The 56,412-nt window shown below is 73.6% G+C and carries 50 protein-coding genes and 1 tRNA gene (1 of these 51 cut by a window edge); 32 read left to right on the top strand and 19 right to left on the bottom strand.

Features of this window, described 5'->3' with window-relative positions; all coding sequences use genetic code 11:
• Positions 1-91: 91 nt before the first annotated feature.
• Positions 92-1,387, top strand: a complete 1,296-nt coding sequence (locus ABD339_RS13370) for a cytochrome P450 (RefSeq protein WP_344565567.1) — start codon at positions 92-94, stop codon at positions 1,385-1,387.
• Here the strand turns inward: ABD339_RS13370 and ABD339_RS13365 are convergent.
• Entirely contained in the window at positions 1,272-2,990 is a 1,719-nt protein-coding gene (locus ABD339_RS13365) for a prenyltransferase/squalene oxidase repeat-containing protein (protein ID WP_344565565.1), read from the bottom strand. The genes ABD339_RS13370 and ABD339_RS13365 overlap by 116 nt on opposite strands.
• A 205-nt stretch (positions 2,991-3,195) precedes the next feature.
• On the opposite strand from ABD339_RS13365, the gene ABD339_RS13360 reads away from it, so the two are divergent.
• On the top strand, positions 3,196-4,452 hold the full coding sequence (locus ABD339_RS13360) for a cytochrome P450 (RefSeq protein WP_344565563.1): 1,257 nt from the start codon (positions 3,196-3,198) through the stop codon (positions 4,450-4,452).
• 70 nt (positions 4,453-4,522) lie between these two features.
• Here the strand turns inward: ABD339_RS13360 and ABD339_RS13355 are convergent, their stop codons facing one another.
• The gene (locus ABD339_RS13355) at positions 4,523-5,335 is read right to left on the bottom strand and encodes a DUF4232 domain-containing protein (protein ID WP_344565561.1); all 813 of its coding nucleotides are present in this window, start codon (positions 5,333-5,335) and stop codon (positions 4,523-4,525) included.
• 267 nt (positions 5,336-5,602) lie between these two features.
• Positions 5,603-8,020 (bottom strand): serine/threonine-protein kinase, encoded by a 2,418-nt coding sequence (locus ABD339_RS13350; RefSeq protein WP_344565559.1) that lies wholly within the window; start codon positions 8,018-8,020, stop codon positions 5,603-5,605.
• A gap of 59 nt (positions 8,021-8,079) precedes the next feature.
• On the opposite strand from ABD339_RS13350, the gene ABD339_RS13345 reads away from it, so the two are divergent.
• Positions 8,080-8,685 carry an RNA polymerase sigma factor gene (locus ABD339_RS13345; protein WP_344565558.1) on the top strand — a complete coding sequence of 202 codons (606 nt, stop codon included), beginning with the start codon at positions 8,080-8,082 and terminating at the stop codon, positions 8,683-8,685.
• A 108-nt stretch (positions 8,686-8,793) separates the two neighbouring features.
• Here the strand turns inward: ABD339_RS13345 and ABD339_RS13340 are convergent, their stop codons facing one another.
• Positions 8,794-10,029, bottom strand: a complete 1,236-nt coding sequence (locus tag ABD339_RS13340; protein WP_344565557.1) for an MFS transporter — start codon at positions 10,027-10,029, stop codon at positions 8,794-8,796.
• A 168-nt stretch (positions 10,030-10,197) separates the two neighbouring features.
• Here ABD339_RS13340 and ABD339_RS13335 point away from each other — a divergent pair, with 168 nt between their 5' ends.
• Positions 10,198-11,472 (top strand): ROK family transcriptional regulator, encoded by a 1,275-nt coding sequence (locus ABD339_RS13335; RefSeq protein ID WP_344565555.1) that lies wholly within the window; start codon positions 10,198-10,200, stop codon positions 11,470-11,472.
• Positions 11,473-11,576: 104 nt separating this feature from the next.
• Here ABD339_RS13335 and ABD339_RS13330 read toward each other — a convergent pair whose 3' ends face one another.
• Positions 11,577-12,473 carry an ATP nucleotide 3'-pyrophosphokinase gene (locus ABD339_RS13330; RefSeq protein ID WP_344565553.1) on the bottom strand — a complete coding sequence of 299 codons (897 nt, stop codon included), beginning with the start codon at positions 12,471-12,473 and terminating at the stop codon, positions 11,577-11,579.
• A 142-nt stretch (positions 12,474-12,615) separates the two neighbouring features.
• On the opposite strand from ABD339_RS13330, the gene ABD339_RS13325 reads away from it, so the two are divergent.
• A complete protein-coding gene (locus tag ABD339_RS13325) occupies positions 12,616-13,413 on the top strand; it encodes an alpha/beta fold hydrolase (protein ID WP_344565551.1) in 798 nt (265 codons plus the stop codon).
• A 109-nt stretch (positions 13,414-13,522) separates the two neighbouring features.
• The gene (locus ABD339_RS13320) at positions 13,523-14,644 is read left to right on the top strand and encodes an NAD-dependent epimerase/dehydratase family protein (protein ID WP_344565549.1); all 1,122 of its coding nucleotides are present in this window, start codon (positions 13,523-13,525) and stop codon (positions 14,642-14,644) included.
• Positions 14,645-14,646: 2 nt separating this feature from the next.
• Here ABD339_RS13320 and ABD339_RS13315 read toward each other — a convergent pair whose 3' ends face one another.
• Both ABD339_RS13315 and ABD339_RS13310 read right to left on the bottom strand, forming a co-directional pair.
• On the bottom strand, positions 14,647-15,807 hold the full coding sequence (locus ABD339_RS13315) for a sensor histidine kinase (RefSeq protein ID WP_344565673.1): 1,161 nt from the start codon (positions 15,805-15,807) through the stop codon (positions 14,647-14,649).
• 5 nt (positions 15,808-15,812) lie between these two features.
• A complete protein-coding gene (locus ABD339_RS13310; RefSeq protein WP_344565547.1) occupies positions 15,813-16,751 on the bottom strand; it encodes a response regulator transcription factor in 939 nt (312 codons plus the stop codon).
• A 218-nt stretch (positions 16,752-16,969) separates the two neighbouring features.
• On the opposite strand from ABD339_RS13310, the gene ABD339_RS13305 reads away from it, so the two are divergent.
• Genes ABD339_RS13305 through ABD339_RS13295 form a run of 3 tightly spaced genes read left to right on the top strand, consistent with a single transcriptional unit; the run spans position 16,970 to position 19,382 of the window.
• Positions 16,970-17,749 carry a glycosyltransferase family 2 protein gene (locus ABD339_RS13305; protein ID WP_344565671.1) on the top strand — a complete coding sequence of 260 codons (780 nt, stop codon included), beginning with the start codon at positions 16,970-16,972 and terminating at the stop codon, positions 17,747-17,749.
• Entirely contained in the window at positions 17,746-18,468 is a 723-nt protein-coding gene (locus ABD339_RS13300; protein WP_344565545.1) for a TIGR04282 family arsenosugar biosynthesis glycosyltransferase, read from the top strand. The genes ABD339_RS13305 and ABD339_RS13300 overlap by 4 nt, the downstream gene beginning before the upstream one ends.
• Positions 18,465-19,382 (top strand): methyltransferase domain-containing protein, encoded by a 918-nt coding sequence (locus tag ABD339_RS13295; RefSeq protein ID WP_344565543.1) that lies wholly within the window; start codon positions 18,465-18,467, stop codon positions 19,380-19,382. The genes ABD339_RS13300 and ABD339_RS13295 overlap by 4 nt, the downstream gene beginning before the upstream one ends.
• On the opposite strand, the gene ABD339_RS13290 is transcribed toward ABD339_RS13295, so the two are convergent.
• Positions 19,334-19,816: a hypothetical protein gene (locus ABD339_RS13290; protein WP_344565541.1), complete on the bottom strand. Its 483-nt coding sequence runs from the start codon at positions 19,814-19,816 to the stop codon at positions 19,334-19,336. The genes ABD339_RS13295 and ABD339_RS13290 overlap by 49 nt on opposite strands.
• 35 nt (positions 19,817-19,851) lie before the next feature.
• Complete coding sequence (locus tag ABD339_RS13285) at positions 19,852-21,411, bottom strand: molybdopterin-dependent oxidoreductase (RefSeq protein WP_344565539.1); 1,560 nt, start codon at positions 21,409-21,411, stop codon at positions 19,852-19,854.
• A 293-nt stretch (positions 21,412-21,704) separates the two neighbouring features.
• Between ABD339_RS13285 and ABD339_RS13280 the strand changes: the two genes are divergently transcribed.
• Positions 21,705-23,141, top strand: a complete 1,437-nt coding sequence (locus ABD339_RS13280) for a hypothetical protein (protein WP_425575975.1) — start codon at positions 21,705-21,707, stop codon at positions 23,139-23,141.
• Positions 23,142-23,213: 72 nt separating this feature from the next.
• On the opposite strand, the gene ABD339_RS13275 is transcribed toward ABD339_RS13280, so the two are convergent.
• From ABD339_RS13275 to ABD339_RS13265, 3 genes are all read right to left on the bottom strand, one after another.
• A complete protein-coding gene (locus tag ABD339_RS13275) occupies positions 23,214-24,746 on the bottom strand; it encodes a cryptochrome/photolyase family protein (RefSeq protein ID WP_344565537.1) in 1,533 nt (510 codons plus the stop codon).
• A gap of 338 nt (positions 24,747-25,084) precedes the next feature.
• Positions 25,085-25,846 carry an SDR family NAD(P)-dependent oxidoreductase gene (locus ABD339_RS13270; protein WP_344565535.1) on the bottom strand — a complete coding sequence of 254 codons (762 nt, stop codon included), beginning with the start codon at positions 25,844-25,846 and terminating at the stop codon, positions 25,085-25,087.
• On the bottom strand, positions 25,843-26,343 hold the full coding sequence (locus ABD339_RS13265; protein ID WP_344565533.1) for a cupin domain-containing protein: 501 nt from the start codon (positions 26,341-26,343) through the stop codon (positions 25,843-25,845). The genes ABD339_RS13270 and ABD339_RS13265 overlap by 4 nt, the downstream gene beginning before the upstream one ends.
• A gap of 271 nt (positions 26,344-26,614) precedes the next feature.
• Between ABD339_RS13265 and ABD339_RS13260 the strand changes: the two genes are divergently transcribed.
• The 4 genes from ABD339_RS13260 (at position 26,615) to ABD339_RS13245 (ending at position 31,281) form a co-directional block, all read left to right on the top strand.
• A complete protein-coding gene (locus ABD339_RS13260) occupies positions 26,615-27,598 on the top strand; it encodes a Bug family tripartite tricarboxylate transporter substrate binding protein (protein WP_344565529.1) in 984 nt (327 codons plus the stop codon).
• Positions 27,599-27,762: 164 nt separating this feature from the next.
• On the top strand, positions 27,763-28,215 hold the full coding sequence (locus ABD339_RS13255; protein WP_344565667.1) for a tripartite tricarboxylate transporter TctB family protein: 453 nt from the start codon (positions 27,763-27,765) through the stop codon (positions 28,213-28,215).
• 3 nt (positions 28,216-28,218) lie between these two features.
• Positions 28,219-29,715, top strand: coding sequence for a tripartite tricarboxylate transporter permease (locus tag ABD339_RS13250; RefSeq protein WP_344565527.1), 1,497 nt, complete (start codon positions 28,219-28,221; stop codon positions 29,713-29,715).
• Between the two features lie 390 nt (positions 29,716-30,105).
• Positions 30,106-31,281 carry a cation:proton antiporter gene (locus tag ABD339_RS13245; RefSeq protein WP_344565665.1) on the top strand — a complete coding sequence of 392 codons (1,176 nt, stop codon included), beginning with the start codon at positions 30,106-30,108 and terminating at the stop codon, positions 31,279-31,281.
• 253 nt (positions 31,282-31,534) lie between these two features.
• On the opposite strand, the gene ABD339_RS13240 is transcribed toward ABD339_RS13245, so the two are convergent.
• Together ABD339_RS13240 and ABD339_RS13235 are read right to left on the bottom strand one after the other, a co-directional pair.
• The gene (locus ABD339_RS13240; protein ID WP_344565524.1) at positions 31,535-31,969 is read right to left on the bottom strand and encodes a VOC family protein; all 435 of its coding nucleotides are present in this window, start codon (positions 31,967-31,969) and stop codon (positions 31,535-31,537) included.
• A 228-nt stretch (positions 31,970-32,197) separates the two neighbouring features.
• A complete protein-coding gene (locus ABD339_RS13235; RefSeq protein WP_344565522.1) occupies positions 32,198-33,115 on the bottom strand; it encodes a DedA family protein in 918 nt (305 codons plus the stop codon).
• A 435-nt stretch (positions 33,116-33,550) separates the two neighbouring features.
• Between ABD339_RS13235 and ABD339_RS13230 the strand changes: the two genes are divergently transcribed.
• The 3 genes from ABD339_RS13230 (at position 33,551) to ABD339_RS13220 (ending at position 36,778) form a co-directional block, all read left to right on the top strand.
• Positions 33,551-35,224: a M28 family metallopeptidase gene (locus ABD339_RS13230; RefSeq protein WP_344565520.1), complete on the top strand. Its 1,674-nt coding sequence runs from the start codon at positions 33,551-33,553 to the stop codon at positions 35,222-35,224.
• Between the two features lie 372 nt (positions 35,225-35,596).
• Complete coding sequence (locus ABD339_RS13225) at positions 35,597-35,893, top strand: type II toxin-antitoxin system VapB family antitoxin (protein WP_003999914.1); 297 nt, start codon at positions 35,597-35,599, stop codon at positions 35,891-35,893.
• Between the two features lie 99 nt (positions 35,894-35,992).
• The gene (locus tag ABD339_RS13220) at positions 35,993-36,778 is read left to right on the top strand and encodes a LytR C-terminal domain-containing protein (protein ID WP_344565518.1); all 786 of its coding nucleotides are present in this window, start codon (positions 35,993-35,995) and stop codon (positions 36,776-36,778) included.
• An 81-nt stretch (positions 36,779-36,859) separates the two neighbouring features.
• Here the strand turns inward: ABD339_RS13220 and ABD339_RS13215 are convergent, their stop codons facing one another.
• Entirely contained in the window at positions 36,860-37,435 is a 576-nt protein-coding gene (locus ABD339_RS13215) for a TetR/AcrR family transcriptional regulator (RefSeq protein WP_344565516.1), read from the bottom strand.
• 101 nt (positions 37,436-37,536) lie between these two features.
• Between ABD339_RS13215 and ABD339_RS13210 the strand changes: the two genes are divergently transcribed.
• On the top strand, positions 37,537-37,923 hold the full coding sequence (locus ABD339_RS13210) for a nuclear transport factor 2 family protein (protein WP_344565514.1): 387 nt from the start codon (positions 37,537-37,539) through the stop codon (positions 37,921-37,923).
• 138 nt (positions 37,924-38,061) lie between these two features.
• Here ABD339_RS13210 and upp read toward each other — a convergent pair whose 3' ends face one another.
• Entirely contained in the window at positions 38,062-38,697 is a 636-nt protein-coding gene (upp, locus tag ABD339_RS13205; RefSeq protein ID WP_344565512.1) for a uracil phosphoribosyltransferase, read from the bottom strand.
• A gap of 116 nt (positions 38,698-38,813) precedes the next feature.
• Here upp and ABD339_RS13200 point away from each other — a divergent pair, with 116 nt between their 5' ends.
• The 10 genes from ABD339_RS13200 to ABD339_RS13155 all read left to right on the top strand — a co-directional run bounded on the left by ABD339_RS13200 (position 38,814) and on the right by ABD339_RS13155 (position 46,963).
• A complete protein-coding gene (locus ABD339_RS13200; protein WP_344565510.1) occupies positions 38,814-39,035 on the top strand; it encodes a hypothetical protein in 222 nt (73 codons plus the stop codon).
• A gap of 246 nt (positions 39,036-39,281) precedes the next feature.
• Entirely contained in the window at positions 39,282-39,842 is a 561-nt protein-coding gene (locus ABD339_RS13195; protein ID WP_344565508.1) for a tRNA adenosine deaminase-associated protein, read from the top strand.
• A gap of 418 nt (positions 39,843-40,260) precedes the next feature.
• Positions 40,261-40,728, top strand: a complete 468-nt coding sequence (gene tadA, locus ABD339_RS13190) for a tRNA adenosine(34) deaminase TadA (protein WP_344565663.1) — start codon at positions 40,261-40,263, stop codon at positions 40,726-40,728.
• Positions 40,729-40,738: 10 nt separating this feature from the next.
• A tRNA-Ser gene (locus ABD339_RS13185) sits at positions 40,739-40,825 on the top strand.
• A gap of 447 nt (positions 40,826-41,272) precedes the next feature.
• Entirely contained in the window at positions 41,273-41,974 is a 702-nt protein-coding gene (locus ABD339_RS13180) for a restriction endonuclease (protein ID WP_344565506.1), read from the top strand.
• Positions 41,975-42,155: 181 nt separating this feature from the next.
• Entirely contained in the window at positions 42,156-43,103 is a 948-nt protein-coding gene (locus ABD339_RS13175; RefSeq protein ID WP_344565504.1) for an NADP-dependent oxidoreductase, read from the top strand.
• A 391-nt stretch (positions 43,104-43,494) separates the two neighbouring features.
• Positions 43,495-43,659 carry a hypothetical protein gene (locus ABD339_RS13170; protein WP_344565502.1) on the top strand — a complete coding sequence of 55 codons (165 nt, stop codon included), beginning with the start codon at positions 43,495-43,497 and terminating at the stop codon, positions 43,657-43,659.
• Between the two features lie 184 nt (positions 43,660-43,843).
• Positions 43,844-44,689 carry an RNA polymerase sigma factor SigF gene (locus ABD339_RS13165; RefSeq protein WP_344565500.1) on the top strand — a complete coding sequence of 282 codons (846 nt, stop codon included), beginning with the start codon at positions 43,844-43,846 and terminating at the stop codon, positions 44,687-44,689.
• A gap of 198 nt (positions 44,690-44,887) precedes the next feature.
• Entirely contained in the window at positions 44,888-45,835 is a 948-nt protein-coding gene (locus tag ABD339_RS13160) for an RNA polymerase sigma factor SigF (RefSeq protein WP_344565498.1), read from the top strand.
• A gap of 210 nt (positions 45,836-46,045) precedes the next feature.
• Positions 46,046-46,963 carry a hypothetical protein gene (locus ABD339_RS13155; RefSeq protein WP_344565496.1) on the top strand — a complete coding sequence of 306 codons (918 nt, stop codon included), beginning with the start codon at positions 46,046-46,048 and terminating at the stop codon, positions 46,961-46,963.
• A 117-nt stretch (positions 46,964-47,080) separates the two neighbouring features.
• On the opposite strand, the gene ABD339_RS13150 is transcribed toward ABD339_RS13155, so the two are convergent.
• Complete coding sequence (locus ABD339_RS13150; protein ID WP_344565494.1) at positions 47,081-47,998, bottom strand: alpha/beta fold hydrolase; 918 nt, start codon at positions 47,996-47,998, stop codon at positions 47,081-47,083.
• A 253-nt stretch (positions 47,999-48,251) separates the two neighbouring features.
• Here ABD339_RS13150 and ABD339_RS13145 point away from each other — a divergent pair, with 253 nt between their 5' ends.
• Complete coding sequence (locus ABD339_RS13145) at positions 48,252-50,606, top strand: AfsR/SARP family transcriptional regulator (RefSeq protein ID WP_344565661.1); 2,355 nt, start codon at positions 48,252-48,254, stop codon at positions 50,604-50,606.
• Positions 50,607-50,778: 172 nt separating this feature from the next.
• Here ABD339_RS13145 and ABD339_RS13140 read toward each other — a convergent pair whose 3' ends face one another.
• Positions 50,779-50,997: a hypothetical protein gene (locus ABD339_RS13140; RefSeq protein WP_344565492.1), complete on the bottom strand. Its 219-nt coding sequence runs from the start codon at positions 50,995-50,997 to the stop codon at positions 50,779-50,781.
• Positions 50,998-51,191: 194 nt separating this feature from the next.
• Between ABD339_RS13140 and ABD339_RS13135 the strand changes: the two genes are divergently transcribed.
• The 3 genes from ABD339_RS13135 (at position 51,192) to ABD339_RS13125 (ending at position 55,475) form a co-directional block, all read left to right on the top strand.
• Entirely contained in the window at positions 51,192-51,713 is a 522-nt protein-coding gene (locus tag ABD339_RS13135; RefSeq protein WP_344565490.1) for a MarR family winged helix-turn-helix transcriptional regulator, read from the top strand.
• A 206-nt stretch (positions 51,714-51,919) separates the two neighbouring features.
• Entirely contained in the window at positions 51,920-54,397 is a 2,478-nt protein-coding gene (locus tag ABD339_RS13130; protein ID WP_486388542.1) for an MFS transporter, read from the top strand.
• Positions 54,398-54,554: 157 nt separating this feature from the next.
• Positions 54,555-55,475 (top strand): YceI family protein, encoded by a 921-nt coding sequence (locus ABD339_RS13125; protein WP_344565487.1) that lies wholly within the window; start codon positions 54,555-54,557, stop codon positions 55,473-55,475.
• 64 nt (positions 55,476-55,539) lie between these two features.
• Here the strand turns inward: ABD339_RS13125 and ABD339_RS13120 are convergent, their stop codons facing one another.
• Positions 55,540-56,412, bottom strand: partial view of a TetR/AcrR family transcriptional regulator gene (locus tag ABD339_RS13120; RefSeq protein ID WP_344565485.1) — the 3' portion only. 21 nt of this gene lie beyond the right edge of the window; the window shows 873 of its 894 coding nt (coding positions 22-894); its start codon lies beyond the right edge, outside the window — the gene reads right to left on this strand; its stop codon occupies positions 55,540-55,542.

Here is a 56,412-nt window from a genome sequence, read left to right as displayed (position 1 = left end):
CTCCCCGCCGCTCCCCTCGCCCCGCCCGCTCCCCTCGCCCCCTCCGGGCCGGTCGCCGCGCATTCCGCCGGCCCCGGGGGCGCTGCCGGTGGTGGGGCATGCCGCCGCCCTGTTGCGGGACCCGCTCGCCTGGCTGGCGCGGTGCGCGGCCTCCGGCTCGGGCGAGGGCATCCACCGGCTGCGGCTGTGGGGGCGGCCCAGCTATCTCGTCACGGACGCCGATCTGGTGCACGAGGTGCTGGCGGGCCGGGCCGGGGACTTCGACAAGGGTGGGCAGTTCTACCGGAACGCGCGCGAGATCTTCGGCGACACCCTCGTCACCGCCTCGGCCGGCAAACATCCGCACCAGCGGCGCCGGATGCGGCCGGTCTTCCGCCGGGCGCGGATCGCGGCGGCCGTGCCCGCCATGCGTCTGGAGGCCGGGCGGGTCGCGGACAGCTGGACGTCGGGCGGCGAGGCCGACATCGTCCGGGGCAGCGTCCTGTACGCGCACCGCACCGCCGTGCGCACGCTGTTGCCCGTGCTCTCCACCGTCGAGGTGGACCGGCTGGCGACCGCCTCGGCGCGGCTGATCGAGGACCTGTTCCTGCGCACCGTCCTGCCCCCGCAGGCCGGTGCCCTGCTGCGGCGGCGCTTCGACACCTCGCTGCGCACACTGCGCGAGGCGTGCGGCGCCGCCGTGCCCGAGGCGCGCGCCCGCGCCGCCGACGAGCGCTCCGGACTGCTGGCCGCGCTGCTGGAGACCAGCCCGCAGGGGGGCGGGCCGGCGAGCGACGAGGAGGCGCGCGACCACTTCGTCTCGCTCCTGATGGCGGGCACGGAGACGAGCGTCAGCGCGCTGGCCTGGCAACTGCACCACCTCAGCCGGGACCTGCCGCTCCAGCACCGGATCCGCGACGAGCTGCACGCGGTGGCGGGCGAGCGGCCCGTCACGCTGGCGGACCTGGAGCGGATGCCGCTGCTGCGCCGGGCGACGGCGGAGACGCTGCGCTGCCGTCCACCGCTGTGGATGCTGCTGCGCACCAGCGTGCGCGAGGTGCGCCTGGGCGGCTACCGCTTCCCCGCAGGTACGGACTTCTACTTCAGCCCGCACCAGCTCCAGCACGCGCCGGACGTCTTCGCCGAGCCCGGGAGCTTCTGCCCCGAACGCTGGCCCGAGCGCGGCCCCTCGGCCAGGGACCGCTCCTTTCTGGCCTTCGGCGCGGGCCCGCGCCGGTGTCTGGGCGACCAGTTCGCGCTGACGTCGCTTGCCGTCGCCACCAGCACCGTCCTCACCCGCTGGACGCTGACCCCGGCCGCCGGAAGGGCGCCGCGGGCGCGGCTGCGGACGATGCAGGTGCCGCACGCGCTGCGGCTGCGCGTGGAGCGGCGGCACTCGGGGCTGTAGCGGGGGCGCGGCCCGGCGCAGGAGCGCGGCCCGGTTCGGGGGCGCGGCCCGGCGTGCCGAAAGCGTGGCCCCAGGCCAGCAGCACGCAGATGTCGGCGAGCGCGGGCGCGTCGTACAGGAGCGGGCGCGGGCCCGCCTGGTCGGGGACGGAGGTGAAGCCGCCATCGGGCCGCTGCCGGTCGGCCAGGTAGTCCACGGCGGAGCGCAGTTCGAGCGCGTGCTCGGCGGAACGGCTGAGCGCCACGGCCGCGTAGGCGGTGCTGATCGGGTCGCTGGGGCCGCTGTCCTCGTGGCCCCAGCCCCCGTCGGGCAGCCGCCGCTCCACCAGCTGCGCCAGCAGCCGCTCGCGCAGCACCGCGAGCCGCTCACGCGGAACGTCCAGGCCGGTACGGGTCAGCGACTCGCACGCCAGCACGGTGCGGTGCAGCGCGTTGGTCAGGTTGCGGCTCCAGCTGCGCTCGTGCAGCGCGCCGCCCGGACCGTCGCCCGCCGCCGCCTCCCGCGCCGCGCGGGCCAGGAAGCGGGCCGCCGCCTCGGCGGCATGGCGCGGGCCCGGACGGGTGCTGGGCGCCAGCGCGTTCGCGGCGCCCGCCGTCATCGCCGTCTCCGATTCGATGCCGCGCGCGAAGGTGGGGACGCCGCCGTCCTCGTTGGCGAGCGCGACGAGGTAGTCCTCGGCGGCCTCGACGACGCGGACATGGCGGGCCGGCGCGAGCGCGCGCAGGAACTCCAGCGCGTAGCAGGTGTCATCCGCGTCGCTCTGCCGTACCCCTCGGGTGAAGCCGAAGCCGCCGTCGGCGTGCTGCTGGGAGGCCACCGCGTCGGCCATGCGCCGCACCGAGGCGTCGGCCCCGTACCCGGCGGCGGTCAGCGCCAGCCCGCCGGTGACCGTGGCGAACACATCCATGCCGGTGATGAAGGGCAGCCCGCCGTCCGGCCGCAGCTGCCGGGCCACGCGTCCCACCACGGCGGCGGTCTCGGCGCGGCGCGTGCCCTCGGTGCACAGCGCCAGCAGGCCGATGAGCCGGGCGAGATGGTTCGCCTCCCACACCGGCCCCGGACGCAGCGCGGGCGCCAGCGCGTCCAGATCGCCGGGCCCCAGCTCGGCCGTACGGCCCGTGCCGTGCGCGGCGAGCACCTTGAGCGCCGTCATCTCCAGGCCCAGCCAGGACTGTCCAGAGGCGGCGAAGGCGGCGTAGTGGCCGAGCGGCAGTTCGGGCCAGGGCGCGGCGCCGAGGTGGGCCAGCAGCGTCTGGAACATCAGGCGCTTGCGCCCGGCCGTGAAGTGCGGGAAGCGCACCAGTATCCGCTCGGTCTCCTCGCGCCCGGCCACCACTTCGCCCAGCACGGCGCGGGCCACGGCGCTCTGCACGGGATCGGGCGGACCGGTGTCGAGGGCGTGCTTGACGTAGTACGTCAGCCGTTCGCACGCCGGGTCCCCGGGGACGAGCCGGCTGACGAGGCCGAGCAGCAGCGCCGACTCCAGTACCCGGCTCTCGCACGGCGCCGCCACCAGCCCGCCCGCGCCCACACGCCCCCGCACCCGCCCCGCCAGCCGCGCCCGCGCGGCCAACAGCCGGGCGGGCACAGGAGAGAGCGGCACCGGAGCCGCGTACACACCAGCAGTGATCACGCACACCTCACACGACTGCCGCCGTCGGCACTGCGGCACGCCTCGCAACTCGCACTGCGAAACGCACCGCGCCACGGACCGCGACTCCTCTCGCCGGGCGGCCCGTTCACCCGGGCGGACCCGTTCCCCGGGCCCGGCGTGGATACGCAGCGCATCGAATAGGATGCGCCGGGTTATGTCAAAGACGCCGCTCATCGATCATCTGCACGCGGCCTGGCAGCGCGGCCCGGTCAGCGAAGTGCGGTTCGGCTCCCAGCGGGCAGTGCTGGTGACCGGGCCGGCGGACACACTGCGGGTCCTCGTCCAGGACGCCGCCTCCTACACCAAACAGGCACACCGCGCGCGCGTGCTCCTCGGAGACGGGCTGATCGTCGCCACCGGCGACCCGTGGAAGCGCCAACGCCGCACGCTCCAGCCGCACTTCACGGCCCCAGCCGTCCGCCGCTACGCACAGCACATCAACGGCGCCGCGCAGCGCGTCGCCCGCCGCTGGGACGCCCTCGCCGACACGGGAGAGCCGACGGACATCGGCCAGGACATGCGCTTCTTCGCCCTCGACACCATCTGGCGGCTGCTGACCGGCACCGCTCTGGACGCGCGGACGGAGAGCGAACTGGCCGCCATCGACACGGTGGTGGCCGCCCTCCCGACCACGGGCAGCACCCCGAGCGGCGGCCCGGAAAGCGGCGACCAGGACGGCGGCGGCCCGCCTGTCGGCGACCAGACCAGCGAAGGCCAGGACAGCGACGGCCAGGACAGCGGCGACCAGGCGCAGGCGGCGGCGCTCGCGCGGATCGACGCCGTCGCGGCGCGGGCCATCGCCGCCGCACGGGAGGACGGTCCGGCGGCCAAGACGGGGATCCTGCACAGCCTGACCGACCTGCCGGACCGACTGCTGCGGGACGAGTTGGTGACGCTGATCGTCGCCGGGCACGAGACGACCGCCACCGCCTTGAGCTGGCTCCACCTCCTGCTGGACCAGCACCCTCAATGGCGCGAGTGGGCGCTGCGCGAGGGGCCGGCCGGGTATCAGGCGCTGGTCGGCGAGGCGCTGCGGCTCTACCCCTCGGTCTGGCTGATGCCCCGGCACGCGGCCGTGACCACGGAGCTGGGCGGGCACACGATCGAGGCGGGCACCCGGGTGCTGGTGTGCCCGTATCTCACGCAGCGTGACCCGAGTTGGTGGCCGGCGGCGACCTCCTTCGACCCCCGCCGTTTCGCGGCCAGGCCGCACCCCGGCACGTACCAGCCCTTCGGGGTGGGGGCCCGTGCGTGTCTGGGGCAGCACTTCTCGCTGCGGGAGACGCAAGTGCTGCTGGAGACGCTGTTGCCGCATTTCACGCCCCGGTTCACGGGTCAGCGCCCGGTCCCCGTCTTCGGCGTGACACTCCGCCCCCGGGGCCCGCTGACGGCGACCCTCCACCGCCGCTGAGCCACGACACTGGGCGCCGCCGAGCGCCACGGGCCGCCGCTCGGCGACTCGGACCGCCGCCCGGTCCGGGTCAGCCGCCCGTGCCGGGGGCCAGCGGGCCGAGCTTCGGTACCGAGCCCTCGTCGGAGTCGGTGACCGGCCCGCCGGTCCAGTCGATCTGAAGGGACTGCGTCTGGTCGGGCGGGGTGACCCGGACGCCGTCCGGGGCGACCGTCCGGACCCCGGTCATCCCGGGGTTGGCGTACGAGAGCGGGGCCCACGCGCTCGCGCCCGGGGGGAGGGAGACCTTGTCCGTGCTGCCGGGAGCGCGCTCCGGGGTCACGGACACCTGGTCGCCCGCGCTGTTGATGAAGGCGAGCCCCGGATAGCCGTGCATCGTGCAGGTGTTGCCGGAGTTGTTGGTGAACACGAGCGAGTAGTTGACCTGACCGGCGCCCGAGCGCTGCGGCCCGAAGTGCGCGGCCAGGTCTCCGGCCTGGCAGCCGGTGCCCGAACCGCCGCTCCCGCCGCCGTTTCCGCCCTTTCCGCCGGAGCCGCCGTCGCCCGGGTCGCCGCCGGCCGAGGAGGATGAGGAAGAGCCTGCCGTGCCCCCGCCGTTGGCGGAACCGCCTGCCGAACCGCCGGCCTTGCCCTCGTCCTTGCTCTTCTTGTCGTGCAGCCCCTGATCCGTCCGGTCCGCCCCGGCGGGGGCCGCCTGGCCCTCCACCCGGTGCGGGCCCATGGTGCCGGGGCCGCCCTCACCGCATGCGGTCAGCAGCGCCCCCGCTGTCAGCGCGACGGTCGCGGTGGCGGCGATACGGCTCGCCTGCCGCCGTGGACGGACACTCGCGCGCGAGGCGGAGCGCTGCCGCCCGGTCGCCGTCATGCCGTCGTCCTGTGTCATCGCTGGCGTGCTCCCTGATCGTTCTGTGTCGCGGTGTTCCGTGTCGCGGTGTTCCGTGTCGCGGGTCGCGGTGTCGCGGGCGCGGGCCCCTGAAGAGCCACGCTGCCCCCTCTCAGGGTGCCTCCTGCCCCGGACAGGTCGTCTTACGGGTGGGTGGACCACACGAGAAGGGCTCTTGGCAGGAGTGAGACTTACCTCACAAGGAAGAGTCTCGCAAGGCAGAGTCCCACCCCATGGGCGCCGACCACCGGCCACCGGGGCGTGCGCCTATGAACCACTCTTGTCCTTACGCCCGGCCGCGCTCACCCGCAAGCTGTCCAGCACCCGGTCGGTGCGCGCGGAGCAGTCCTCGTCGCACCGGATCTGGAGGTAGACGGCGGGGCCCCCCTTACGGGTGGAGGCGAGTCCGATCTCTTCGAGGGAGTGCCCCGGAGAGTCGCACGAGGACCAGCTTCGCACCTCCCCCCGCCACGACTTCCCCTTGTAGTCACGGCTTCCGGTGTAGCTACAGCCGTTATGGCTGATTCTCGCCACCTTGTCGGCGACGGCGGTCTTGGTCTTCTCCGCGTCCTCGACCCCCTCGGCCTTTCCGGTGGCGAGTCCGACGAAGACACCGCTCACCGAGGCCGTGAGGTCCTGCCAGCGGCTCGCGTCCTGCGCGACGATCAGCCCGGGGGCGTGCGGCGCCGTCAGCCCCGAAGCGGCCGGTTTCCAGCCGGAATCGACCGACTCGTCCGCCCACACGCCCGGCACTCTGACGCTGACCCGCCCGGTCACGTCCTTCACCCGCACCTCGTCGTTCGCGTTCGGCGCGTTCCCGGCCCGCTCGTTGAGCGCCACCGCGACGACCCCGGCGGCGGCGAGCACCACCACCACGAGCCCCGCGGTCAGCCAGCGCCGGGCCTTCCCCCGCGAGCCCGACGAGCCCGACGAGCCGGATGAGCCGGATGAACCGGATGAACCAGCCTTGCCGGACGAGGCGCCGCTCCCGTCCGAGCCCCGGTCGGCCGAGGCCGAGGCCGGGGGCCGCGGTCCCGGGGGCGGCGGCTGCGGCGTCTGCGTCTGCGAGTTGGCCGGAGAGGCCCGGAGCGCCGCGGTCACCAGGGTCTCGGTGGGGTGCGGCACCGGCGACTCGCCCGCCGCCGACGAGTGGGCCGGGTCCCCGGCGTAGGTCCGCGTACCGGAGGAGGGCTCGGCGGGCGGCTGGAACCACGCGGGCCTCGGCTCCGGGAACGTCGGCTCCGGGGTGATCTGCTCGCGGGCGGGGGTCTCCCGCGCGGGCGCCTCCGAGGACGCGCTCTCCGGGCCCTCATGGGCCTCCGAGGTCTCCGAGCTCTCCCCGGCCCCGGCCCCGGCCTCCGGTGCCTCCGGTGCCTCCGCGAGGGGTGACGTCGGCACCGGAGAGGCGCTCTGCGCCTCCCGGGAGCGCTGCGACGCCTGAGAGCCACGTGGCTGCGCGCCCACACCGGACGAGCCCTGAGAGGCGCCCTGGGACGGCTCGTCCGGGACGGGTGAGCCGTGGGAGGTGTGGGAGGGCGGCACCGCGTCCCACGGCTCGTCCGGTGCGGCGGCCGGGACCGGCGAGTCCTGCACCGGATCCGCGGCGGACGCCGAATTCGCCGAATCAGAAGCCGCAGCCGCAGCCGCAGCCGCAGAGGCTTCGGAGCCCGATGAGGCCGGGGCCGGGCCCGATGAGGAGGACTGCGTGCCCTGCGACGAGGGGGAGACCGGGGCCGCGTCGGCATCCGGCCCCGGCGGCAAGGGCTTCGGGTCCTCCGGGAACCCGGCGGACTGGCTGGTGGCGCGGCGCCGCTTCGCCGCGAAGCGCCGCTGCACCATCAGCTCCACGGTGCCCGTCTGCCCCGCGGCAGCCGCCTCGGCGGCCTTGGTCTCCATGCCCCCGATACGGTCCAGCGCGTCCGCGAACGCCGCCGCGGTCTTCCAGCGGCGCTCGCGGTCGGGCTCCATCGCCCGCTCCACCGCGCGCCCGACCTGGGGCGGCAGCTCTGGGCGGACCTCGGTGACCGGCAGCACCTTGCCCGGCGGGCCCGGTACCTTGCCCGTCACCAGGTGGTAGAGCACGCTGCCCAGGCTGTAGACGTCGGCGCGGGCGTCGATCCCGTCGAAGGGCTCGGCCTGTTCGGGCGCCATGAAGCCGCTGGAGCCCGCCACCACGGTCAGCCCGGATGCCTGCGCGAGGTTCTTGGCCAGCCCCAGGTCCGCGATCAGCACGCGCTCGCGGCCGGCCGTACCGCCGCCTGCCAGCAGCACGTTGGACGGCTTGATGTCGCGGTGCACCACTCCGGCCTCGTGCAGCGCCTGGGTCCCGCGTGCGGCCTCCGCCGTCAGCCGCAGGGCCTCGTTCAGGTGCACCGGGCCCTCTTCCATGCGGTCGGCGACGGTGCCGCGGTCGGCGTACTCCATCACGAAGTACGGCCGTTCGTCATCGGTCTCGCCCACGTCGAAGACCTGCACGACGCCACCGGCCGTCGCCTTGCGCAACAGCCGGGCCTCGGCGAGGAAGCGCTCGCGGATATCGACGCGGTAGGCCCAGTTCTCGGCCATCACCTTGACCGCGACGGGAGCTTCCAGCCGGTCGTCGTGGGCCAGCCACACGACAGCGAAGGCGCCCGAGCCGAGGCGTCGGTCCACTCGGTACCGGCCGATCTGATCAGGTGAAGGCATGCCCCTTATGATGCCTGGGTGAGTCCCTCCTCTTCACAGACGCCGTGACCGAGCCCTCCATGACACAGGATTCCTCCGGAACCTCCGCCGGTGCCGCCACCGGACCCGCCGCCGAGAACGAGGCCCTCGCCGCCCGCGCGGCGGCCGGTGACCCCGCCGCTCTCGACATGCTGCTGCGCGCCATCCGCCCGGAAGTCGTTCGCCGCTGCGGGCGCTTCCTCCTCTACCGCGAGGACGCGGAGGAGGCGGGTCAGGATGTGTTGTTGCAGGTCGCGCGGCACATCCACCGCTTCGAGGGGCGCAGCCGCTTCAGTACCTGGCTGCACACCATCGTCGCCAACTGCGCCCGCCAGAAGTACCGCGAACTCAAGCGCCGGGCCGTCGAAGAGCCCATGCTGCCCGCCGAGAACGGCGGCGCTCCCGACGGCCGTCCCGACCCCCGGACGACGAGCGTGATCGCCGGCTCGCGGGTGGACTTCCTCGACGCTCTGGAGCGGCTGGAGCGGGAGAGCCCGCATCTGGTGGCCCCGCTCGTCTACCGCGACCTCTGTCAAATGGACTACGCCGAGATCGTCGACCGTCTGGACATCCCGCTCGGCACCGTCAAGTCCCGTTTGCACCACGCCCGCCGTCAGATCCGCCCCTGGCTCTCCACCAGTTTTTGACCGAACCCTTACAACCGCCGGTCCTTACCCGCTCATCTCAGGCCGGCGGTTGACCGTCCTTTTTCCGTTCGTTTTCATGCTGTTCAAAGAGCGGCGTTTTCGTGCTGTTCATTGAGGCGCGCGCAGCAGTCGCGCACCCAGCGTCAGCCCACAGGCGAGCGCGGTGACGAGGCCGAACGAGGCGACCAGCGACGTGAGATCGGCGATCCCGCCCACCAGTGAGGGGGCGATGAGACCGGCCGTGTAGGTGATCGTCGCGACGCCCGCGATGGCCTGCGCGGGTGCCGTGCCGCTGCGCGCGGCGGCGGCGAAGGCGAGCGGCACGACGACCGCTATGCCCAGCCCGATCAGCCCGAAACCGGCCAGCGCGGGGGCCGGGGACGGCGCGGTGACCACCAGTACGCCGCCCAGCACCGCCAGCGCTCCCCCGGCCCGCACGGTGCGGACGGCGCCGAAGCGGTTGACGACCGCGTCCCCCGCGAGCCGGGCCAGCGCCATGGTCAGCGTGAACGCGGTGGTGGTGGCCGCCGCCAGGCCCGGCGAGGTGTCGAGCACGTCCCGCAGGTAGACGGCCGACCAGTCCAGGCTCGCGCCCTCCGCGAAGACGGCGCAGAACGCGACGGCCCCGATCAGCACGGCCGGCCTGGGCGGCAGCGCGAAGCGCGGCGGCGCCTCGGCGGCCGGTGCCCTCGGCACGGCCAGGACGCTCCGGGTGGCCGGAACGCCCAGGGCGGTCAGCACACCGGCCGCCAGCAGATGGTGCAGCCGGGCGTCCGCCCCCAGGTGCGCGGCGACGGTGCCGGCCGCCGAACCGATGAGGGCGCCGATGCTCCACATTCCGTGCAGTCCGGACATGATGGAGCGTCCCAGGCGGCGCTCCGTCTCGACGCCCAGGGCGTTCATGACGACATCGGACATCCCCGCCGTCGCGCCGAAGAGGAAGAGTACGAGGCAGAGCGTGAGCAGGTTCGGCGCCAGCGCGGGGAGGGTCAGGGCGAGCGTCCACAGCGCGAGCAGCACGCGGAGCGCGGGCCGGGCGCCGAAGCGGTGACTGAGCGCGCCCGCCATCGGCATGGCGACCGAACCGCCGACCGCGGGAAACGCGAGGGCCAGACCCAGTTGACCGGCGGAGACACCGGCGTGCTCCTGGATCCAGGGCACCCGCGTGGCGAAGCTGCCGGTCACCGAGCCGTGCAGGCAGAAGACGAGCGCGATGGCGAACCGGGCCCGGCGCAGCCGCGATTCGGGCGCCGCCGGATCCGGCCCTGGACCGGATGCCGTCGCGGGTGGCGGTGTGCGGGATATGTGCGGCGGTGCCGAGGGCGGTTTGTCGGTGGCGGTCATCTGGGCTTTCCCTCCCCGGAGTTCGCGGTACGCCGCGGTACGCCGCGGTACGCCGCGGTACGCGGGGCGGCGCTGCGGTGCTGCGCCGCGGGACGTGGCGCCGCGTGACGTGGCGTGGCGCAAACTATCAGGGACCCTTCCTGAAAGGTAGTGTGAAAGGATCCGGCCATGCCACCCGCCTCTCCGAGCACCGCCAGGGCCCTGAACGACCGCCTCGCGCTGAAGCTGCTCCAAGAGCACGGGCCACTGTCCGCGAGCCAGCTCACGACGCTCACCGGACTCGCCCGCCCCACCGTCGCCGACCTCATCCAACGGCTCGGCGAGAGCGGGCTGATCACGCCCGCCGGGGAGTCCGGCGCCAAACGGCGCGGCCCCAACGCGCGGCTGTACGGGATCGCCGCCGACCGGGCGTATCTGGCCGCGCTCGACATGCGCACCGACAGCGTGCGCGTCCTGGTCGCGGACCTGCTCGGCACCACGCTCGCGGAGGGCACGCTCCCCGTTGACGCACTGGAGAAGGACTGGGCGGCCAAGCACGGAGCGGAAGCGGGCGAGGTGGCGGCCGGGGCGCGGGGGCGGTCGGCCGAGGCGGTACGGCGCTCCGCCGAGCTGCTCGATCAGGTGATGAGGGACGCGGGCGTACGGCAGTTGCACAGCGTGGCCATCGGAGCGCCCGGCATGATCGACGCGGAGACGGCACGGCTGCGCACCGATACGGGACTGGTCTGGCACCACGAGGTCATCGCCCTGCTCCAGCGGCGCCTCACCGCGACCGTCCGCATCGAGAACGAGGCCAACCTCGCCGCCCTGGCCGAGCAGCGGCAAGGCGTCGCCGCCGACCGCGACTCGTTCGTCCTCTTCTGGCTGGGCGCCGGCCCCGGCGCGGCCGTGGTCCTCGACGGGCGGCTGCGCGCGGGGGCCTCGGGCGGTGCGGGCGAGATCGGCTTTTTGCCCGTCCCGGGCACGGACGGGCTGCCGAACGGGCTGCCGACGGCGACGGATTGCGACAACGGCTTCCACTCCCTGGTCAGCGGCACGGCGGTGCGCCGCCTGGCCGCCGAACACGGCGTCGCCACCCCCGCCACCGGCAACCTGACGGCCGAAGCCGAGGCGGCGGTGCGTGCGGCGGGGGCGGCGGGTCCGCGCGGCGAGGCGTTCCTGGACGCGTTCGCCGAGCGGATCGCGCTGGGCGCGGCGGCCGTTGTCGCCGTCCTCGACCCCGGCTGCCTCGTCCTGGGCGGCGAACTCGGCCACGCGGGCGGCCCCGCCCTCGCCACCCGCGTCGAGGCCGCGCTCGCCCGGCTGTCGCCACTCCCCACGGAGGTACGGCCCGGTCACTTCGGCGGCACGGGGGTGGTGCACGGCGCCCTGCTGGCCGCCCGGTCGATGGCCCAGCAGGCGCTGTTCCCGGACACGAACACTCCGTCGGTGCCTGCCTGTTGACATGTCAGGGGCCGGGCGGGCGTCCCGTCCCGGTGGGCACCGTTCTTCTCGTCACCCCCTTGACCGGTGACGGTTTTACGGGTACCCGGCCGGTGGATCCCGGGTCAGCCGATCCGCGTCCGCTCGCCCGCGCCGGCGTACGGGGCCGGAGACCGGAGGTCCGGGGCTCCGGCGGGGACCGGGACGGCCGCGAAGATGCGGTCCTGCTCCCGCTGAAGTGCCTTGGCGCGCTCGGGGCTGGTGCTGGGGAGGCGCTGCTCCTCATACAGCTTGTGGGTCTTGAGCTGCGCCTCCTTGCTGGCCGGCGTGTGGAACTGGACCTCGTAGCGGTGGCCGCCGCGGGGCGCGGACCAGGACGAGTTGACGGCCTTGTACCCGTTGGCGCGCGACCAGGTGTTGGACCACTTCACGGGCTTGTTGCCCCAGTGGGAGAGCGTGGTGGAGGCGACTTCGACGCCCCGGGTGTAGCGGGCGTCGGGCCACTGGAGGGTGTAGCGCACGGAGTCGTTGATGCGGGCCAGCGCCTCGTCCACCGTCTGGCCCGGCGTCTCCTTCATGGAGGTGGCGACCTTGCGCTTGAGCGAGTCCGGGGACTTCAACCGGGCGTCGAAGCCGACGAGTTCGGCACCGCTCAGCTGCGCGGCGGCCCGCACCTGGGGGCTGATGTCGCGCTCGGCACGGCGGGCGCGGTCGATGAAGTCGTCCGCGACCCGGTTGTCCGGCGCGGTCAGGCTCAGCCCCTCACCGTGCCAGGAGCCGTCGTCGCCCTGGGGCCGCGCCGTCGCCGTGCTCGCCGTACCCGCGACGAGCGCCCCGGCGAGCGCCGCCGTCACCGCCCGCCGCACGGCACGCGCGGTCGCGCCTCCGTTCGCGGCCCCGTTCGCGGTCGCGGCCCCGTTCGCGTGCGGGGCCCTGGTCGCGTGCGGGGCCCTGGTCGCGTGCGGGGCCTTGGTCGCGTTCGTCGCCGTACGCGTGTGCGGCATCTGGTGGCCGACGTTCATGGATGTTCCTCCCTCTCCGGTGCTCCTCGCGACGCGCCGCAGCGCGCGCCGCGCAGGAGTAACGCGACGGGCCGGGAGGGCGTCACGCGGTGGCCGCCGGGCCGGACGTGAGGGCGGGGCCGCCGCGTGAGAGCGTGGGGGCATGCCCTTTGCGACAGCGGCTGACGGGGTCGCGCTGTACTACGAGGTCCACGGCTCCGGCCCCCCGCTGCTCCTGCTGAGCGGGCAGTCCAACGACCACCGCTGGTGGGACCCCGTACGCGCCGACTTCGCCGCGGAGTTCACCACCGTCGTCATGGACTACCGGGGGACGGGCGCCAGCGACCGGCCCGACACCGACTCCTACAGCACCCCCGGCTTCGCCCGCGACGCGCTCGCCGTCCTGGACGCCGCCGGGATCGCACGCGCCCACGTCTACGGCACATCGATGGGCGGCCGGACCGCCCAGTGGCTGGCCGCCGACCGGCCCGAGCGCGTGGGCCGGCTCGTACTGGGCTGCACTTCGCCGGGCGCACCCCACGGCGTCGAGCGCGGGCCCGAGGTGCGGCGCTCGCTCGTACAGCCCGACCCGGCGGCGGCCCGGCAGGCCCTGCTCGACCTGATGTACACCCCCGCGTACCAGACCCGCCGCCCCGGCCCGTTCCACACGCTGGGCGACCCGACGATGCCCGGGTACGCGCGGCTCCGCCACCTGCGGGCGAGCGCGGAGCACGACGCGTGGGAGGCGCTGCCCCGCATCACGGCACCCACGCTCGTGCTGCACGGCACGGACGACGCGTTCAACCCGACGGCGAACGCGCCGCTGCTGGCCGGCAGGATCCCCGGCGCGCGGCTGCGCCTGGTCCCCGGCGCCCGGCACGCCTACTTCGAGGAGTTCGCCGACCTCGCCACCCCTCTCGCCCTCGGCTTCCTGCACGGCCGCTTCCCGGCCCCGGCCTGACTCCCGCTCCCTCCAGGAGGCGTGCATCCGTCCGGCGAGGTTCTTACGGAGCGGTGACACGGACGCCGGGAGCCCCGTCCCCGGGAGGCCGCGCGCCTAGCGTGACCGTATGCGCGTACTTGTCACCGGCGGCGCCGGTTTCATCGGTTCCCAGATCGTCCGGTCGCTGACCGCCGCGGGCCACGAGGCGGTGGTGCTCGACGCGCTGCTGCCCGCGGTGCACCCGGGCGGCCCGCCCGTGGACGGTGCCGGGAGGCCCGGACTCCCGGCGGGCGTCGCCCGGTTCCAGGTCGGGGACGTGCGGGACGCGGAGGCCGTCGCCGAGGCGCTGCGCGGGGTGGACGCGGTCTGCCACCAGGCCGCGATGGTCGGCCTGGGCAAGGACTTCGGCGCGGCGCCGGACTACGTGAGCTGCAACGACCTGGGCACCGCCGTCCTGCTGACGGCGATGGAACGGGCCGGGGTGCGCGATCTCGTGCTCGCCGGCTCGATGGTCGTCTACGGCGAGGGCCGCTACGAGTGCCCCGCCCACGGTCTCGTCCAGCCCGGCCCGCGCGCCGTGGAGGCGCTGCGCGAGGGGCGGTTCGAGCCGCCGTGTCCCGCGTGCGGGGCGCCGCTGCGGCCCGGCCTGGTCGGGGAGGACGCGCCCGCCGACCCGCGCAACACCTACGCGGTGACCAAGCTCGCGCAAGAGCAGCTGGCCGCCGTCTGGGCCCGCTCGACCGGCGGGCGGGCGCTGTCGCTGCGCTACCACAACGTCTACGGGCCCGGCATGCCCCGCGACACCCCGTACGCGGGCGTCGCCTCCTTCTTCCGCTCGGCGCTGGCCAGGGGCGAGGCACCGGCCGTCTACGAAGACGGCGGCCAGCGGCGCGACTTCGTGCACGTGCGCGACATCGCGGACGTCAACGTCGTCGCCCTGGAGGCTCTGCACGCCGGGGCGGCCCGCGCACCCGGCTCGTTCGCCGCGTACAACACCGGCAGCGGTCACCCGCACACGGTCGGCGAGATGGCGCGGGCGCTGGCCGACGCGTGCGGCGGGCCCGAACCGGTGGTGACCGGCGAGTTCCGGCTCGGCGACGTCCGCCACATCACCGCGTCCTCGGCGCGCGTCGCCCGCGAGCTGGGCTGGCACGCGCGGGTCTCCTTCGCGGAGGGCGTACGGGAGTTCGCGGCAGCCGGCATGCGCGCCCCGGCTCCGGACCGTACTCCCGTCGGCAGCAACGGCTGACCTCACCCGGCCGGGGGCCCGGGCAAGGCCGAGGGCCAGGGCTGGGCCGCCAAGGGAAGAGTCAGTTCGAAGCAGCAGCCGCCGTTGACATTGCGCACGGCCGCCGTCCCCCGGTGCGCCTCGACGATGCCCCGGACGATGGCCAGGCCCAGCCCGGCGCCCGGAGGTGTGCGGGCGTGGGTGCCGCGCCAGCCGGTTTCGAAGACGCGGGGCAGGTCCTCCTCGGGGATGCCGCCGCAGCCGTCGGTCACCGACACCACCACGGCGTCCGCGTCCGCCGCCCGGCGGGCAGCCACGGCGACCGTGCCGTCGGCCGGGGTGCGGCGGATGGCGTTGATCAGCAAGTTGCCCAGCACCCGGGTCATCTCACGCGGATCGACCTCGACGGGTACGGCCGCCACGGTGGCGCCCACCAGCCGCACGCCGCTCTGCTGGGCGAGCGGACCGGCGCCCGCCAGTGCCTCGTGGACCAGTTCGGGCACCGGGACGCGCTGCCGGGCCAGCGCGAGGGTGCCCGCGTGGATACGGGACAGCTCGAACAGGTCACCGACCATGGAATTGAGCCGTTCGACCTCCGTACGCATCTGCCGCAGGCTGCGCCCGGTGTCCGCGACCATGCCGTCCTCCAGCGCCTCGGACAGGGCGCGCAATCCGGCCAGCGGGGTGCGCAGATCGTGCGAGATCCAGGCGATCAGCTCGCGCCGGGAGGTCTCCAGCGCGCGCTCGCGCTCCCGGGCGGCGGTCAGCTTCTCCCCGGCGGCGGCCAGTTCGCGGGTGAGCGCGGCCAGTTCGGCGGGCTCGGCCGGCCGGCCGCCGGCCGGCACCGGGAAGCTGCCGCCGTCCCCGAAGGACCGGGTGGCCCGCGTCAGCGCGTCGCTGCGCGCCGCCACCCAGCGGCCCAGCAGCAGCGCGGTGGCCAGTGAGACCACGGCCGCCATGGCGACGACGGTGGTGACGACGAACAGGTCGTGGCGGGAGAGGAACATGGCCCAGGCGACGGCGAGTGTCCCGGCGAACATCGCGGTGACGGCGACCGAGGAGACGACGGTCAGCGCCACCACCAGCGAACGGTGCCGCAGCGCGCGCAGCGCCAGCGCGCCGAGCAGCCCGGCGGCGGCTGCGCCGAGGAACGCGAACAGGGCGATGAGCAGCGTGTCCCGCACGGCGCTCACGCCCCCTCGCGGGCTGCGGGACCCAGCGCCCGGCCCGCGTCGGCCTCACCGTCCGGGCCCGACTCCGGGCCCGACTCCGGGCCCGTGTCCGGGACCGACTCCGGGCCCGCGTCCGGAGCCGCTTCCGGGTGGACGTCCGGGGCCAGGCGGTAGCCCACGCCCCACACGGTCTGGATCAGCCGGGGGCGGGCCGGGTCGTCCTCCACCTTCGCCCGCAGCCGCCGTACGTGCACCGTGACGGTGGACAGGTCACCGAAGTCCCAGCCCCACACCTCGTGCATCAGCTCCTCCCGGCCGAACGCCCGCGCCGGATGCCGCAGCAGGAAGGTCAACAGGTCGAACTCCCTTACGGTGAGGGCCAGTTCGGCTCCGTTCTTGGCGGCGGACCTGGCCGTGGGATCGACCGTGAGCCCGGCGACGCGCAGCACCCCGGCGCCTCCGTCACCCACGCCCCCGCCGCCCTGACCGGCCCCCCGCCGGGGCGGGCGGCTGCGGCGCAGGACGGACTCGACGCGCAGGACGAGTTCACGGGGGCTGAACGGCTTGGTGACGTAGTCGTCAGCGCCGACCTCCAGCCCGAGGACGCGGTCGCCCTCGTCACCGAGTGCCGTGAGCATGATGACCGGAACCGGCCCCTCGTCCCGCAGCCTGCGGCACACCTCCAGGCCGTCGATGCCGGGCAGCATCAGGTCCAGGACGACGAGATCGGGCCGGTGCGCGGCAGCGCGCGCCAGCGCGTCCGGGCCGGTCCCGGCGCGGTCCACGGCGTAGCCCGCGCGGTCGAGGTAGCCGGCGACCACCTCGGCGACGGTGGGATCGTCGTCCACGACCAGGACCCGGCCGGACGGCGGTGTCGGCGGCGGCGGTGTCGGCGGCGGCGGTGTCGGCTGTGCCTGCGGGGTCGGCGGTGTCGGCTGTGCCTGCGGGGTCGGCATACGCCCAGCCTGGCACCGCGCGGCCGGGGCGGGCCCCGGGGTGACGCCGGACGGGCGCGACGTCCGCGTTTCGTAAGAACCTGAAGTCCGGAATGCGGCTTTCTGCTTCGTAGGGTGAGCGCGTGATCGCTCCCACACCCCCACCCCCACCCTCACCCGCCCCCGATCTCGATTCCGATTCCGGTTCGGCCTCCGCCTCCGGTTCGGCCTCCGCTGCCGTGGACGTGGTGCTGCCGTGCCTGGACGAGGCCGGCGCACTGCCCTGGGTCCTGGACCGGATCCCGCCCGGCTGGCGTGCGCTCGTCGTGGACAACGGCTCCTCGGACGGCTCGGCCGAAACCGCGCGCGCCCTGGGCGCGACGGTGGTGCACGAGCCGCGCCGGGGCTTCGGCGCCGCCTGCCACGCGGGACTGCTCGCCGCCGAGACGGACATCGTCTGCTTCTGCGACTGCGACGCCTCGCTGGACCCCGCCCTGCTCGTGCCGTTCGTGGCGACGGTGCGCGACGGCGGCAGCGACCTCGTGCTGGGGCGCAGGCGCCCGCAGTCGGCGCGGGCCTGGCCCGCGCACGCCCGCGCGGGCAACGCGGCGCTCTCCCGCATGCTGCGCGCCCGTACCGGCGTACGGCTGCGCGACCTGGGCCCGCTGCGCGCCGCCCGCCGCGAGGCGCTGCTCGCGCTCGGTCTCACCGACCGCCGCAGCGGCTATCCGCTGCAGATGGTCGTCCGCGCCGCCGACGCGGGCTGGCGCATCGAGGAGCGGGATGTCCCGTACCACCCCCGCACCGGCAAGTCCAAGGTGACCGGGACCTGGCGGGGCACCTGGCACGCGGTCCGCGACATGCGCGCCGTCCTCAACGAACCGCCCGCCCCCCTCGACGAGCGGGCCACCGTCCCCGACGGACCGCCCGGCGGCAAACAGCCCCCCGGCGGCGGCTGCCGGGCCCTCCCCGCCCGCCCCCTCCGCCCCGGCGCACGCGGGACGGAGGCCGGACGGTGACGGGGCACCCGGGCCGGACGGTGACGGGGCGTCCGAGCCGGGCCACGGGGCCGACCACCCTGCTCGTCATCGCCAAGGAGCCCGTCCCCGGCCGCGTCAAGACCCGCCTCACCCCGCCCTGCACACCGTACGAGGCGGCGGAGCTGGCGGAGGCCGCGCTGCGGGACACGCTCGCCGCCGTACTGGCGCTGCCCGCGCGCCGCCGGATCCTGGTGCTCGACGGGCGGCCCGGCCCCTGGCTGCCGGCCGGGTTCGAGGTGCTGCCGCAGTGCGCGGGCGGTCTGGACGAACGGCTCGCGGCGGCGTTCGGCGGCTGCGGCAGGGGCCCCGCGCTGCTCGTCGGCATGGACACCCCCCAGCTCTCCCCCGCCCATCTCGCCCCCGCGCTCGGCCCCGGCGGCTGGCGTGGCTGCGACGCCTGGTTCGGCCCGGCCGAGGACGGCGGCTTCTGGGCGCTGGGCCTGGCGGCCCCCGACCCCGCACTGCTGCGCGGCGTCCCGATGTCCACGTCCGGCACCGGCGCGGCCCAGCGCGCCCGGCTGACCGCCGCCGGACTGCGCGTACGGGACCTGCCCGTGCTGCGCGACGTGGACACCGCCGCCGACGCGCTGCACGTCGCGGCCCGCGCCCCGCACGGCAGGTTCGCGGCGAAGGTGGCCGCCCGCCTCGGTGCCCTGTCGCCCGGCCGCCCGGCGCCGCTTCCCGAGGGCGCGCGATGACGGCCACCCGCGCCCCCGCCCCCTCGGCAACGCGGACGCCGTGGGGCGCCGGCCTCTCCGCCCACCCCCTCGCCGACGGCCACCCCCTCGCCGACGACGGCCCCCTCGCCGACGGCCGCCCCTTCACCGACGGCCACCTGGACCTGGCCGCGCACCCGTCCACCCCCGCCGACGACCCCTACGCCCACGCCCTCCGCGCCGGAAAGGGCCCGCTGTGCCTCCGGACCGACGACGGGCGCCTGCTGCCCCTTGAGGTCGCACGGTGGTGCGCGGCGGCCGACTCGGCCGACCTGTCGGCGCTGCGCCGCTGCGAGGGCCCGGTGCTGGACGTCGGCTGCGGCCCGGGACGGCTGGTGGCGGCGCTGGCCGCACGGGGCAGGCGGGCGCTGGGCATCGACGTGAGCGCCGCGGCGGTCGCGCACACGCTGCGCGGGGGCGGCGCGGCGCTGTGCCGTTCGGTGTTCGACCCGCTGCCCGGCGAGGGCCGGTGGGGCACCGTACTGCTGCTCGACGGCAACCTCGGCATCGGCGGCGACCCCGCCGCCCTCCTGGCCCGCACCGCCGCGCTGCTGGCACCCCACGGCCTGCTCATAGCCGAGACGCACACCCGGGCGACCCCGGCGGCTCCAACGGAATCGCCGGACCCGGCGAAACCAACGAAGTCGGCCGAACCAACAGAGTCGGTGGAACCGGCAGGTCCGGTACATCCGCCGGACCCGGCGGACCCGGCGGATCTGGACGAACGGCTGGAGGTCCGCCTCGACGACGGCACCGGGACGGCCGACCGCGCGCCGTTCCCCTGGGCCCGCGTCGGCTCGCGCGCGCTGCTGCGCTACGCGCTGCCCGCCGGGTGGTCCGCGTCGGCTCAGTGGTCCGTGGGGGAACGCTCGTTCGTCGCGCTGCGCCGCCCCTGACCCTGCCCCCGGCGCGTGCGCACCCGCGTGCGCCCCCGCGTGCGCGCCAGCAGCCACAGTCCGGACGCCGCGAACAGGGCCGCCGTCACGAGCAGCCAGCGCACCGCGTAGTCCGGCGGCGGGTGTCCCGTCGTCCGCTCGTAGCGGGCGGGCGGGCCGGTGATCAGCGGGAACCAGACCAGCAGCAGGAGCCCGGACAGCAGTGCGGGAATCCGCAGGTGGTTCAGATACCGGCCGGCCGGACGCAGCGCGCGGTCCACCAGCGAGTACAGCGGCACCAGCACCAGATCGTGCAGCAGCGCCGCGCCCACCAGCCACACGGCGACGGCGAGCGCGTCATCGTCGTCCAGCAGCCGTACGCCCGCGTAGGCGGTGACGGCGAACGAGGCCACCAGCAGCACCAGTTGCCAGGGGCTCTCCTCGGCCACGGCCACGGCCGGCCGGTGCGGCGGCCTCGCCCCGGCGCCCCTCATCGCGTGGCCCCGAACGCCAGCCGTGCCACCCACTTGGTGTTGTGGACGCCGGGCGCGGCCGGGACGATGACGCGCGCCGGGTAGCCGTGGTCGAGGGAGAGGTCCTGGCCGCCGACGCGCAGCGCCAGCAGCGAGCGCGGGTCCGTCACCTGCCGGGAGCTGAGCGCCACCGTGCGGAAGGCGCCGTGCCGCTGGAGCGACTCCACGAACACACCGGGCAGCCCGTCCCCGCCGCGCGCGTCCCCGCCGCGTGCGCCGTAGCCCACCAGTTCGGCCAAGTCGCGCAGGCGTACCCCGCTCCAGTCCAGGTCGGAGGTGGACCAGCCCTCCACACAGGCGATCGGCAGCGCCGCACCGTGCTGGGGCAGGCGCAGCAGCGCCGCACGGCTCAGCCGCAGCGAACGGTGGTCGGCACCCTGGACGGTCAGCCGCCAGCCCGCCCCCGTCTCCCGCGCGGAGACGCCGACGGCCGCCGCCGACTTGTTGACCTGGAAGCGGTACGGCCCCGGGCCCGGGTCGCCTCCGCCGTGCGGGGCGAGCAGCGCGGTGCGCCGCAGGGTGCCGTCGAAGTTCTGACCGGCCGTCAGCCCGAGCAACAGCAGCGAGCCCCCGCCCACCGCGCCGAGCGCGCCCCGCCGGGAGAGGGTCGGCGCGGCGGGCGCCACCGGAACCAGCCCCGTCCCCCTGTCGGGCTCGGGTTCCGGTTCCGGTACGGACTCCGGTTCCGGCACGGACTCCGGTCCCGGTACGGACTCCGATTCCGGCACGGACTCCGATTCCGGTACGGACTCCGATTCCGGTACGGACTCCGATTCCGGTACGGGGCTGGAATCGGGGCCGGGACGTGCGCCGGGACGCGGGCCCTCGTCCGGCCGCCCCGCACGCAGCACCCGTACGGCCATCGGCAGCCGCAAGGCCACATGCACCACGAACGCGGCGACGAAAACCCAGGCTCCGTAGAAGTGCAGGGAGTAGAAGGAGCCGGGGAACAGGTAGTCGAGCTGGACGTTCAGCAGCCCGGTCACAAACTCGAACAGCACCCCGCCCACCAGCAAAAGCAGCGAGATCCGTTCCAGCGCGTGGGCCACCGAGCGGGCCGGGGGCAGCGCGAACAGCTTCGGGATGACCGACCACAGCTTGGCCAGCAGCACCGGCACCAGCGCGATCCCCACCGTGACGTGCAGGCCCTGGGTGAGCCGGTAGAGCCAGTGCGGGTCGGTCGGCCAGTCGAACAGGTAGAAGCCGAGCCAGCCCTTGTCGGGCGTCTTGTCGTTGACGGCCGACAGCTCCGGGTTGTACGCGGCGTAGGAGAGCAGCCCCGTGACGAACAGCAGCGTGATCCCGGCCAGCAGCACGGCGCCCAGGACCGCCGTCAGCCAGGGTCCGCGCAGCGGACTGCGCCAGAAGCGGGGGTCGGACGGCAGCGTGCCCCTGCCGGGAAGACGGCCCCCACCAGAGAGCCGCTCCTCCCCGGGGAGCCGCCCCTTCCCGGGGAGCCGGCCTTCCCAGGGGAGTCGGCGGGGACTGCGGCGGAGAGGGGTGCGTCGGTCGCCCATGGCGCGACCGTAAGCCGACGGGCGCCCGGACAGGGCGCTGCGACTCATGACGAAACGCTGACGTCCACCGCGTGCCGCCCCCTCGCGGCCCCACGCGGCCTAACGTGCGGAACGTGCCCCCACAAGCCACCCCCGAACCGCTCCCCGAACCGCTCCCCGGCGCCCTCGCGGAGCCACCCTCCGGGCCCGACGTCGCCGCGCGCCCGGCGTCCGCGCATCGGGACGCCGGGACCAGCATCGGAACCGGAACCAAGACCGGAACCGGAACCAGGACCGTGACCGGAACCAGGACCGTGAGCGGATCCACGACCGTGACCGGAACCAGGACCGGAATCGGCCCCGACCTGTGGGCCGTCGCGCTCGCCGTACTCCTGGTGGCTCTCGCCATCGGCGCCGGCTCGGCCCTCCAGCGCGAGCACGGCACGCTGCGCGTCGGCTGGCCCCCGTTCTTCGCCCGCTGGGATCCGCACCTGGGGCCGGGCAGCGCCGCCGCCGTGCTGCTCGCCGTGGCCGTCATCGCGTGGGGGCCGCCATTGGCGGCGCGGCTGCCCTGGCGGCGTCTGCTGCTGACTGCCTGGGCGACCGCGATGGCCTGGACGTGGTCGCTGGCGCTGATCGACGGCTGGCAGCGCGGCGCGGCCCAGCGGCTGACCACCCGGTACGAATACCTGCGCGAGATCGGCCGGTTCGACGACATCGGGGCCGCGCTGCGCGGCTTCACCGGCCACATCCTGCTCGGCTCCCCCGACCACTGGGTCCCGCACGTCGCCGGGCACCCGCCGGGCGCGATCCTCACCTTCGTCGGGCTCGACCGCGCCGGACTGGGCGGCGGCGCCTGGGCCGCCGCCTGGTGCGTGACCGTCGGCGCCTCGGCCGCCGTCGCCGTCCTGGTGACGGTGCGCGCCCTGACCGGCGAGGAACGGGCCCGCTCGGCCGCGCCGTTCGTGGTGGCGGCGCCCGCTGCCGTGTGGGTGGGGGTGTCGGCCGACGGGTACTTCACCGGCGTCGCCGCCTGGTCCCTCGCGCTGCTCGCCCTGGCCGCCACCCGGAAGAGCCGCGCGCCGCGTGCGACCGCGCTGGCGGCCGGACTGCTGTTCGGCCTCACCTGCTACCTCTCCTACGGCCTCACCCTGTGCGCGCTGCTCGCCGGGGCCGTCCTCGTCCTGGCCCGCACCGCCCGCCCGCTGCCGTACGCCCTGACGGGGGCCGCGCTGGTCGCCCTCGCCTTCACCCTGACGGGCTTCAACTGGTGGGAGGGCTACCGGCTGCTGACCGAGCGCTACTACCAGGGCGCCGCCGCGATCCGCCCGTACGGCTACTGGGTGTGGGCCAACCTGGCCTGCACGGCGATCGTCATCGGCCCCGCCACGGTCGCCGGCCTGCGCCGCACGCTGGCGGGCGTGCCCGGCGCGGTGGGCGGCCTGCGCCGGGGCGGGACCAGGATGCCCTCGCATCGGAACGGGCCCGGAGACGTGCACGGGACGCCCCCGGACGACGGCCCGGGCAGCACCCATCCGCTCGTACTCCTCGTCCTCGCCGCTCTTCTCGCACTCCTGGTGGCCGACCTGTCGGGAATGAGCAAGGCGGAGACGGAGCGGATCTGGCTGCCGCTCGCCCTCTGGACCCTGCCCGCCGCCGCGCTCCTGCCCCGACCGGGTGCCCGTGGGTGGCTGTGCGCGCAGACGGCGCTGGCCCTGGTCGTGAACCACCTGCTGCTCACCGGCTGGTGACGGGCCGTCACCCCGGCCGCCCCCCGGCGCCGTCCCCCGCGCCGCCTCACTCCTCGGCCTCACTCCTCGGCCTCACTCCTCGGCGGAGCGTGCCGCGCGGAAGCGGGAGCGGGCCTCGTCGAGGTCCACGATCGGCTCCGGGTATTCCAGTTCGGCGCGCGCCGCCTCGTCCAGTTGCCAGGGCCGGTGCACGGCCGCGCCGCCGATACCGGACAGTTCGGGCACCCAGCGGCGGACGTAATCCCCGTTCGGGTCGTATGTACGGGCCTGGGTGAGCGGGTTGAGCACCCGGTTGGGGCGGGTGTCGGTGCCGGTCCCGGCCGCCCACTGCCAGTTGAGCTGGTTGTTGGCCACATCCCCGTCCACCAGCAGTGCGAGAAAGTGCGCGGCGCCGGTACGCCAGTCCGCGTACAGGGTCTTGGTGAGGAACGAGGCGGCCAGCAGCCGCGCCCTGTTGTGCATCCAGCCCTCGTACTGGAGCTGCCGCATCGCCGCGTCGATCACGGGGTAGCCGGTGCGGCCCTCGCGCCACGCGGCGATCTCCCGTGCCGCCTCACCCCGTTCGCGACGCCAGCGGTCGCCGTGCGGACGGTAGTCGGCGTGCGCGGCGTCCGGCCGCGCGGCCAGCACTTGGCGGTGGAAGTCCCGCCAGGCGAGTTGCCGTACGAACGCCTCGGCACCGGGCCCGGCGCCTCCCCCGCCCCGACCGGCCTCCCCGACTTCACTGACTTCCCCGACCTTCCCGGACTCACCAGATGTGACGGATTTGCCGGGCTTGCCAGACTTCCCGGACCTGCCGAGGGCCTCGTGGGCGAGTTCGACGGGGGAGAGGGTGCCGAAGTGCAGATGCGGAGAGAGGCGCGAGGTGGCGTCGGCGCCCAAGTCGCCCTGGCCACCGCCCCGCCGGGAGCCTCCGGCGCCCGAGTTCCCGTCACCGCTGCCGCCGTAGGCGCGCAGCGCCCCCGCGCGGCGCCACGCCGCCCAGCGCTCCCGGCCCGCCCGCTCGCCGCCCGCCGCGAGCCCGGGCGAGACCCCCTCCACGCGGTCCCCGCGCGGCAGTTCGAGCGAACCGGCCCCCTCCGGCACCCGCACGGCGCGCGGAGCGCCCAGGGGCGTACGCCACTCGGCCGCGCGCCAGCGGCGGTAGTACGGCGTGAAGACGGCGAAGTGGTCGCGTCCACCGCTGGGCACCTCGGCGCCGGGTGCCAGTACGCAGGTCACCGCGTCGTGCACCCGCAGCGCGCAGCCCGCCTCCGCCAGCGCGGCACGCAGCCGCTCCTCGCGGCGCTGGGCGTAGCCGCTGACATCGGCCGCCACATGCGCCTCGCGTGCCCCGCATTCGCGCGCGGCTCGCGCGGTCTCCCGCGCCACGTCCCCGGCGCGCAGCACGAGCCGCCCGCCCCGCTCCCGCAGCCCCTCGTCGAGCGCGGCGAGGCAGTCCGCGAGAAAGGCCCGGCGGTTGGGTACGGCGAACCCCGCCGCCGCCACCGCCTCGTCCAGCACGAACAGCGGCACCACCTCGTCGGCCCCGGCCAGCGCGGCGCGCAGTACGGGGTTGTCGCGGAGGCGGAGGTCGGCGGTGAACAGCGCGATCGAGACACTCACGCGAGCGGTAACGCGCCCGGCGCCCGCCCGTCACGCACGACGGGCATTCGGGCCCCCTGGCGCCGCGCGGATGCCCCCGGAACGGCGTGGTCCCTCTGCCCGAGCCCGCTGTCCAGGCCCGCCGCCCGGTCCCGCCACCGCGACCCGCCGCCCGGTCCCGCTGCCTGAACCCGCCACCGGGCTCGCCGCCCGGTCCCGCCACCGAGCCCCGCAGAACGTCCACATCGACCTCGCCGAGCGAACCACCACCGCCACCACCACCGCCGCTCCGACATGGCGCACGGCCGCCGAAGGCGGCGCCCCCACCGGGCCGCCCACCCACCGGCGGGGCGGCGCCCTCACCAGGTCGGCCGGGCCGATACCCCCCGGTCCACGACGAGGTTGTGGCCGTTGATGCCGGCGGCCAGGGGCGAGGCCAGGAAGACGCAGGCGTCGGCCACCTCTTCCGCGCGGACCAGGCGCCCGCCGGGGGCCGCCGCCTGCCAGCGGCGTACGCCCTCGGGCCACTGCGCGGCCAGGCCCGGGCGCTCGACGAGGCCGGGCGAGACGGCGTTCACGCGCACGCCGCGCGGGCCGTATTCGAGTGCGGCGGCGCGGGCGTGGGCGATGACCGCGGCCTTGGACGCGGAGTAGTGCGCGTGCCCCGGCGCCGGGTTCGCCGCCTCGATGGAGGCGAGGTGGGTGACGCTGCCGCCCCCGGACTCCACGAGCAGCGGGACCGCCGCCTGCGTGCAGGCGAAGACGCTGGTGAGGTTGGTGTCCACCACCGCCCGCCACTCGCCCTCCGTCATGCCGGGCAGCGGCTGGACGGGCTGCGCCGCCGCGTTGTTGACGAGCGCGCCGAGGCCGCCGCCACACCAGGCGGCGGCCTCGTCCACCACCGCGCGGCAGCCCTCCTCGGTGGACAGGTCCCCGCGCACCGCGTGCGCGCTGCCGCCCTCGCGTTCGATGAGCGTCACGGTCCCGGCCGCGCCCGCCGCGTCGCCGCGGTAGTGGACGACGACGGGAGCGCCCGCGGCGGCGAACCGGAGCGCGATACCGCGTCCGATACCGCCGGACGCGCCGGTGACCAGCACGGCCCCGGATGGCACGAGCCTCACGGGCGCCCCAACTCCCCGATCTCGCGGGCGGCTTGAGGGTAGGCGCGGGCGAGGGCGGCCGGGTCGCCGTGCTCGTACCCCTCGTCCGTGTACCCGGGCGCCATCGTGCAGCCGAACAGAGTCCAGGACCCGCCCTCGGCGACCCGCGCCCCCATCCACGTCCCGGCCGGCACGGTGAGCTGCACCTGGTGCCCGGCGCCCAGCACGTCGGGGCCCAGTACAGGGGTGCGGGCGCTGCCGTCGGGGGCGAGCAGCAGCAGGGTGAGGGGGTCGCCGAGGTAGTGGTGCCAGATCTCGTCGGCGGGCAGCCGGTGGAGGCGGCTGCGGTCGCCGGGTGCGGAGGTCAGCAGGGCCACGATCGAGGTGCCCTCGGGGCGCCCGTCGCCCCGGTCGGGGCCCGCCCACAGCTGCCGGAACCGGCCGCCCTCGCGGGGCAGTGGCGTCAGCCCGAAGTGTTCGATCAGCGCCTGCGGAGTCGTACGCGCATCGTGCGGCATCCTCCAGCCCTGCCCCACCCGCCCGCACCGCATGCCCGATCCCGCCCATATGTACGGTTCCGCGGCCCCGCGCCCGAGCGCGCGTGCACACCACGATCCCCGTGAACACCATGGCCACCGTGAACGCCGTGACCACAACGACCACAACGACCAATACTTTTCTTGCGGCACGAGGGCAGACACCGCCCCGGGGCTGGGGGAACATGTGGCCACTTCCGGCCCCCGTCCCCTCGGTTTCCGGCCACTCTCCCCCTGAAAGGCGGTGTCACGCGTGCGCACACGCGCCCTTTTGTCCCCGCTTGCCGCCGCGGTGGTCGTGCTGCTCGTACCACCGCTGATCACTTCCGGCAGCGGTGCCGACACCGGCACGAACATCCCCGGCCTGCGTCTGATGGTCCCCAACACCCCCGGCGGCGGCTACGACATCACTGCCCGTACGGCCGCGAAGAACGCGGAGGACGCCGGGCTCAACCACAACATCGAGGTCTTCAACCTCCCCGGCGCGGGCGGCACCGTGGGCCTGAGCCGGCTCGTCAACGAGCGCGGCAACGGCAAGCTCGCGATGTCGATGGGCCTCGGCGTCGTGGGCGCCGTCCACACCAACCACGCCCCCTCCTCCCTCGCCGACGCGACGCCGCTCGCCCGCATGGTGGAGGAGCCGGACATCGTCGTCGTCGCGAAGGACTCGAAGTACAAGACCTTCGAGCAGCTGCTCGCCGACTGGAAGAAGAACCCGCGCGCCCTCCCGGTCGGCGGCGGCTCCTCCGCCGGCGGGCCCGACCACCTGGCGCCGATGCTCATGGCCCGCGAGGCGGGTATCGAGTCCAAGTCGGTCAACTACGTGCCTTTCGACGGCGGCGGCGAGCTCCTCGCCTCCGTGCTCGGCGGCAAGGTCAAGTTCGGGGTCTCCGGCATCGGCGAGTACCGCGACCAGATCGAGTCCGGCGAGCTGCGGCTGCTCGCCGTCACGGGCAAGCAGCGCGTCAAAGGCTTCGACGCGCCCACCCTCAAGGAGTCGGGGCTGGATGTGGAGTTCACCAACTGGCGCGGCATGATGGCGCCGCCCGGCCTGTCCGGCACCCAGCGGGACAAGCTCATCAACTTCCTGCGGGAGCTGCGCCGCTCGAAGGAGTGGAAGAAGTCGCTGCGCGTCAACGGCTGGGACGACGCCTGGCTCCCCGGTGAGAAGTACGGCCGCTTCCTGCGCGGCGAGGACCGGCGCGTGGACACCGTCTTGAAGGAGCTGGGCCAGTGAGCACTTCCGACCCGGACCGCCAGGACCCCACGGCCGCGTCCACCCCCGCCCCGCCCCCCTCTCCGTCCCCGTCCCCCTCCACGTCCCCGCCCTCTCCCTCCCCCGCTCCCGCCTCCCTCGCCGACCGGCTCAAAGGGCGGTCCGAACTCGGCGTCTGCGCCCTCCTGTTGTGCGTCGGCGCACTGGTGCTCGGCGACGCGCTCACCATGGACACCGTGGCCTCGGTACGCGGGCCGGTCGGACCCCGTACGGTGCCCCTGATCGTCGGCTGCGCGCTGCTGCTCGTCTCCGTGCTGCTCGCCGTGGACGTACTGCGCGGCGGGCGCGGGGAGGCCGAGGCGGGGGAGGACGTCGATACGTCCGAGCCCGGCGACTGGCGTACGGTCGCCCTCCTCGCGGGCGTCTTCCTCGCCTTCGCCGCTCTCATCGAACCGCTCGGCTTCCCCCTGTCGGGTGCGCTGCTCTTCTGGGGCTCGGCCTTCGCGCTGGGCAGCCGCACCCACGCCTTCACCCGGGACCCGCTGATCGCGGCCGGGCTCTCGCTGTTCACCTACGCCGTCTTCCACCTGCTGCTCGGCGTTCCCCTGCCGGGCGGCCCGCTGATGGGAGTGCTCTGACCCATGGACTCCCTCAACTCCCTGCTGGACGGCTTCGGTACGGCGCTGACCCCGCTCAACCTGCTGTGGGCCGCCACCGGTGTGCTGCTGGGCACCGCCATCGGCGTACTGCCGGGCATCGGCCCCGCGATGGCCGTCGCGCTGCTGCTGCCCGTCACCTACGGGCTCGACCCGACCGCCGCCTTCATCATGTTCGCCGGGATCTACTACGGCGGGATGTTCGGCGGCTCCACGACCTCGATCCTGCTCAACACCCCCGGTGAGAGCGCGGCGGTGATCGCCGCCATCGAGGGCAACCCGATGGCCAAGGCGGGGCGCGGTTCGCAGGCGCTCGCCGCCGCTGCCATCGGCCACTTCGCGGGCGGCATGATCGGCACCATCCTGCTGGTCGTCCTCGCGCCGACCGTGGCGGACCTGGCCGTGGACATCGGCGCCCCCGACTACTTCGCGATCATGGTGCTGGCCTTCATCGCCATCACCTCGGTACTGGGCTCCTCCCGCATCCGCGGCTTCGCCTCGCTGCTGATCGGCCTCACCATCGGCCTGGTCGGCCTGGACCAGATGACGGGCCAGCAGCGGCTGACGTTCGGCAGCCTCCAGCTCTCCGACGGCATCGACGTGGTGATCGTCGCCGTCGGCCTCTTCGCGATCGGGGAGGCGCTGTGGGTGGCGGCCCATCTGCGGCGCGGCGCCAGCCAGGCGATCCCGGTCGGCCGCCCCTGGCTGGGCCGCGGTGAGCTGCGCCGCACCTGGAAGCCGTGGCTGCGCGGCCCGTTGATCGGCTTCCCGTTCGGCGCGATCCCGGCGGGCGGCGCGGAGATCCCCACGTTCCTCTCCTACATCACCGAAAAGCGCCTCTCCCGGCACAAGAAGGAGTTCGGCAAGGGCGCCATCGAGGGCGTGGCGGGCCCCGAGTCGGCCGCCTCGGCCTCGGCGGCCGGGACGCTGGTCTCGATGCTGACCCTGGGCCTGCCCACCACGGCGGTGGCCGCGGTGATGCTGGCGGCCTTCCAGCAGTACGGCATCCAGCCGGGCCCGCTGCTGTTCGAGCGGGAGCCGGAGCTGGTGTGGGGGCTGATCGCCTCGCTGTTCGTCGGCATGGTGATGCTCCTGCTGCTCAACCTGCCGCTGGCCCCGGTCTGGTCGAAGCTGCTGCGGGTGCCGCGCCCGTACCTGTACGCCGGGATCCTCTTCTTCGCCGCCGTCGGCGCCTACGCGGTGGGCGGCGAGGCGATCGACCTTGTGATCCTTCTCATCATCGGGCTCATCGGTTTGATGATGCGGCGCTTCGGGCTTCCGGTGCTCCCCGCGATCATCGGCGTCATCCTCGGCCCGGGAGCGGAGCAACAGCTGCGCAGGGCGCTCCAGATCAGTGACGGCAACCTGACCGGGCTGGTCAACACCCCGTTCTCGGTGGTCGTTTACTCGGTCGTCGCGCTGGTGCTGGTGTGGCCGCTGCTCAAGCGGGCGGCCCTGCGCGGGCGCGCCGCGAAGGGCTGAGGGTCCCCTTCCCCTCGCCCGCACATTTCCCGCATACCCTCCCGAACCACGCGTCCCGCTCCGCCCCTGTCGGAGCGGGACGCGGCCTTGTGCGCGGACACCTGACCCAGCCGCTCGAACGAATCTCGAACAAGCCCTTGAACTCGTTTGGTAAACTAACTATTAACGCTTTTTTGACGATCTCTTGACTGACCGAGAGACCGGACGCCCAGGAGGAGCCATCCACTTGTCGCCGCCCGGCCACACCGGCCACCGCTCGCCTTCCGTACTGCACATATCCACACCACCGCCCCTGGCCCCACCGAGGTCCGCGCCCCGCCCGGCCCCCGCCCGCGCCGTCACCGCCCTGGGGAGGGCGTGAGCATGGGACACGCGGACACCCTGCTCGCCATGGGCGGCGCCTTCGTCGCCGCCGCCGTCCTCGCCCGCCTCGGCAACCGCATCGGACTGCCGACGATCCCGCTGTTCATCCTGGCCGGCATCCTCCTCGGCCCGAACACCCCCGGCTTCGTCCTCCTGCACGACCCGCACGACCTGGAGATGCTCTCCGCGCTCGGCCTCGTCCTGCTGCTCTTCTACCTCGGCCTCGAGTTCCACATGGACGACCTCAAGTCCGGCGGCAAGAAGATGGCGCTGGCCGGCGGGGTCTACCTCGCGCTCAACGTCGGCGCGGGCCTCGCCTTCGGCTTCGCCGTCGGCTGGGGCACCTCGGAGGCGCTCGTCCTGGCCGGAGTCCTGGGCATCTCGTCCTCCGCGATCGTCACCAAGACGCTGGTCGATCTGGGCCGCATCGGCAATCCAGAGACCAAGCCCATCCTCGGCATCATCGTCGTCGAGGACGTCTTCCTCGCCCTCTACCTGGCCGCACTCCAGCCGGTGCTCGCGGGCGCCGACAGCATGGGCTCGGCCATGGTCCAGATCGGCAAGGCGTTCGGCTTCCTGCTGGTCCTCGCCCTGGCGGCCCGCTTCGGCACGAAGGTGATCGGCAAGCTGTTCGCCACCAAGGACAACGAGCTGCTGGTCATCTCCTTCCTCGGCGCGGCCGTGCTGGTCGCGGGCATCGCGGAGGAGTTCGGCGTCGCCGACGCGATCGGGGCCTTCATGGTGGGCCTCATCCTCGGCAACACCACCTCGGGCGAGCGCATCCGCGAACTCGTCCACCCCCTGCGGGACGCCTTCGGCGCGATCTTCTTCTTCGGCTTCGGCCTGTCCATCGACCCCGGTGACCTGCCGAAGGTGCTGGTCCCCGTGCTGATCGCCGTCGCGCTCACCATCGTCATGAACGTGGTGGCCGGGCTCGGCGCGGCCAAGATCTACGGCTTCGGCGCCCAGCCCGCGGCGAACGTGGCGACGACGCTGCTCGCACGGGGCGAGTTCGCACTGATCCTCGCGACGATGGCCTCGGTGGCGGGCCTGGACGACCGCCTCTCCCCCTTCATCGCGGGCTACGTCCTGATCCTGGCCGTGGTCGCCCCGCTGGCCGCGGGCCGCTCGTCCTGGCTCGCCAGGCTGCTCCCCCAGAAGGAAGAGCCGTCCCCGGCCCCGAGCCCGACCCCTGTGTCCTGACCGCCCCGGGGCCCTGACCCGCCGGGGCTGCCGTGCGGCTGCGGGTTAGCCGTGCGGCCGCGGACTGCCGTGCGCCTGGGCTGCCATGCGGCTGCTGGTCACGGGTGGGACGGCAGCGCGGTGACGGATGCGATTGCGATCGGGGTGCGGTTGCGATCGCGGTCCCCCGCCGCGAGAACCGGGCTCCACGCCGAGCACGCGTTCGCGGCGCCAGGGGGACGGCTCACCGCCTCCCCGTCTCGCAGGACACCGCTCAGTCGAGGCAGAACTCGTTGCCCTCGATGTCCCGCATGCCGATGCAGGACTCGTTCTCCTCGTCGGCGAGCAGCACCCGCTCGCACACCGCACCGAGGGCGATCAGCCGGTCACGTTCGGCCTTGAGCGCGGCCAGTCGCTCCTCGCCCACGAGCCCGGTGCCGACCCGTACATCGAGATGCACCCGGTTCTTGGCGACCTTGCCCTCGGGAACGCGCTGAAAGTACAGCCGCGGGCCCGCACCGGAGGGATCGACGCAGGCAAACGAGGCACCCTGCCGCTCAGCGGGCAGCGAGCGGTCGAATTCGTCCCACGAGGCGAACCCCTCCGGCGGCGGCGGTACGACGTACCCCAGCACCTCGCACCAAAAACGAGCGACCCGCTCGGGTTCCGCGCAGTCGAAGGTGATCTGGACCTGCTTGACCGATGACATCGGCGCACCATAGCAGGGGGCTTCCGCCGCTCATCCCCCCGCAGAAGTCCACGGGTTGGCCGAAGGCCGGCCGACCCGTGCGAGCCGATGCCGTGCCGTGCCGTACGTGACACGTGAGGCCAGGCCGTCCGCCTCGTCGCGGCGGCCACCCGGGCTGGGCGGCCACGCCCGTTCACGTCGTCGCGACGCGAAAGGGAGGCGGCGGCGGAGGCAGGCTCGCCCGCCTGCTCAGCGGCGGGCGTGGCGGCCTCGGCCGCCTCCGCCGGAGCGGTTCTGGGGATGCTGGGGTGCCTCGGGCGGCAGCGCTCCGGGGCCGGGGGCGCCGGGCGGGCGCGGCCCATAGCTCTCGGGCCCCGAGACGCCGGGCCCGTACGGGTCCGTCGGCGCCACACCGGCCTCGGGGGCGGCGGACGCCGGGTACACCGGAGGCGCTGAGGAGTAGGACGCCGGACCGGGGCCGTCGCCGCGGTACTCGCCGCCGTTCCCACCGTCCTCGCCCTTCCCGCCGCTCTCGCCGCCGGAAGACCCCTTCCGGCGGGCCCGCAGGTACTCGATCACGATCGGGACGACCGACAGCAGCACGATCCCGACCAGGATCGCCTCGATGTTCTTGTTGACGAACTCGACCTGCCCGAGCGCGGCACCCAGCAGCGTGACCCCCGCACCCCACAGCGTGCCGCCGATGATGTTGAAGATGACGAAGGAGCGGTACCGCATCCCGCTGACGCCCGCGATGATCGGCGTGAACGTCCGGACGATCGGTACGAAGCGCGCCAGCACCAGCGACTTGGGGCCGTGCTTCTCGAAGAACTCGTGCGCCTTCTCGACGTTCTCCTGCTTGAACAGCTTCGAGTCGGGCCGCCGGAAGAGCGCGGGCCCCACCTTCTTGCCGAACAGGTATCCCACCTGGTCGCCGAGGACCGCGGCGAGCACGATCAGCAGGACCATCAGCCACAGCGGCAGGTGCAGGTACTGATCGGTGACGATCAGCAGCCCCGTCGTGAACAGCAGCGAGTCTCCGGGCAGGAAGAACCCGATCAGCAGGCCCGACTCCGCGAAGACGATCGCCAGAATCCCGATCGGACCGAAGGTCTGGATCAGGAAATCCGGATCCAGCCAGCTGGGTCCAAGTGCGAGTTGGGTCACGGAAGCTCCTGATCAGGGGCGCGGGGGGAGTGCGAGACGCGCCGACGGTCACCGAAGGGCTGAATCGGACGCTACACGCTACCAACGCGGCCCTTTCTCCCACCGTTCCCGAGTGAGAGGCCATAAGAGCACAACCACACAAGCAGGAGACCCCATCCTCGGCGTCTTGGCAATCCGCGGAACAGGTGTTCCCGGACCGGCCGCCGACCCGCTGGCTTCCCTCCCGTCCGCCCTACTCCGCCCCGTCCGTCCGGCCCGCCCACTCGCCCTACCGGGGGCCGGGGCCGGGCCGGGGCTGGGGGCGCACACCGCACACCCGCCACACAGCGCACACCGGTCACACAGCGGACAGCGAACCGCGCCCGCGGACCGAAGACTGGATACCGAACAGCGCCACCTCCGTCGTATGCCGCACGCACCGGAAGGATCACGCCTGTGCACGTACCACTTCGCACGCTCCGTTCCAGATCCGTCGCCGCGCTCGCCGCGACCGCGCTCGCCGCCCCGCTCCTGCTCGCCTCCACCGCGACCGCGGGCGAGAGCGGGCACTCCGGACCCCGCCCCGGCAAAGGCACCGGCAAAGAGGGCGACAAGCTCGCCCGGCACCTGGTCGAGCACACCAGCGGCAAGAACGCGCTCACCCACCTGACCGCCCTGCACAAGATCGCCGAGGCGAGCGGCGGCAACCGGTCGGCCGGCTCGCAGGGCCACGAGCGCTCGGCCGAGTACGCCGCCCGGCTCCTGAAGAAGGCGGGCTACAGCGTCTCGTACGAGACGTTCGAGTTCACCTTCCGCAAGACCCTCGCGGAGAAGCTGAGCGTGCTCACGCCCGAACAGCGCGACATCCCGCTCACCCTCATGACGTACACCAAGAGCACTCCGGAGGGCGGCCTCAAGGCGCCCCTCGTCGCGGCGCCCGCCGACGCGGACGGCTCCAGCGGCTGCGAGGCGGCGGACTACGCGGGCGGCGACTACCGGGGCAAGATCGCGCTGATCGAGCGCGGCGCCTGCTCGTTCACCCAGAAGCAGGCCGCCGCCGCCGACGCGGGCGCGGCCGGCGCGGTGATCTACAACAACGTGGCGGGCGCGCTCAACGGGACCCTCGGCGCCCCCGAGGCCGCCCGCATCCCGACCGGCGGAATCAGCCAGGCGGACGGCAAGGCCCTCGCCGAGCTGGCCGCGAAGGGCGGCGCCACGGTCAATCTGGAGGTGCGGGAGTTCCAGGAGCAGCGCACGACTCCGAACGTCATCGCCGAGACCAAGGGCGGCGACCCGGACAACGTCGTGATGCTCGGCGCCCACCTGGACTCCGTGCCCGAGGGCCCCGGCATCAACGACAACGGCTCGGGTTCGGCCGGAATCCTGGAGGCCGCCCTCCAGTTCGCCAAGGCCGGCCACCAGGGCACGCGCTCCCACCAGGCCCACCGCGCCCGCCCCGTGAACAAGGTGCGCTTCGCGCTGTGGAGCGCCGAGGAGCTGGGCCTGCTCGGCGCCGAGGACTACGTCGGCCGCCTCCCGGCAGCCGAGCGCAAGAAGATCGCGCTCTACCTGAACTTCGACATGATCGCCAGCCCCAACTACGGAGCCTTCGTCTACGACGGTGACGACTCCGACGGCACCGGCTCGGGCCCGGGCCCCGAGGGCTCGGCGAAGCTGGAGAAGGACCTGGCCGCGTTCTTGAAGACCCGTGGCCTCACCACCCGCGGCACGGACTTCGACGGCCGCTCCGACTACGGCCCGTTCATCGCGGCGGGCATCCCCTCGGGCGGCACGTTCACCGGCGCCGAGGGCATCAAGACCGCCGAGCAGCAGAAGCTGTGGGGCGGTAGGGCGGGCGCCGCCTACGACGGCTGCTACCACCAGTCCTGCGACGGCATGAAGAACATCGACCGCCGGGCCTTCGACGCCCATGTGAAGGCCATCGCCAACGCCGTGGGCCACTACGCGTGGGACACCACGGGCCTGCCCGCCACCGCGCCGAAGCCACCCGCCTCCCGCCCGAAGTCGCACGCCGACGCACCAGGGGCGGCGACCGCTTCGGACGCGTACAACAGTTCGAGCCTGAACGCCGGTTCCGGCCCGTACAAGGGCCGGTGGCTGGTCCGCTGACCCGCACACCCGCCCCCGCCCTTCCCGTTCCTCCCGCCCGCCGGGTGGGAGGAACGGGAAGGGCGAACGGGGCGGAACGGACCGGTCCGGACCGGCGGTCACCAGAAGCCCACCCATCATCCACACCCTGTGGAAAACTTTCACGACTCGGATACCCCCTCGCCGGGCCACCCGGGAACATCCGACGGCCACCCGGCTTCCGCTGGGCTTCCACCCGGTTTCCGCACCGGGAGCGGCCCAGCCCCCATCCGCCCCGTCCGTCCCCCGCACCCCGCAGCCCTTCGCAGCCTGCCCCCGTTAATCGGCAATAGTCGGGATTGCACCATCGTCACAAGGCTGCGCCCGGTACCTGTGGCCCGGTAGGCTTTCCGTGTGATCTTCAAGCGAATCGGAAACGGGCGGCCGTACCCCGACCACGGCCGGGAAAGCACCCGCCAGTGGGCGGATGTCGCCCCACGCCCGGTGCGTCTTGACCAGCTCGTCACCACGAAGGGCCAGCTCGACCTGGAGACCCTTCTGGCGGAGGACTCGACCTTCTACGGCGACCTGTTCGCCCACGTCGTGAAGTGGCAGGGCGACCTCTATCTGGAAGACGGCCTGCACCGCGCCGTCCGCGCGGCGCTCCAACAGCGCCAGGTACTGCACGCACGCGTCCTGGAGCTGGACTGATTCGCTGATTCGTACGCCGTTGACCCGATCGGGTAGGCATACCGACGAGCCATTGATCATCTAGTAGGCAGTGCAGTTCATGCGCATTACGCTGCGCACATGAGCATGCTCACTCCCCCCGGCATGGGCGGCAAATACCGCATCAAGGGTGACCGCTACCCGCGTATGCGCCGGTCACGGGGGCGCGGGAAGATCATCTTCGCGTCCGTGGCCTCCGTGATGGCCGTCGCGGTGATCGGGTGGGGCACTCTCCAGCTCATCGACATCTTCTCCGGCGGCCCGGACGCGACCCGCGCCTCGGGCCCCGGCGCCGCGGACTGCCCGACCCCCGCCGCCTCCCGCGACGCAGCCGCGGCCGAGGGCGAGCGCGAGCGCGAGGGCGGCAGGAACGACAAGCACAGCAAGGAGCACAAGGACGACGGCCGGGGAGGCGGGAGCGAGGCCGACGGGAGCGCCCGGGGCGGCAAGGGCGGGAAGAACGGCAGCTCACCCCCGGAGGACAAGCTCCCGGCGCCCCGCACCATCACCGTCAACGTCCTCAACGCCACCTCACGCGCCGGACTCGCCCAGTCCACCGCGGACGCCCTGGAAAAGCGCGGCTTCACGATCGGCAAGGTGGGCAACGCGCCGGAGGACCTGGACAAGAAGGTCAAGAAGGCGGGCGTGCTCGTCGGCGCCCCCGGCCCCGCCACCTCGGCCCGGATGAAGGTCCTGGGCACTCAACTCGACGGCACCGGCACCAAGTACACGGAGCGCGACGGCAAGGACGTCGATCTCGTCCTCGGGGACGGCTTCACGAAGCTGACGAAGAAGAAGGCCGCCCTGTCCGCACTGGCGAAGCTCAACAAGCCGCAGCCGTCACCCTCGGCGAGCGGGAAGTGCTGACCCCGCCCGGCCGAGCCTGATTTCGCACCCCGGGCCGACACGCGGGGGCCGTCCCCGCGGCACCCGCCGGGGCTGCCGCCACTACCGCCGCTCGGGCTTCCCGAGGAGCTCCGCGACAAGGCCGCGGACGTACGCCTCGTCCGTACCGGGGATCGAGAAGACCACCCGGAAGTAGAGCGGCGCGACGATCCGGTCCAGCACCTGCTCCAGGGACGGGGGCATCTCGCCGCGCTCCCGCGATGCGTCGAGGACGGGGGCGAAGCGGTCGCTGACCCTGCGCAGACACTCACGCAGTCCGGTGTGCCGCTCGTCGATATCGGGGGCGATCTCGGCGCGGAAGAACGCGATGCCGCCGGGCCGGGAGAGCTCCGTCAAGGTCCAGGCCGCCTGGTTCTCCAGGTCGGTGCGCAGGTCGCCGACGGGCGGGGGCGCGCCGGCGTCGCCGTGCCGCTCGGCGACATCGACCAGGAGCGCGGCGAGTGTGCCCCACCGCCGGTAGAGGGTGCTGGGATTGACCCTCGCGCGCTGGGCCACGGCGGAGAGGGACACCTGGTCGGCGCCGCGCTCGGCCACCAGCGCGGTCACAGCGCCGTGTACGGCGTCCCGGACGCGGGTGCTGCGGCCACCGGGCCGTTTCGTCGATGCGTCAGCGTTCACCCCGCCATCTTAAAGCAGAAGTTTGCGCTTTAGGGATCGATGTGCCTACAGTCGCACTAAAGCAGAAGTTGCCGCTTTAGTGGCCGACCGAAGGGAACACCATGTCCACCAACGAAGCCGCCCTCGCCCTCGGGCGCACGTTCCACCAGGCCCTCATCTCGGGCGCCTGGGACGGCATCCGGGCCCTGCTGCACGACGACGCCACCTGGACCCTGCCCGGCGACAACACCATCTCCGGCACGGCCGAGGGCGGCGACGCCGTGGTGGAGCGCGCTCAGCAGATCGCCTCGTACGGCCTCGACTTCGAGCTGCTGCACCTCTTGGTCAGCAGCGAGAACATGGCGCTCTCCCTGCACAACACCGCGCGCCGGGGAGACGTCGTCCTGGACGAATACCTGGCCACGGTCTGCCGTCTGCGCGACGGAAAGATCGCGAGTATCGAGACCTATCTCTCCGACGTGCCCGGGATGAACGCCTTCTTCGTCTGACTCGCCTGACGCTCCCCAGCTTGAGTTCCGGCCTCCGGCCCGCTCCCCCGTAGGAGGCAAGCGGTCGAGCGGTCGAGCGGCCAACCGTGGTCAAGCGATCAAGTGGTCAAGTGGTCAATGCGGCCCGACGGCCGCAGCTCAGCTGACCGTCCCGTACATCCGGTCCCCGGCGTCGCCCAGACCCGGGACGATGAAGCCCTGCTCGTTGAGGCGCTCGTCCACCGAGGCCGTCACCACCGTCACGGGCGTTCCGGCCAGCTCCCGTTCCATGACCTCGACGCCCTCGGGGGCCGCCAGCAGGCACAGTGCGGTCACATCGTCGGCGCCGCGCCGGATCAGCTCCCTGATGGCGGCGACGAGCGTGCCGCCCGTGGCGAGCATCGGGTCGAGGACGTAGACCTGGCGGCCGGAGAGATCGTCCGGCATCCGGTTCGCGTACGTCGAAGCCTGAAGGGTCTCCTCGTCGCGGATCATGCCGAGGAAGCCGACCTCCGCCGTCGGCAGCAGCCGGACCATGCCCTCCAGCATCCCCAGCCCCGCCCGGATGATCGGCACCACCAGGGGGCGCGGGTGGGAGAGCCGTACGCCGGTCGTCTCCGTCACGGGCGTGGAGATCCCGACCTCCTCGACGCGCACGTCCCGCGTCGCCTCGTACGCGAGGAGCGTCACCAGTTCGTCCGCGAGACGGCGGAAGGTGGGCGAGTCGGTGCGCGCATCGCGCAGTGTGGTGAGTTTGTGCGCCACCAACGGGTGGTCGACGACGTGGGTCCGCATGCTTCGACAGTATCCGAGGCCCGGCGCGCCGGGCCTCGGCGGGCAGCACTGGCGTACGCCGGGCGGACGGGGGAAGGTGACAGTCACGCCGGAGGTCACCGCCGGAGGTCACGCCTATGCCAGAGCCACAAGAGCCCAGAAGGGCCCGGGAGTCGGCCGAACAGCCCGCCCAGGACTCCAGGCGGCCCGTGCCTGACGCGGAGCGGCTGCGCCGCAGAGCGCGCTTTCTCCGAGAGCTGAACGAGGCCAGGGCACTGCGCGAACGTGTCCAGCCGCGCCGCTCCCGCGCGGCCCGTATGCGGCAGCAGGCGCTCCGCATGCGAACTTTCCGTTGGTGAGCGTCGAAGCTCTCAAGAGAGTTCGGCTGAGAACCCTCATGCGAGGTTCCACTGAGAAGCAGTGCGTCGCGAGTGGTCACCGTGCGTCGCCAAGGAGGCGCTTCCGGGTCCGGATCGGGCAAACAGCGAGACGACGCACTGTCGAAGACCCTTCGCACGGCGCGGGTTTCTGCCACGATTCCGATGGGGCGGGGGCACGGTCCTCGTCAGCACTCGGGCACATCTTGAATCAGTGGGAGAGTCACGGTGTATTTCGCCGCGCTGCTCGCGCGCACCGAAGACGGGTGGGAAGCGAGCGACACAGAGCTGGACGATGTGGAGACCCTGGCGGACCTGGCCGATCTGGCCCGGGAGGCCACAACAGACGACGAGACCGTGCTGGTCTGCATCGAGCAGGAGGGCGAATGGTTCGGCGTCGTCCGCGTGGACGGGGAGGAGGATCCCCGCGTCTACGTCTCGGACGCCGCCGCTGCGATGCGCAGCTCGTACGGCGAGATACTGCTCTCCGACGAGTTGCTGGGCCGCGAACCCGAAGACCCGGCGGCACTGGACCAACTCGTGGACCTGGACGGCACGGAGGACGGCGAACCGGAGAACGACGAAGGTGACGACGATGACGGCGACCGGGCGGCGGTCACGGCGGACGAGGACGCGGACACCGCGCCGGCCGGGCCACTGGGCGACGCCGGGATCCTCTCCGACCTCGGAATGTCGGACAAGGCACTCCGCTCGCTGACCCCCCAGGACGCGCTCAGCGAGGTCGCCGACGCGCTGGGCTGCACCGACGTACTGGAGGCGGTCCGCTGAGGCCACCCCAACCGCCACCTCCGGCATCACCGCCACCTCCGCCGTCCCCCGGGCCGTCTTCAGGTCCGGGTCCGGGGCTCGGCGGCTCATGAGACGTTCGCGCCTGGCCCCGGCCCCCGAAGCCGCCCCCAGGCGCGACACTGTCCCCATGCCTCCCGAGAAGAACGACGAACACGTCGGGCCCGACGAGCATGGCGGGCCCGACGGGCACGTGGAGCATGGCGGGCCCGACGGGCACGTGGAGCATGGCGGGCCCGACGGGCACGTGGAGCATGGCGGGCCCGACGGGCAAGGCGTTGTGCGAGACGGCGGCCAAGACGCCCTGCGTGACGGCGAACGAGGCGAAGGAGCGGACGACGCGCCGGACGAGAGAGAGGCTGACGTGCCCGACCCCGTCCGCGCCCCCTGGCACGAGCCCATGCGGCTGGCGCTCGCGGAGGCCGCGCGGGCTCCGGAGACGGGGGATGTCCCGGTCGGCGCCGTCGTCCTCGGACCCGACGGCACGGTGCTCGGCCGCGGCCACAACGCCCGTGAGGCGGACGGCGATCCGACCGCGCACGCCGAACTGATCGCGCTGCGCGCCGCAGCGCACACACAGGGCGGCCAGGACTGGCGCCTCACGGACTGCACCCTGGTCGTCACGCTGGAACCCTGCACGATGTGCGCGGGCGCCGCCGTCCTCTCCCGGGTCGCCCGCGTCGTCTACGGCGCCCCCGACCCCAAGGCAGGCGCCGCCGGCTCCCTCTGGGACGCCCTCCGCGACCGCCGCCTCAACCACCGCCCCGAGGTCCTCAACGGCGTCCTCGCCCCCGAGTGCGCCGCCCTCCTCACCCACTTCTTCCGCACCCCGGATACCGATTTCGGCCCAGCGCCCGGAGTGGGCTAGAGTTCCTCTCGGTAGCGTGTCCGAGCGGCCGAAGGAGCTCGCCTCGAAAGCGAGTGAGGGGGCAACTCCTCCGTGGGTTCAAATCCCACCGCTACCGCTGTGAGCATGATTGATGTAGGGCCGGACCCCGCGGGGGTCCGGCCCTTTCGTCGTGGGGCGTCGAAGCGGATGTCAGGGCGGCCCACCTGGCCCGGCTCGAACGGGCCGGCCCCTCCACAACGGGCCGGTGCCGCGGATCTACGGCTTCCGGCCGACGCAGGCGGACGAGCGCAGGGCAGACCTCACCTCGCCGTCACCTGTCCCACCCCACCAGGTCTGAGCTGCTCCCTCATGGACGGCCTCGGCCGGGCGCCCGTCGGCAGTGGATCACCGTCGGCGATCGTCCCGGGACGGGCTGTCAGTGCCGTGTGCTGGACTGGTGGGGTCGAGCGGGGGCTGGGGCTGTCGTCATCGGGAGGGCGCAGAGCATGGTCGAGGTCGAGGTCCGGGTGTGCATACGCGGGGGCGGGGTCATCGGGTGTCCGGCGCGGCCGGAGGGGGGTCGGTGAGTGTCCGGCGGGGCGGGCGGGGCGTGCTCGTGCGGCGGCGGCGCGGTCGCGGTCGGCGGCAGCGGAAGGGGGACGGGCAGATAGCGGTTCTGGGTGCGGGGGCCGTCGGTGTCGCGTTGGTGGTCGCGGTGGTGCAGTGGCTGCTCGCGCACTGGTGGGTCCTGGCCCTGCTGGGCGGTCTGGTCGTGCTCGGCGGAGGGCTGTGGTGGCAGCAGCGCGTGCGGCGGCTGCGGTGGGAGGCCGTCCGCGCGCAGGGGCTGCGCTACCAGCTTCCGCAGCTGGACGCTCTGCACCATGCGCAGTTCGAGCACGCCGTACGGGAGCTGATGGCCCGTGACGGCTGTCGGGACGCGGAGCGGACGGGGGGCCGGGGCGACCAGGGTGCGGACGTGATCGCGACGGATCCCTCGGGGCGGCGGTGGGTGATCCAGTGCAAGCACCGGCGCGACGGCCTGGCCGGATCGGCGATCGGCACGCCTGATCTGCAGCGGCTCAACGGGACGGCCCGCCCGGTCCACGGGGCGGATGTGGTCGTCATGCTGACCAACGGCCGCTTCACCCGGGACGCGCTGGCGTTCGGCCCCGCGCAGCGGATTCATCTGGTCGACCGGCATCTGCTGGCCCGCTGGGCGGCGGGGGCCTGGCCGCTGTGGGAGCTGCTGCCGCACGTTCCCCCGCCACGCCGGGCGCGTCCCTGAGACCCGGCCCGGTGCCCACCAGGCCCGGCGCCGACCCGGCCCGGTACCGACAAGCCCCTGCGGCCCCTCGCTCGTGACGGGCGCCGCCGGGCAGCCGCACGCTGCGGGGCCCGTGGGGGCGGCGTACGTTGAAAGCCGGGGATGCTGCCGCTGGTCCCAGGGGGGAGCAGGGAGAGGGCGCATGCGTGCTGTCGGAGTGCGGGAGTGGAAGGGGCGGCCGGAGGTCCTGGAGGTGCCGCGGCCCGAGCCGGGTGAGGGCCAGGTCCTGGTGCGGGTCAGGGCCGCGGGGCTCAACCCGCTGGACTGGAAGATCGCGGACGGCCTGCTGGAGGGCGCGATTCCGTACGCGTTTCCCCTGGTCATGGGCGTGGACTTCGCCGGAGCCGTGGAGCGAAGCGGGCCCGGGGCCCGCCGTTTCACGCGCGGTGACGGTGTGTACGGCCAGGTGATCAGCGATCCTGTGGGGGCCGGGACGTACGCCGAGTTCGTGGTCGTCGACGAGGCGGGCAGCGTGGCCCTCGCGCCGTCCTCGGTGCCGCTCACGGTCGCGGCGGGCGCGCCCACGGCGGGGATGACCGCGCTGGGCATCATGGACACCGCGGCTCTGCGTGAGTACGAGAGCTTGCTCATCATCGGCGCCGCCGGCGGGGTGGGCACCTTCTTGACCCAGCTCGCCGCGGCCCACGGACTGCGGGTGATCGCCGTGACACACGGGCACGACGAGCGCCGGATGGCGGCCTTCGGCGCCGCGGTCACCATCGATGCCAGGGGCCGGGCGCTCGCGGACGCGGTGCGCGAGGAGTACCCCGAGGGGGTGGACGCGCTGGTGGACCTCATCGCGACGGACCCAGCTGCCCTCGCAGCCGGTGCCTCGCTGGTACGCAACGGGGGCGTGGCGCTCTCCACGTTGGGCGCCGCCGCGCCGGGTGAGTTGTCCGCCGGGGGTGTGGAAGGGCTCAACTTCCAGCTCACGGCCTCGGTGGCGCTGCTGGACCAGTTGGGGCGCGAGATCGACAGCGGGCGCCTTGCCGTCCCCGTCGAGACGGAGGTCCCGCTGGAGCAGGCCCCCGACGCGTTGGCCCGCAACCGGGTGGGCGGTGGCCGGGGCAAGACCGTCTTTCTGCCCTGACGGGCCCGCCCCGGATTCCCCCCGGATTCCGCCCCGGATTCCGCCCCGGGATTCCGCTTGGGCAGGGTCCTGACGCCCCCGCGTCCTGACGCCCCCGTCCCGCGCCCTGACGGCACCTCGGCCCCGGCCCCGGGGGTCCCTCGCGTCTCCGTCCTGACGGTCCCTCGGCCGTTTCCCTTCCGGGCTCCGGTGGGCGGCGGATCCCGGCCCTCCCCGGGGTCACTTCCGACACGTCCGGCGGATCGGGCAAAGGCCGTCGGGGCAGCGGCTCTTGGGTTCCATGCGGGGTCCCCCGGGGGCCCGTTCGGCGGCACCTCTTCCCGTTACACTCACACAGCCGCACAGGTGTACAGGATTTCGGGGACCGAACAGCTCGGGGAGGGGCAGCGCGATGGCGCAGGCGAAAAAGGTCGTGCTCTACATGCTTGTTGTCTTCGTGCTGTACACGATCATCACGTCACCCCAGCGTGCCGCCGACCTGGTACAGGTAGGTTTCGAAGGCATATCGAGCGCGGCTCAGGGCGTCGGCGAGTTCATGACCTCGCTCGTCAACTGAGCCCCCGGAAACTCGCCCCCCGATCCCTCGGATCGGGGGGTTTTTCGCGCAACTGGCAAGCAACACGGAGTTATACGGTGCTTGCGCACGGTGCACATGTCTTGTGATGCTATGACCGCTTTTGGCGGATGAACGACCGATCAGGACCGATCTGCACCGTGAACCGTAAAGGGGTGGTGGCTGAGTGGACGGGACCCGTACCCCCGCCCAAGCTCCCTCCGGTGATGCCGAAGCGCCGCCTTCCCCCGCCGACGCCCAGCGGGAGCGTGCCGCGCGGACCCGGGCGCTGACCCAGTCACTCTTCGAACAGCTCACCGGGCTGGAGCGCGGCTCGGCGGAGTACGAGCGGATCCGCTGCGCCCTGATCGAGGCGAACCTGCCGCTGGTCCGGTATGTCGCGGCCCGCTTCCGCAGCAGGAACGAGCCGATGGAGGACGTCGTCCAGGTCGGCACCATCGGTCTGATCAACGCCATCGACCGGTTCGACGCCGGGCGCGGCGTCCAGTTCCCCACCTTCGCGATGCCGACGATCGTCGGCGAGATCCGCCGCTACTTCCGCGACAACGTCCGCACCGTCCACGTGCCCCGCCGGCTGCACGAGATGTGGGTCCAGGTCAGCGGCGCCACCGAGGATCTGACGACGCTTCACGGGCGCTCCCCCACGACCGCCGAGATCGCCGAGCGGCTGAAGATCTCCGAGGAGGAGGTCCTGGCCTGCATCGAGGCCGGACGGGCCTACCGGGCCACGTCGTTGGAGGCCGCGCAGGAGCGCGAGGACGGAATGCCGGGCCTGCTGGACCGGCTCGGCTACGAGGACCCGGAACTGGACGGGGTCGAGCACCGCGACCTCGTCCGCCATCTGCTCGTACAGCTACCCGAGCGCGAGCAGCGGATCCTTCTGCTGCGCTACTACCGGAATCTGACGCAGTCCCAGATCAGCGCGGAGCTGGGCGTCTCGCAGATGCACGTCTCGCGCCTGCTCTCGCGGAGCTTCGCCCGGCTGAGAGCCGCAAATCGAATCGACGCATAGCCGGATCGAGCGACACCAATCCCGGCCGCACCGCCCTCAACTGTGCGGTTTTATCGACATGAGGCTACGTCGCGTTGCTGACTTGTGACATTCTGCAAGAGCTGCGTTTGCCGCAGTGGTGCTCCCGGTATTCAGGGGGAGGTGCTTCCCTCACCCGAGGGCGCCGCAGCGACCCGTCCGCGACCTCAAGGGGGTGGCATGTCCGTAGAACTGGGCAGCTCGAAGGTGCTCGCCGAGAACACGACCCCGGTGGCACCCCCCGGGCCAGCCGAGCCCGGAAGCCTGCCGGCGCCACAGGATCTCGTCGAGCCCGGCGCACTCGCCGAGCCCGCCACCGTGGTGGCCGACGCCGCCACGATCGACACCCGCACCCTCTCCCGCTCCCTCTTCCTGCGGCTCGCCGCGCTGGACAGGGCGGCTGCCGACCCTCCGGGCACGGCGCCGAGTGCGGAACGCACGTACGTCAGGGACACGCTCATCGAGCTGAACCTCCCGCTCGTCCGCTACGCCGCGGCCCGCTTCCGCAGCAGGAACGAGCCGATGGAGGACATCGTCCAGGTCGGCACCATCGGTCTGATCAAGGCGATCGACCGCTTCGACTGCGAACGGGGCGTGGAATTCCCGACGTTCGCGATGCCGACCGTCGTCGGCGAGATCAAGCGCTTCTTCCGCGACACCTCCTGGTCGGTGCGGGTGCCGCGCCGCCTCCAGGAGCTGCGGCTCGCGCTGACGAAGGCCAGCGACGAGCTGTCCCAGACCCTGGACCGCTCCCCGACCGTCACCGAACTCGCCACCTGCCTGGGCGTCTCCGAGGAGGACGTGGTCGACGGACTGGCCGTCGGCAACGCGTACACCGCCTCGTCGCTGGACTCCCCCTCCATGGAGGACGACGGCGGCGAGGGCTCGCTCGCCGACCGGCTGGGCTACGAGGACAGCGCGCTGGAGGGCGTGGAGTACCGCGAGTCGCTCAAGCCGCTGCTGGCCAAACTCCCGCCCCGGGAGCGTCAGATCATCATGCTGCGCTTCTTCGCGAACATGACGCAGTCGCAGATCGGCGAGGAGGTCGGCATCTCCCAGATGCACGTCTCCCGGCTGCTGACGCGCACGCTCGCGCAGCTGCGCGAAGGGCTGATCGCCGAGGACTGACCACGCGGGGGGCCGAGTGCGGCGGGGGAGACGTACCAGAGCAGGCACACGTCCACGTATACGTACACGCACGAGCCGGAGAAGTACGAGCCGGAGATGCCCAGGCCGGAGATGTACGACCCGAAAGAGCGCGACTCGGAAGAGCGCGAGCCGAAGGAGTGCCACCGCCACAGGGTTCACATCTGACGTAGCGTCAGCAACACTGTCGCCATGCGAAGCCATGGGACGCGCGAGCGGACGCTGCGGGCACACGCCACGAGCCGCCGGAGCGGCCGGAAGACCGCCCCGGCGGCTCTGGTCTGTCTCGGCGCGCTGCTGACCGCCGGATGCGGAGCGAGCGGGGACGACGGCTACGTCGCGGTGGACGCGGCCGGCCCCTCCGGTCACGGCGACAGCTCCTCGCGCCCCGTACGGCCGGACGACAAGGTCCGCATGGTGCCGCTGGACGAGCGGGACGACGGCGGGACGAAGGGCGCCCAGGGCAAGGCCGGCGCGGGCGCGGACCGCAACGGCGAGGACGCCGGGGGCTCGGGTGGCGCCGGGAGCGGCGCGGACGGCGGTGGCGCCGTGGGTGGGCCGGGCGGCGACGGAGAGCCAAGCTCCGCTTCCGGGGACGGCGCGGGCGGCGCGGACGGCGCTGCGGGCACCGCTGCCGGGTCCGGATCCGGCAGCGGCGGAACGGCGGCGAGCGGCGGCGGCACGGGCGGCGGCAGCGGCGGAGCACCCGGCTCCGGATCGCCGGACTCCCCCGGCGGAAGCGGGAGCCCCGGCGGCTCGGGCGGCGGGGAGCAGTCCGGCGGCTCTCCCGGATCCGGCGGGCCCGCCGTGCTCAAGGCGAGCACGCCGAAGCGGGCCGAGGCCGACGACCGGTGGTGCGAGAAGGTGACCGTCACCTTCCGCAACACCGGAGGCAGCGCCGTCACGAAGGGCAAGGTCACCTTCGGCATCCACATCATCGGCGGGCTCGGCGTCGATTGGGCCACCCGCGAGAGCACACGGACGCTGCCGGTGCCGATCGACGCGGGTGAGAAGAGGACGAAGACCTGGACGGTCTGTGTCGATGAGTGGCGGGTGCCGCTCGGCATGCACGTGGAGACCCGCGACGTGAAACTCTCGGGGTGGAAGTAGCCCCCCGTTTCCCCGTTTCCCCGTTTCCCCCGTTTCCCCCGTTTCGCCGTCACCGCCGTCACCGCCGTCACCGCCGTCACCGCCGTCACCGCCGTCACCGCCGTCACCGCCCAGGATTCAGCGGGCCAGGAGGTTCCGTAGTGCGGTGGTGATCTCCTCCGGGGCCTCCTCCGCCATGAAGTGGCCACAGGTGACCGTGGCGTGGTGCAGGTCGGGCGCCCAGGGGCGCCACTGCGCGGCGGCGTCGTAGCCCAGCGCGGCCCCCCAGTCCTGCTGGAGGACGGTGACCGGCATCCGGAGTTGGCGGCCGGCCTTCCGGTCGGCCAGGTCGTGTTCGACGTCGATGCCGGCCGACGCCCGGTAGTCGGCCACGATCGACGGCACGGCGGCGCGGCAGGCGTCCAGGTAGGCGGCGCGGACCTCGGCCGGGAGGGCGTCCGGGTCGTTGTTCCACAGGTCGAGGAAGTGGCCGAAGAAAGCGTCCGGCGCGGCGCCGATCAGCTGTTCGGGCAAGCCCGGGGGCTGGGCCATCAGGTAGAGGTGGAAGCCGACGGCCGCGGTGGTGCCGTGCAGCGCCTCCCACATCTCCAGGGTCGGCAGCACATCCAGGCAGGCCAGATGCGTCACCGCGGCGGGGTGGTCGAGCCCGGCGCGGAAGGCGACCAGGGCGCCCCGGTCGTGCCCGGCCAGCGCGAAGCGCTCGTACCCCAGCGCACGGGCCACGGCGACCGTGTCCGCGGCCATGGTGCGCTTGGCGTAGACCTCGGGGCCGGACTCGGCGGGCTTGTCGCTGGCCCCGTAGCCGCGCAGGTCCGGGCAGATGACGGTGTGCTCGGCCGCGAGCGCGCTCGCCACGTGCCGCCACATCAGATGTGTCTGCGGGAAGCCGTGCAACAGCACGACCGGGCTGCCCGAGCCGCCGACGGCGACATTGAGGGCCACGCCGTCGGCGACGGTGACACGCCGCTGTTCGAAGCCGGGGATGACCGGAGCGGATGCCGGAGTCGGTGCCGAGGCTGGTGGGGTGGGTGTCATTGTCGCGCTGCCTTCCTTGATGGCGGGCCGGACGGCGAGATTCCGTGGGCGGCGGATCCCGCGCGAACGGTGAACACGTACGAGGCTGCCGCGCGCGAATCAGCGATCGGTCAGCGCGTACGGTGACCTGCGGTGACGAGTCTCGGCGGCCTGCCGTGACGGGTCTCGGTGACCTGCTGGTGCCCGGGCCCGGCGGTGCGGGAAGGGTGCGGAGCGGATGGGGCAGGTGGAGCGGATGGGGCCGGTGGAGCGGATGGGGCGGGTCACGTTCGGGGTGCTCGGGCCCGTGGTGGCCGAGGGCGACGGCGCTGTGCTCGCGCTGAAGGGCCCCCGTCACCGCGCCGTGCTGGCCCGGCTGCTGGTCGCGCGCCGCCGGGTCGTGCCCGTCGCACGGCTGATCGACGACCTGTGGGACGAGCCTCCGGCGGGGGCCGTGGGCGCCGTACAGACCTTCGTCGCCGCGCTGCGCCGTGTTCTGGAACCCGACCGTCCGCCCCGGTCCCCCGCCCGGCTGCTGGTCACCGAAGGTCCGGGCTACGCACTGCGGGCCGGGCCCGACGCGGTGGACGCCTGGCGCTTCGAGACAGCCGTGGGCTCCGCCACGTCGCTGCCGCCCACCCGGGCGCTGGAACGGCTGCGCGAGGGGCTGGAGCTGTGGCGGGGCCCGGCATACGCGGAGTTCGCGGCGGAGCACTGGGCACGCGGCGAGCGCTCCCGGCTGGCGGAGCTGCGGCTGTGGGCGGCGGAACAGCACGCCGAGGCGCTGCTGGCGCTGGGCCGGAACGCGGAGGCGGTGCCCGGTCTGGACGCACATGTGACCGAGCACCCCTGGCGCGAGGACGCCTGGCGGCTGCTGGCGCTGGCGCTGTACCGCTCGGGCCGCCAGGGGGACGCGCTCGCGGTGCTGCGCCGGGCCCGCGCCACGCTGGCCGACCGGCTCGGGGTGGATCCCGGGCCCCGGCTGCGCCGACTGGAAGCAGACGTCCTCGCCCAGGATCCCGGCCTCGACATCGACGTCGGCCTCGGTCCTGGCCTCGATCCCGGATCCGGGACCGGCTTCGAGGCCGACTCCGAGGCCGGCCTGGGCCGTTCCCCGGCCCCCGGCCCGGCAGCCGCCCGGCTGTGGGCGCGGGCGGCCGGGGACTACGACCGCGCGGTCGGCGCCGGGGCCCGCGCCCGGCTGGAGTCCACGGTCGGGCTGATCCGGAACCTGGCCGTCACCGGCGCCAGCGGCCTGGAGGCTGCCCGCGAACACCGTATGGCCGCGATCCGGGTGGCGGAGGCGGGCGGCGACCCCGAGCTGACGTCCCGTGTGATCGGCGCGTTCGACGTGCCCGCGATCTGGCCCCGCAGCGACGACCCCGAACTGGCCCGCCAGATCGTCGCGGCGGCCGAACGCACCCTGGCAGCCCTCGCCGCGCGGTCGGCAGACGGCCCGCAGACGGGAGAGGGCGCGCGGTCGGGAGAGGGCACGCGGTCGGCCACCGGCCCACAGCCGGGCAGCGGTGCGCGCCCGGGCAGCGGCGGACGACCGGCCGACCACATCCGGGCCCACGCCGACGGCGGGGAAGGCCGCCCTGTGGCGGGCCCGTACGACGCCGTGCGCTGCCGCCTGCTGGCCACCATCGCCGTGGAGTCGCGCGGGCTCCGCCACCCGCGCGGCCCGCAGGCCGCGCGCGAAGCGGAACGGCTCGCGCGGGGGCTGGACGATCCGGCGCTGCTGGCGTTCAGCCTCAACGGGGCGTTCATGCAGTCCTGCGCCCGCGCCGGTCTCGCGCCCCGGCGGGACGAGATCGGCGCGGAGCTGGTCGCGCTGGCGGCCCGGCACGGGCTGGTGACGTTCGAGGTGCTGGGGCACCTGATCCGCCTTCAGGCCCGCGCCGCGCTGGGCGACTTCCGCGCGGCGGACGCGCACTCCGCCGCGGCCGACCGGCTGGCCGCGCGGCATGAGCTGCCGCTGGTGGGCGTCTTCACCCAGTGGTACGGGGCGCTGCGAGAGGCCGCGTCCGGACGCCGGTCCCGCGCGGAGGAGGCGTACCGGGCCGCCGCCGCGCGGCTGGACACGGCGGGGATGCCGGGCGTACGCGACGGCCTGCTGCCGCTCGCCCTGCTGAGCCTGCGCCTGCGTCTGCCCCCGCCGGACGGCACCCGGCAGACGCGCGAGGCGTCTGAGGCAGCGGATGAGGGAGAGACGGCGGAGGCAACGGATAAAGCCGAGGCAACGGATAGAGGGGAGATGGCGGAGGCGCCAGAGACAGCGGAGGCAGCAGGGGCGGCCCCGGGCCTCGGGGCCGATCTGGAGTGGGGCCCTTACCGTCCCTGGGCCGAACCGTTCGCGCTGCTGCGCAGGGGCGAGGCGGAGGCCGCCCGGGAGACTCTGCGCGCCCTGCCGGAGCCGCCGGCCGATCTGCTGTACGAGGCGCTGTGCTGTCTGGAGGCGGCGGTCGCGCTGGAGTTGGGCGACCGGCCGGTCCTGGAGCGGGTCCACGCCCGGCTGCTGCCGGCGGCCGGGGAGCTGGCGGGCGCGGGCAGCGGCATGCTCACGCTGGGCCCGGTGGACAGCTGGCTCTGCGCGATCAGCGCGGGGCTCGCCGACGGACCTCCGTAAGCCCCCTCACAAGCCCCGCGCCCTCGCCCTCGCTCGCACCCGCCCCCGCACCCGCACCGTACAGAAAATCCCCGGAGCCGGAAGTTCCGGTCCGGGGAGGAAGGGTGACAGGGAGGGCCGAGAAGAGGGGACGAGAAGAGAGGAAGAGGGGAGAGCCGAAGCGGCGGCTCGCCTACGCGAAGGCCAGCCAGGCGACACCGGCCAGTACGACGACGGCGACCACGACCGCGAGGATCACGCCGACACGCGGCCCCGCCGAAGCCTGGACGGCCGATCCTCGGGACTGCTGCCGGGGGGCGCCCTCATCGACGAAGGCGCGGAACATCTGGGTGTTGCCTGCCGGGTCCGGGTGGCCTTCGGGACCCTGCGGCGACTGGGGGTTGTGAGCCATGGACCAGGACCTTAGCGAACCCGTCCGGCCCGGCACAGCCCAGGCCCCGTCTGGTTCCTCCAGGGCGTTTGACCAGCCCTTGAAGCAAGGCGCACAGACTTTGCTGATTGTTTGCGGCGGTTGCCCCAAATCAATTTGCCTACAGCAACCAACCACTTTATGGTTGCCTTAAGCAACAAGTTCATGGGGTGCAGATGGCCGAACGCAGTCAGTACGAGGAGCTGGCACGGCAGATCAGCGCCATAGGCGCCGTCAAACGCGAGTTGGCCCGCCGACTCCCCCCGGAGTGCCCGCCCGCCTCGGCGGCCGTACTGATGCTCTTGCACAAACACGGGGAGATGCGTACCAGCCGGCTGGCCGAACTGCTGGCGATCGACATGTCGGTCACCAGCAGGCATGTCACCCACGTCGCCGACCGCGGCTGGATCGAGCGCCACCCGGATCCGCAGGACGGCCGCTCGCGGCTGCTGCGCATCAGCGAGACGGGTGAACGGCTCCTGGACGAGATGTCCACGCAGACCGTCGAAGTGTTCGCGGCGCACCTGCACGACTGGAACGACGAGGACGTCGCCCAGCTCAACACGCTGCTCAGCCGGCTCCGCACGAGCTTCGGAGACTGCCGCGCCCGCGGCGGACTCCCCGAGCCCACCCGGAGCGGACTCCACGAGTCCGCCCATGACGGGCTCCCCGAAACGCACACGACCGCATCACACTGAGTGATACCGAGTAAGAAGGACGCCGAATGGCAACAACCCGACCCCAGCCGTCGGCCGGGGGGCCCCGCGACGCCGTGCAGGGGGCCAGTGGCGGGGCTCGACACGCGGCACACGGACACCACGCCGGACAGCACGCGCAGTCGCCCTCCGCCGCCCCGGCCCCGTCCGCCGCACCGGCATCCGGGGGCACCGCGGACGACGCACCGATGACGCACCGTCAGATAATGGAGGCGCTGTCCGGGCTGCTGCTCGGCATGTTCGTCGCCATCTTGTCCTCGACGATCGTCTCCACGGCACTCCCCAAGATCATTTCTGATCTGAACGGCACCCAGAGCTCCTACACCTGGGTGGTCACGGCCTCGCTGCTGGCGATGACCGCGAGCACGCCGCTGTGGGGCAAGCTCGCCGACCTGTTCAGCAAGAAGCTGCTGGTGCAGCTCGCGCTGATCGTCTTCGTGCTCTCCTCGGCGGGTGCCGGCCTGTCGCAGAGCGCGAGCACGCTGATCCTCTTCCGCGTGTTCCAGGGCATAGGCATGGGCGGACTCTCCGCCCTGGCCCAGATCTGCATGGCCGCGATGATCTCCCCGCGCGAGCGCGGGCGCTACAGCGGCTACCTCGGCGCCACATTCGCCATCGCGACCGTCGGCGGCCCGCTGCTCGGCGGCGTGATCACCGACACCAGCTGGCTCGGCTGGCGCTGGTGCTTCTACGTCGGCGTCCCGTTCGCGATCATCGCGCTGATCGTGCTCCAGAAGACCCTGCACCTGCCCGTCGTCAAGCGGCAGGGCGTCAAGGTCGACTGGCTCGGCGCGTTCTTCATCGCGGCGGCGGCCTGCACGCTGCTGCTGTGGGTCACCTTCGCGGGTGACAAGTACGACTGGATCTCCTGGCAGACCTACGCGATGGTCGGCGGCGCGATCGTGCTCGCCCTGATCTTCGTGCTCGTCGAGTCGAAGGCCAAGGAACCGATCATCCCGCTGCGGCTGTTCCGCAACAGCACCATCACACTGGCCGCCGTCGGCTCCCTCTTCGTGGGCATCGCGATGTTCGGCGCGACGGTCTTCCTCAGCCAGTACTTCCAGCTGGCGCGCGGCAAGTCGCCGACGATGGCCGGTGTCATGACGATCCCGATGATCGCGGGCCTGTTCGTCTCCACCACCGTCTCGGGCCAGATCATCACCCGCACCGGCAAGTGGAAGGTGTGGCTGTGCGCCGGCGGTGTGTTCATGACCGCGGGCCTGGGCCTGCTGGGCACCCTGCGCTACGACACCACCTACTGGCACATGGCCATCTTCATGGCCCTGCTCGGCCTCGGCGTCGGCATGATGATGCAGAACCTGGTGCTGGCCACCCAGAACCAGGTCAAGCCCGAGGACCTCGGCTCGGCCAGCTCCACCGTCAACTTCTTCCGTTCCCTGGGCGGCGCGGTCGGTGTCTCGGCGCTCGGCGCCGTGCTCTCCAACCGGATCACCCACTACATGGAGGACGGCTTCGCCAAGCTCGGCATCAAGGGCGGCGGCGGGGCCACGGGCGGCGGCGGCAGCGCCCTGCCCGACCTGGACAAGCTCCCCGCACCGGTCCGCACCGTCGTGGAGAGCTCCTACGGCCACGGCATCGGCGACATCTACCTGTACGCCGCGCCCGTCGCGCTGCTGGCCCTGATCGCCGTGCTGTTCATCCGGGAGGTCCCGCTGCGGACCACCTCCGGCATCCAGCAGGACAAGGAACCGCAGCCGGCGATGGCGGCGGCCGGGCCCGTGGCCGGCCTGTCGGCGGAAGCCGTGCCGGCCGTCGAGCGCACGGCCCCGCAGCCGGTGGCCGCGTCCGCTCCGTCAGGGGGAGAGACCCAGCAGCTCAGGGAGTACGCAGCAATGGCAGCCGCACAACAGCCACAGCCCTCGGCACCTATGCCCGGGAACGGGTACGGCGTCTACGGGACCGTCCGCAACTCCGACGGCCTCGGAGTCGCACGGGCCGCCGTCACGCTGATCTCGCTCAGCGGGCGTCAGCTGGGCCGCTCGGTCGCCCACGCCGACGGCTCCTACGGGCTGGACGCGCCGGGCGCGGGCTCGTACGTCCTGATCGCGGCGGCCGACGGCCACCAGCCGCAGGCGTCCACGATCGTCGTCGGCGACGAGCCGCTCGCCCACGACCTGCTGCTCTCGGGCACCAGCGGCCTCGCGGGCCAGGTGCGCGGACTGACCGACGGCGGCCCCGTCCAGGGCGCCATGGTCGTCGTCACCGATGTGCGCGGCGAGGTGCTGGCCACCGGGCTGACCGGTGAGCAGGGCGACTACCGCTTCGATGAGCTGGTCACCGGCAGCTTCACGGTCGCCGTGAACGCCTCCGGATACCGGCCCACCGCGATCCCGGTCGAGGTGCAGGGCCAGGGCGTGACCCGGCTCGATGTCGATCTCGCCTCGGGAGCGCGGGTCACCGGCACCGTGCGCGCGGGTGCGGGCCGCAGGCCCCTGCCGGACGCGCGGGTCACGCTGGTGGACGCGGCGGGCAACGTCATCGCCACCTCCACCACCGGTGAGGACGGCGCCTACGCCTTCACCGACCTGGACGCGGGTGACTACTCGGTCATCGCCAGCGGCTACCCGCCCATGGCGAGCGCACTGCACGTGAGCGGCCCCGGAGTGGACGCGTACGACGTCGAGTTGCACCACCCGGACGAGTGACCCCCCGGACCGGACGGCGCGCGGATCGAGCGGAGCGCGCGCCGTCGGGTCCGGACCGGGGAAGGGCCCCGGCATCCACGGCCCGCGAGTGCGGGCAAGGGACGGCCCGCCGCCGTGGCGCCGGGGCCCGTCGTATGCGAGAAGGAGCAAGAGAGAGATGACAGGCGGGGCAAGCGGAGCGGAACCCGGAACCGGAGCCGGACTCGGCGCCGGAGCCGGACTCGGCACCGGAACCGGAGCCGGGGAGACCGGCTCGGGCGGCGGCGTACGGGCCCGGGTCCGGACCCGGGACGGCTGGGCGGTCCAGCACGCCGTACTGACCGTGACCGACATGACGGGCACGCAGATACTGCGCGCCGAAGCCGACGAAGAGGGCGTCGTACGCAGCGGCGAACCGCTGGCCCCCGGCGCCTACACCGTGATCGCCACGGCGATCGGCTACGCGCCGGCCGCCTCCACGGCCATGGTCACGGCCTCCGGCCGGGCCGACCTGGGCACGCTGGTGCTGGCACGGCAAGGCGGCGTCGGACTGCCGCCGCCCGGCGCCTGGACGATCGACCCGATGCACTCCACCATCGCGGCGACCGCGCAGCACCTGGGCATCTCCAGCGTCCACGGCCGCTTCAACGAGTTCGCCGGACGCATCGACATCGCCCAGGACCCGGAGAAGTCGGTCGTCGAGGCCGTCATCAAGGCGGAGAGCATCGCCACGGGCAACGAGATGCGCGACCAGCACCTGCGCTCGGGCGACTTCCTCAACATCGAGACCTACCCGGACCTCACCTACCGCAGCACCGGCGTCGAGGCGGCCGGACCCGACCGGTGGACGGTCCACGGCCAGCTGTCCATGCACGGCATCGTGCGCGACGTGGACCTGGACCTGTCGTACCTGGGCACCGGCCCCGACCCGTGGGGCGGCCTACGCGCCGCCTTCCACGCCACGGCCGAACTGCGGCGCCAGGACTTCGCGATGAACTACAACCAGGTCGTCGCCGCGGGCATCGCCGCCGTCGGCACGACACTGCGCGTGGACCTGGACATCCAGGCGGTGCAGGGCGAAGCGCTGCCGTTCACCTGAGTGGTTCAGGTGAACGGTGCGTCGGTGCGGCCGCGGCCCGGGTGAACGGTGCGGCGCGGCGGCCTCAGCCGTCGCCGGGCGCCGACTGAGCGGGAATCACCGGCGCGGGGCGGTCCTTCGGGACCGCCCCGCGTTCTGTGTGCACGGGGGCGTCGGCCCCCTCCCTGTCCGAGGCGCCGTCCGTATCCGAGGCGGCGGTGCTCGCAGCTGCGGTGGCGGCGCTCGCGGCACGCGCCATGGCTTCGATGCCGACGATCACACATTCGAGCGCGACGCCGAAATCCCGCTGCTCCAGGGGGCGTACGGCCTCTCCGCCCGCCGCGTACTCGGGCCGCCGCTCCAGCGTGTCCCGCAGCGCGTGGAGACAGTCCTCCGAGCTGACGCCCGCCTCTCCACAACGGCTGAGCCAACTCGCCTCGACCGCCGCGTGCCCGTAGACGAACGAGAACAGCGAGGTGAGCGCCCCGTCCGCCTGTTCCCCGGGCAGTCCGGAGCGCAGCAGGACGCGGCGCACCCCCAGTTGGAAGGCAGTCGCGCTCGGACCGACGTTCAGGAAACTGCCGAGCATGCCCGAGGCCCAGGGGTGCCGCTTCAGCAGCCCGCGCAGCGCCGTCGCGGACTGCCGCACCTGCTCACGCCAGTCCGCGCCTTCGGCCGCCGCGTCCGGGACGTCCAGCTCGCCCTCCACCGCGTCCAGGGCGAGTTCGAGCAGATCGTCTTTGCGGTCCACGTACCAGTACACCGACATCGCCGTGACGCCCAGCTCCGCGGCCAGTCGGCGCATGGAGAACCCGGCCGGCCCCTCGGCGTCCAGCAGCCGTACCGCCGCAGCGGTGATCTTGGCCCGGTCAAGGCCCTCCGTATGCCCCGCCCCGAGCGCTCTGCGGCGCGCCCCCGGCCGCTCCTCCAGCCACACGCTGGTCCTGCGCATCCGGCT

The sequence above is a fragment of the Streptomyces axinellae genome, assembly GCF_039532135.1.
Lineage (GTDB): Bacteria > Actinomycetota > Actinomycetes > Streptomycetales > Streptomycetaceae > Streptomyces > Streptomyces axinellae.
Note: the sequence above shows the minus strand (reverse complement) of the source record. Positions and strands in the feature narration are given on the sequence as shown.

Bases quoted from the DNA above. Each gene is read 5' to 3' on its own strand.
- ABD339_RS13220 (WP_344565518.1), top strand. From the start codon at position 35,993: ATGAGCATGCTCACTCCCCCCGGCATGGGCGGCAAATACCGCATCAAG.
- ABD339_RS13285 (WP_344565539.1), bottom strand. From the start codon at position 21,411: ATGGGCGACCGACGCACCCCTCTCCGCCGCAGTCCCCGCCGACTCCCC.
- ABD339_RS13320 (WP_344565549.1), top strand. From the start codon at position 13,523: ATGCGCGTACTTGTCACCGGCGGCGCCGGTTTCATCGGTTCCCAGATC.
- ABD339_RS13150 (WP_344565494.1), bottom strand. From the start codon at position 47,998: ATGACACCCACCCCACCAGCCTCGGCACCGACTCCGGCATCCGCTCCG.
- ABD339_RS13200 (WP_344565510.1), top strand. From the start codon at position 38,814: ATGCCAGAGCCACAAGAGCCCAGAAGGGCCCGGGAGTCGGCCGAACAG.
- ABD339_RS13340 (WP_344565557.1), bottom strand. From the start codon at position 10,029: ATGACCGCCACCGACAAACCGCCCTCGGCACCGCCGCACATATCCCGC.
- ABD339_RS13130 (WP_486388542.1), top strand. From the start codon at position 51,920: ATGACGCACCGTCAGATAATGGAGGCGCTGTCCGGGCTGCTGCTCGGC.
- ABD339_RS13310 (WP_344565547.1), bottom strand. From the start codon at position 16,751: ATGCCGACCCCGCAGGCACAGCCGACACCGCCGACCCCGCAGGCACAG.
- ABD339_RS13240 (WP_344565524.1), bottom strand. From the start codon at position 31,969: ATGTCATCGGTCAAGCAGGTCCAGATCACCTTCGACTGCGCGGAACCC.
- ABD339_RS13250 (WP_344565527.1), top strand. From the start codon at position 28,219: ATGGACTCCCTCAACTCCCTGCTGGACGGCTTCGGTACGGCGCTGACC.
- ABD339_RS13170 (WP_344565502.1), top strand. From the start codon at position 43,495: ATGGCGCAGGCGAAAAAGGTCGTGCTCTACATGCTTGTTGTCTTCGTG.
- upp (WP_344565512.1), bottom strand. From the start codon at position 38,697: ATGCGGACCCACGTCGTCGACCACCCGTTGGTGGCGCACAAACTCACC.
- ABD339_RS13325 (WP_344565551.1), top strand. From the start codon at position 12,616: ATGCCCTTTGCGACAGCGGCTGACGGGGTCGCGCTGTACTACGAGGTC.
- ABD339_RS13140 (WP_344565492.1), bottom strand. From the start codon at position 50,997: ATGGCTCACAACCCCCAGTCGCCGCAGGGTCCCGAAGGCCACCCGGAC.
- ABD339_RS13295 (WP_344565543.1), top strand. From the start codon at position 18,465: ATGACGGCCACCCGCGCCCCCGCCCCCTCGGCAACGCGGACGCCGTGG.
- ABD339_RS13175 (WP_344565504.1), top strand. From the start codon at position 42,156: ATGCGTGCTGTCGGAGTGCGGGAGTGGAAGGGGCGGCCGGAGGTCCTG.
- ABD339_RS13350 (WP_344565559.1), bottom strand. From the start codon at position 8,020: ATGCCTTCACCTGATCAGATCGGCCGGTACCGAGTGGACCGACGCCTC.
- tadA (WP_344565663.1), top strand. From the start codon at position 40,261: ATGCGGCTGGCGCTCGCGGAGGCCGCGCGGGCTCCGGAGACGGGGGAT.
- ABD339_RS13155 (WP_344565496.1), top strand. From the start codon at position 46,046: ATGCGAAGCCATGGGACGCGCGAGCGGACGCTGCGGGCACACGCCACG.
- ABD339_RS13245 (WP_344565665.1), top strand. From the start codon at position 30,106: ATGGGCGGCGCCTTCGTCGCCGCCGCCGTCCTCGCCCGCCTCGGCAAC.
- ABD339_RS13210 (WP_344565514.1), top strand. From the start codon at position 37,537: ATGTCCACCAACGAAGCCGCCCTCGCCCTCGGGCGCACGTTCCACCAG.
- ABD339_RS13330 (WP_344565553.1), bottom strand. From the start codon at position 12,473: ATGAACGTCGGCCACCAGATGCCGCACACGCGTACGGCGACGAACGCG.
- ABD339_RS13145 (WP_344565661.1), top strand. From the start codon at position 48,252: ATGGGGCGGGTCACGTTCGGGGTGCTCGGGCCCGTGGTGGCCGAGGGC.
- ABD339_RS13265 (WP_344565533.1), bottom strand. From the start codon at position 26,343: ATGCCGCACGATGCGCGTACGACTCCGCAGGCGCTGATCGAACACTTC.
- ABD339_RS13335 (WP_344565555.1), top strand. From the start codon at position 10,198: ATGCCACCCGCCTCTCCGAGCACCGCCAGGGCCCTGAACGACCGCCTC.
- ABD339_RS13360 (WP_344565563.1), top strand. From the start codon at position 3,196: ATGTCAAAGACGCCGCTCATCGATCATCTGCACGCGGCCTGGCAGCGC.
- ABD339_RS13345 (WP_344565558.1), top strand. From the start codon at position 8,080: ATGACACAGGATTCCTCCGGAACCTCCGCCGGTGCCGCCACCGGACCC.
- ABD339_RS13355 (WP_344565561.1), bottom strand. From the start codon at position 5,335: ATGACACAGGACGACGGCATGACGGCGACCGGGCGGCAGCGCTCCGCC.
- ABD339_RS13125 (WP_344565487.1), top strand. From the start codon at position 54,555: ATGACAGGCGGGGCAAGCGGAGCGGAACCCGGAACCGGAGCCGGACTC.
- ABD339_RS13160 (WP_344565498.1), top strand. From the start codon at position 44,888: ATGTCCGTAGAACTGGGCAGCTCGAAGGTGCTCGCCGAGAACACGACC.
- ABD339_RS13135 (WP_344565490.1), top strand. From the start codon at position 51,192: ATGGCCGAACGCAGTCAGTACGAGGAGCTGGCACGGCAGATCAGCGCC.